Here is a 55,810-nt window from a genome sequence, read left to right on the forward strand (position 1 = left end):
CTGCCGGTCGCGATCCGCAGCGTGCCGGTCGCCTCCTCCCCGGCCGACTCGCACGCGCCGAGCGTCAGGGCCGAAGCGGCCCCGGCGAGCAGCGCGCGACGTCTCACGCCGGGACCCCCAGGAGGTCCCGGAGCGCCGCGATCGTCGCCGCGGTGTCGCGGTGGTGCAGCGTGGTCATGCCCAGCGCCCGCGCCGGCTTCAGGTTGCCCGGCAGGTCGTCGACGTAGACGCAGTCGGCCGGGGCCAGCCCCACCGACCGGGCGCCCAGCGTGTAGATCTCCGGGCTCGGCTTGCGCAGGCCCACGTCGCCGGAGATGACCACGCCGTCGAAGAGCTCGTCGAGCAGCGCCCGGTCGTACCGGTCGACGCCCCACGAGTTCGAGATGAGCCCGGTGCGCACGCCCCGGCGGCGCGCGGCCCGCACGAAGTCGAGCATCGCCACGTCCTCGGCGGCGCCGCCCATGAGCCGCTCGACGAGCCCCTCGGGAGCGACCCCGAGCAGCGCCGCGAAGTCCCGCTCGAACTCGGCGGCGGCGAGCGTGCCGTCCTCCAGCCCGGCCAGCAGCGTCCGGGCGGTCGCGTCGGTGCGGAACAGCTCGCGCACCGTCCCGGCCGGCAGCCCCTCCCGCGCGCAGAAGGCGTCGAACGACGCGAACACGTCGGTGGTGAGCACGCCGCCGTAGTCGACGAGGAGACCGCGATGCATGCAGCCGAGGGTAGTACGCCGGGTGACCCGGGCCGTGTGAGAAGGTCCACGGCCGTCAGGCGCCGCGGGTCTCCTCGGCCAGCGCGAGGGCGTTCTCCCGCAGCGTGGCGTGCTTGCGCTGCCGGGTCGCCGACGTGCCGCGGCCCCGCAGGTCGGTGAGCAGGTCCACCGCCGTCTCCCACTCGCCGCGGGCCTCCAGGGCCGGCCGGAGGTGGGTGAACAGCGCGTCGATCCGCACGCCGGCCGGCACCGCGGTGCGGGTCGACGGGTCGACCAGGTGGCCGCTGAGGCCCGAGCGGGCCGCCCGCCAGGTGGCCGCGCGCAGCAGCACCTGCGGCGCCTCCGGCAGCGGCCGCCCGGCCGCGTCCTCCGCGGCGGCCGTCGTGACGAGGGCCCGGGCCAGCGCGGCGAGCAGCACGACGTCGTCGATGTGCGGGCAGGAGTCGGCGACGCGCACCTCGACCGTCGGGTACCGCGCCGACGGCCGGGCGTCGAAGTACACCATCCCGGCATCACTGATCACGCCGCTCGCCACGAGCGTGTCGACGACCTTCTGGTACTCCGCGGCCGAGGACAGGTCCGGCGGCGGCCCGACCGTCGGCCACCGGCTGGTGACGACGGTGCGGTAGGAGGCGTAGCCGGTGTCCTGGTTCGCGAAGTACGGCGAGCTGACGCTCAGCGCGAGCAGCGCCGGCAGCCACTCGCGGACGCGCCGCGTGATGCGCACCGCCAGGTCCCGGTCGGGCACGCCGACCTGGACCTGGCACGCGGCCACCTGCTGCTCGTCGACGAGCTGGCGGTACTCCTGGGCCATCCGCTCGTAGCGCTCGTCGGGGTACACCCGGCTCGGCCGCGCCCCGGACCCGGGCACCGTGCCGGCGGCGACGATGGCCAGGCCGAGCCGGTCGCAGGCGTCGGTGAGCGAGCGCCGCTTCTCGGCCAGGTCGGCCCGCAGCGCCGACAGGCCGGTCTGCACCGCGCTGGCCGTCTCGACCATCGAGCGGTGCAGCTCCGGCTCGGCGTCGGCGCCGCGCAGCACCCGCCGCGCGGCCGGCTGCAACTCGCCGGTCTCGGCGTCGATGACGTGGAACTCCTCCTCGACGCCGAGGGTGTCGCCGACACTCACCATCGGCTGTGCACCGACGCGCGGATCAGGTCGTCGTACACGTCCCTGACCGCGTCGTGGGTGGCCGCCGGCAGCGGCGGGAGGTCGCCGACGGCCGCATTGCCGCGGGCCTGCTCGCCGTTGCGTGCGCCCGGGATGACGACCGAGACGGCCGGGTGGTCGACGATCCAGCGCAGCGCGAACTGGGTCATCGTCAGCCCCTCGGGCCGGAGCGGGGCGAGCCGGCGCACGGCCGCCAGGCCGGTGGCGAAGTCGACGCCGGAGAACGTCTCGCCCTGGTCGAACGCCTCGCCGTGGCGGTTGTACGTGCGGTGGTCGTCGGCGCCGAAGGTGGTGTTCTCGTCGTAGCGCCCGGCGAGCAGGCCGCTGGCCAGCGGCACCCGCGCGATGATGCCCACGCCCATCTTCTCGGCGGCGGGCAGCACGTCGTCGAGCGGCTTGAGCCGCAGCATGTTGAAGATGATCTGCACGGTGGCGACGTTGGGCCGGGCGATCGCGGTGAGGGCCTCCGCGACGGTCTCGACGCTCACGCCGTACGCGTGCATGCGCCCCTCCTGCACCATGAGGTCGAGCCCGTCGAAGACCTCGTCGGTGGAGTAGACCTCGCTCGGCGGGCAGTGCAGCTGGACCAGGTCGAGCGTGTCGACGCCGAGGTTCTCCCGGGACCGGTCGTTCCAGGCGCGGAAGTTGTCGAGGTTGTACCGCTGCGCCTCCTGCGGCACGCGCCGGCCCATCTTCGTCGCGACGGTGACCGTGCGCCCGACCGGCAGGCCCCGCACGAACTGCCCGACCAGCCGCTCGCTGCGACCGTCGCCGTACACGTCGGCCGTGTCGATGAAGTCGACCCCCGCCTCGTGCGCCGCGATGAGCGTCGCGAGGGCCTCGTCCTCGTTGACCTCGCCCCAGTCGGCACCCAGCTGCCACGCCCCGAGCCCGACCGCGCCGACCGGGACGCCCGTGCGCCCCAACGTCCTCTGCTGCATGCCCTTCACCCTATGCCGCCGATGATCCCCCCGCCCGCGGCGTCCCTGCGTCGATCTTGCAGTTGTGGTGCCTCCCAAAGCGGGATACTTCGGGAGTGTCCCGGCACCACAACTGCAAGATCAACGTGGTGGGGGCTAGAAGACGGGCACGCCCTCGCGGACCAGCTTCCAGTTCGGCGTGAAGAAGTCCGCCGGGTCGATCGCGCCCTTGGCCTGGGCCCAGTCGATGAGTAGCTGGCGGATCTCTTGCTGCGCGTTGTACACCTGGGTCTTCACGATGCCGGGGAAGTTGCCGCCGCCGGAGCGCCGGTAGTTGTTCACCGCCACGACGAACTGCTCGGCGTCGCCGACCGGCGTGCCGGTGCCCGGGTGGACGAGGCGCGTGATGCGCTGCCCGACCGGCCGGCTGATGTCGATGTCGTAGTCGACGCCGGAGATCGTGTCGTAGTTGTAGTCGGGCACCGACGGCTCGCTGATTGTCGCCGGGTCCACCGGGGCGCCCGGGGCGAGCGTCACGAAGTACTTTGCCGAGTACTCCAGGTAGGCCCGCACCTCGGCGCCGGTGAGCACGACGGCTTCCAGCGTGTTGTCGTAGATGTACAGCCCGGCGACGTCCTTGATGCGGACCTCGCCGGCCGGGAACACCGCGGTGCGGGAGAACGGCGCCGCGATCGACAGCACCGGCAGGGCCGTGCCGAGCGCCGCGGTCACGGTGTCGGTCTGGACCTTGTTGATGTAGTCGAGGATCGCCGTGTCCTTGTACCGCGACTCCGCGGCCGACAGCGTCTCGGTCGACGTGGCGACGACCTGGTTGACGTACGCCACCGTCTTGGCGTGCTGGGCGCGGACCGCGGCGAGCACCGCCGGGTCGGCCTCGACCGTGTTGGTGTTCAGCGTGGCCGCCTGCTTCGCCGTGATCGTCCAGCGGTTGCGCTCGCGGGACAGGGTGAAGTCCATGCGGGTGAGCCGCTGGCCCCACTTCGACGGCTCGGACAGCAGCACCTGCGCGCCGGTCGCGGTGTTGGTGACGAAGCGCTGCGGCACCTCGTTGTGCGCGTGGCCGAAGAGGATCGCGTCGATGCCGGGCACCTGCTGGGCGATGAGCGCCGACGGGTTCTCGTTCGGCAGCTCCGGCCCGTAGCTGGAGGTGCCGCTGTCGCCGCCGTGCGCGGAGATCAGCACGACGTCGGCCCCGCGGCGGCGCATCTCCGGCACGTACCGCGCGGCGGTGGCGACCAGGTCGTCGAAGCGCAGCTTGCCCTCGACGTTGGCCCGGTCCCAGATCGCGACGCCCGGGTTGGTGAGGCCCAGGATGCCGACGCGCAGCGTCGGGGCGCCCTTGCCGAGGTCGACCTTCTTGATGACGTACGGCGCGTAGGCCGGCCGGCCGGTCTTCAGGTTCACCGCGTTGGCGGCGAGGGCCGGGAAGCCGAGCTGGCGGATCCACAGGTCGAGCAGCGGCAGCCCGTAGTTGAACTCGTGGTTGCCGAGGGTGACGGCGTCGTACTCGATGACGTTCATCGCCCGCGCCATCGGGTGCTTCTCGTGCGTGCTGGTGATGGGCTCCTGCTTGGCGTAGTACGTCGCCAGCGGCGTGCCCTGGATGGTGTCGCCGGCGTCGAGCACGAGCGTGGCCTTGCCCCGCCGCTCGGCCCGGATCCGGTTGACGAGCGTGGCGACCTTGGCCAGGCCGATGTCGTTGTGGGCGCTGTCGTCGTACTCGGCGTCCTTGTAGTAGTCCCAGTTGTAGACGTTGCCGTGCGTGTCGGAGGTGCCGAGCAGGGTCAGGTCCCAGGTCTTCGGCGCGCCGGGCTGGTGCGCCTCGGCGACGGCGGGGGCGACGAACGGTGCCGCGGCCGCGGCCGCCGCGGCCGAGAGGACGGTCCGCCGGGTGGTGCCGGAGGGGTTGGTCATGCTGTGCCTTCCGTGATGATCGGGGCGCCTCGTGGGCGCCGACCAGCACCATAACGTCCCTTCGATGCGGGCGCGTGGTATGAGTCAGCCAATAGGTTGACGACTATCGATGTACATCGGGATACTCGGGCGGCCCGCAGCGGACGGTCGACCCCGCGCTGACGGGCGGTGACCCCCTCGACCCTTGGGAGCAGCCCACGTGAAGACGTCCCGCCTCCTCGCGGCCCTCGCCGCGATCGCCCCGCTCGCGCTGGTGACGCCGGCGTCCGCGGCGCCGGTGAAGATCCTGCTGGCCGCCGCGCCGAACATCTCCGTCACGAACGTCAAGGCGCACCTCGCCCAGCTGCAGAGCATCGCCACCGCCAACGGCGGCAACCGGGCCCACGGGCGGCCCGGCTACCTGGCCTCGGTGAACTACGTGCGGGGGCAGCTCGACGCCGCCGGCTGGACGACCACCGTGCAGTCGTTCACGTACAACGGCGCGACCGGCTACAACCTCATCGCGGACTGGCCCGGCGGCGACCCGAACGACGTGCTCATGGTCGGCGCGCACCTGGACAGCGTCACCGCGGGGCCCGGCATCAACGACAACGGCTCCGGCTCCTCGGCCAACCTGGAGGTCGCGCTGGAGGTCGCCCGGCAGCACCTCACCACCACCAAGCACCTGCGGTTCGGCTGGTGGGGCGCCGAGGAGCTCGGCCTGCGCGGGTCGTCGGCGTACGTGAGCAGCCTCAGCGCGACCGAGCGGTCGAAGATCAAGGGGTATCTCAACTTCGACATGGTCGGCTCGCCCAACCCCGGCTACTTCGTGTACGACGGCGACAACTCCGACGGCACGGGCGCCGGCCCCGGCCCGGCCGGCTCGGCCGCCCTGGAGAAGGTGCTCCAGGACTACTTCACCTCGATCGGCGTGCCCACCGAGGGCACCGACTTCGACGGCCGCTCCGACTACGGCCCGTTCATCAACGCCGGCATCCCGGCCGGCGGCACGTTCACCGGCGCCGAGGGCCGCAAGAGCGCGGCGCAGGCGGCGAAGTGGGGCGGCACGTCGGGCACCGCGTTCGACCGCTGTTACCACAGCTCCTGCGACACGACCGCGAACATCGACGACACGGCGCTGGACCGCAACGCCGACGCCATCGCCCACGCGGTGTGGACGCTGGCCGCCGGCACCACCACCCCGCCCGGCAGCACCGTGTGGAGCGACACGTTCGAGACGGCGACGGGCTGGACGGCGAACCCGTCGGGCACCGACACGGCGACCGCCGGCGCGTTCGAGCGCGGCGACCCGGCGGCCACGTCCTCCGGCGTGGCGCTGCAGCTCGGCACCACGGTGAGCGGCTCGTACGACCTGGTGACGGGCGCCGCGGCCGGCACGACCGCGGGCGACTTCGACGTCGACGGCGGGCTGACGAGCATCCGCTCGCCCGCGATCACGCTGCCGTCGTCGGGGACGCTCACGCTGCAGTTCTCGTGGTACCTCGCCCACCTGAACAACGCCACGAGCGCCGACTTCCTGCGGGTCCGCGTGGTCGGCACCACGACGACGACCGTCTTCACGCAGGCGGGCGCCGCGTCGAACCGGGCCGGGGCGTGGGCCACGGCGAGCGTGAACATCAGCGCGTACAGCGGGCAGACCGTCCGCATCCTCGTCGAGGCCAACGACTCCGGCACGGCCAGCCTGGTCGAGGCGGGCGTCGACGACGTGAGGATCACCCAGTCCTGACGCTGCGGGCGGCGCCGGGGCTCACGCCGGTGCCGCCCCCAGCAGGTTGCGCAGGCCGTCGAGGTACGTCGTGCGGTCGATCCGCCCGACGGTCACGTTCTGCAGGATGTACCCCTGGACGAAGCCGAAGATCGCCGCGCCGGTCGCCGCCGGGTCGGTGCCGGCCGGCAGCTGCCCGTCGCGCTGGGCCCGCTCGGCGAGGGCCCCGGTCGCGTCGCGGATCTGCCCGTAGATGCCGGACACCATGGCCGCGATCTCCGGGTCGTGCACCGCCTCGCCCCAGACCTGCACCGCGATCCGGACCGCGCCGTCGGCCCCGAGCTCCTGGTCGACGTGCCCGAGCACCTCGTCGAGCACGTCGAGCAGCGGCGGCATCGGCTCCTGCCGCAGCAGCCCCTCGACGGTGCTCACGACGTTGCCGACCTTCTCGCTGGCGATGGCCTTGATCAGCTCGGACTTGCTCGTGAAGTAGCGGTAGAAGGCCCCGACGGACAGCCCGGCCTCCTTGATGACATCCTGCATGGAGGTCTGGTGGAACCCGTTGCGCACGAAGCAGCGCGTCGCCGCCTCGACGATCTGCTCCCGCCGGGCCGCGAGGTGAGCTTCCGAAACGCGTGGCACCCTCCAATTGTAGAACGAACGATCGCTCACTTTAAGGGATCGCCGAGGTGACGGATGGCACGGCTCGGCGACCGCCGGTGCCTGGCGACCCATGGCCGGTGCACGGTCCGGTACGCGGTGTGGGGCACCGGCGGCGGCGCCGCGGCCGAGCTGCTGACCCTGCACCTGCGCGCCCGCGGCTGGCCGGTCGACACGGCCGGACCGGCCGGCGTGCCGGCCGATGCGCGGCGTCTTCGCCTGGGAACCGGCCTGCCTGACCGTCTCGCCCGGCGACGGTGACCCTCGACTGGGCCCGGGACCTAGACGCGGGTGGCGTTGAAGATCATGGTGGTCATCACGACGCCGCCGGCCTCGGCGTTGGCCAGGACCAGGCGGGGGCTCAGCGACGTGATCGGGGCATTCTTGTCCACCACCGACGCCTTGCGGCTGCCGGTGGAGAACGCGGTCAGCTCCACGCCGCCGTCCGGGGTCGGCTTGCAGGTCACCTGCAGCGGGGTCGAGGCCGTCGTCGGCGGGCCGGCGTTCTTCGGCTTCGCCGAGGCGGTGAGGCGGGCGTGCTGGTCGGCGAAGTGCTTCCAGATTTCGATCACGCCGTCGGGGGCGACCTCGAAGCTGTAGCCGTTGGTGAGGTTCGCGCCGTCGAAGCAGCCGGCGCCGACCTTGGCGCCGCCGGCCGCCTTGCCGATCGCGGCGAACTCCAGGTCCATCGCGAAGCCGCCGCCCGGCACGCTGAGGCGCTGCTCGGGCCCGGGCGCGAGGCAGCGCACGCCGGGCTGCGCGGCGGTCACCCGCAGCGCGTCGGGCACCTCGATCTTGCAGCCGCCGGCCGCGCCCCAGGGCGTCTTCTGCTGCAGGGCCGCGACCGTGCGGGTGCCCTTGAGCGTCCACGGCCCGACCGAGCCGAGCCAGCAGGCGATCACCGGCCTCGCGTGCCAGCCCTCCTCCAGGGCCGGCGGCAGCAGCGGCGCCTCCAGCGGCAGGAAGGACTGCCCGAACGGCACCCCGAGGTAGTCCCCGTACGACTGCTCGCACATCGCCTTCGCGGCCGCGTCGACGGCGCTCTTGCCGGGGTCGACCGTGAACGGCAGGTGCCCGACGAACGTGACCTCGCCGACGTGCGCCCCGTTGCACGGCGCCACGTACCGCAGCTGCGACGACCCGCCGATCCAGTCGAAGCACTCGCCGCTCTTGAGCTCGAACTGGTCGCCGACGTACAGCTCGGCGGCCGAGGTGCCCGGCTGGGCGAGGGCCTTGGCGATCCGCTCGCCGTCGTCGTTGCCGGTGACGGGCAGCCCCTTGTCGAGCAGCGCGACCAGCGACGGCGACATCCCGTCGACCCGCAGCGAGGTGTCGTGCACCGACTGGACGTGCCGCGGCGACAGGCCGGCGACGACGACCACCCTGCCGTCCTGGGTGCGCAGGTAGTACTCGTAGCCGAGCCAGTGGCTCGCCCCGGCCAGGCCGAGCGGCACCACGAGCGCGACGGCGAGCACCGAGTAGCCGGTGACGGTGCCCCAGGCCCGCCCGACGGACGCCGCGATCACCGCGGCGGCCCCGGCGAGCACCCCGCCGAGCAGGGCGATCGCCCCGCCGGAGGCGAGCAGCAGGCGCAGCGGCTCGGCGAGCAGGAAGCCGGCCAGGCCGCCGGCCCGGTTGGTGCCGCCGTCGAGCAGGTTCGGGTTGCCGCGCACCAGGTGCAGCAGGCCGAGCGTGGCCAGCACGATGCCGCTGGCCCGGGTGAGCACCCGCTCGCGCAGGAAGGCGAGGGTGGTGACGGCGAGCTCGCGCAGCTCCGCGCCCGTCCACAGCCGCCGGTCGGCGACCGGGAGCAGCGGCAGCCGCCACGACCAGCGCGGGCCGCGACGCAGGCGGGGCAGCGGCCAGGCGAGCAGCAGGGGCAGGACCGGCAGCGCGAACGCGCCGTAGCCGACGACGAACTGGGCGGCGGTCCGGGCGACGCCGCTGACCGGCACCTGCGGCACCCAGAGCAGGGCGGCGAGGGCGGCCGCGATGAGCGTGGTGACGGCGATCCGCATCCAGGAGGGCCGCGGGGGCCGCCCGCGGGCCGGCGGTTCGGGGCGTTCGCTCCGGCTGGGCGGTTCGTCGGGTTCGCCCCACAGGTCGCCGGTGGTGGGCACCCGCCGGGTCCGCCCGGTGAAGATCCCGGTCTCGGTCCGCTCCTCGTCGCCGAGCCGCCCGGCGAGCACCCGGTCGCCGGTCCAGTCGCCCGTCCGCTCGCCGCTCAGCTCACCGGCCAGGTCGATCAGGCCGCGCCGGGGCCGCCGGTGCACCCCCGACTCGGCCGCGGTCGCCCCCTGCCAGTCGGTGAGGGCGGCCCGGACCTGGTCGGCCGCGGCGATCCCGAGCAGTCCGGCCGCGACCAGCGTCAGCGCGATCCGCCAGGCCGCCGGCGCCGGCGCGAACCCGAGCAGCGTCGAGACGCCGAGCATCGCCGCGGTGGCGAGCGTCAGCAGGCCGACCGCGGGGAGCGCACCACGGACTCGGCGGCCGACCTCGGACACGGCTGCGAGCATGGCACCCGCCGTATCCCATCGCAACTGGCCTAAGTCTGGCTTAAAAGTCTGGGCTCACATCTGCGTGTGGCCGGCCGCACAGGCATCGATGACCGGCTTGAACGCGGCCACCTCGGCATCGGTGATCTTCAGCTCCGTGTACAGCGGTGCGCCGCCGTCGAGCGAGACGAAGGCGGGGAACACGTACGGCTTCTTGATCTCGGCCAGCGCGTGCGGCGTGCACCGCTCGCCGTCCACGATGATCGGGATGCGCAGCTCGTCCTCGCCGGGCTTGAGCACGCCGTACGGCTTCGGGGTCGCCTCGCGCAGCGGGACCGGCATGACCTCCAGCAGGATGCTGCCGGTGAACTCCTGCAGGGTGACCGTGCCGGGGAAGCCGACCCGCCGGACCACGACGGTGCCGCTGACCCAGCCGCTCGGCAGCGGCGTCCAGGGGCCGAAGGTGAAGGTGGCCTGGCGGTCGAGGTACGCCTGCTGGCAGTCGATGCCGAGGAGCTTGTCGAGCATGGCGTTCGGGTGGGCCAGCGGCAGCCGCAGGTCGTGGACCCGGCCGTCCTCGGTGCGCACCTTGAACGCCACGTGCGAGGCCGCGCTCTTCGGCTTCAGGTCGTCGCCGGTGCAGCTGCCGGTGCCGTACGACACCGGGACGTCGACCCGCAGGCCGCCGACCGGCAGCGGCGCGTCGACGGTGACCGGCCCGGCGCCCTTGAAGGACGGCGCCTGCAGCTCGACCTGCACGACCGTGATCTTCGAGGGGCCGTCGTTGTGCATCGCGATCTGCACGGTGTGCCGCACCTCGTCGACCCGGCCCTGCTCCAGCTCGACCCGCAGCTGCACGGCGGCCTCCGGCAAGGGCGACTCAACCGGCGCGCGGCCCGACAGCGCGGCACCGGCCAGGACGACGATCACGGCCACCGTGGCGAGCCACACGCGCTTCATGAACGCCTATGTTGGCACGATCCGGTGCAGCAGCGCACGGGCCGCGTCGAGCACCAGGTCACGGTCGTAGGTGACGGCGTAGGTGAAGCGCCGGTCCTCGTCCGCGCCGGTGTCGGCCAGGTCGCGGGCGACGAGCGCGCCCGCGAAGTGCGGGCCGGCGACGATGACGTTCCACTCGCCCCGCAGCGGGTCGTCGCCGCCGATCGCCGTGCCGCGCACCCCGGGCGCCGGCTCGCCCGGCAGCTCGGTCGCGACGGCGGCCACGAGCGCGGCGGACTCCGCGGCGGCGGCGTAGCGCCGGGCGGTCGCCGGGGTGAAATGCCGGGCCTCCTGGAGGCTCGCGAGCAGCATCGGCGGCTCGCCGGCGTCGAGCGCCCTAGCCTCCAGGGAGTGACTGATGGGCAGCAGCATCCGCTTGGTCGCCCGCGCGGTCGGGCGGCGGGCCGAGACGATCTCGTACGGCGTGCGGCCGCCCGGGTTCGCCGGCGGCGCGACGAACGGGACGCCGACGGCGGCGTGGCGCTGGCCGACGTCCGGCGGCAGCGGGCCCGGCCGGCCGAACAGCCAGCCCTGCCCGAGGTTGGCGCCCAGGCCCAGCGCGGCCGAGAGGTGCTCGGGGGTCTCGACGCCCTCCGCCAGTACCGCTGCCCCCGAACGCTCGGCATAGGCGGTGACGGCGGTGACCACGCGCGCGGCGTAGCCCCCGCCCGGGTGCTGGGTCAGGTGCCGGTCCAGCTTCACCACGTCGGGATGGACGAACGGCAGGACGGCGAGGCAGGCCGGCTCGACGCCCACGTCGTCGAGGGCCACGCCCCAGCCGGAGCCCCGGCAGGCCTCGGCCGCGGTCAGCAGGGCCGACGGGTCGCGGCCGATCGAGCGCTCGGTCATCTCGGTGACGACCCGCAGGCGCAGCTGCGCGTCGAGGATCGCCGGGGCGAGGTCGGGCGGGCAGGGCACGCCGAGCGCGGCCGGCTCGGCGTTGACGAACAGGGTCAGCCCGGGCGGCAGGCCGGCGTCGATCGCCGTGCGGTACGCGGTCGCCCGGCAGATCCAGTCGAGCTCGGCCAGCCGGCCCCGCTCGGCGGCCGCCGCGAACAGCGCGAGCGGCTGCTCCCACGGCGTGCCGGCCGGGCCGCGGGTGAGCGCCTCGTAGCCGACGGTCTCGTGGCGCTTGCGGTGCCAGGCGTCGAGCCGGACGACGGGCTGGAAGACCGTGGTGACCGCCCGCGCGTCGAGCACGTCGTCGACGGAACGGATGACGGTGGTGCTGGCCTCCATATCCCTTCTTTCGTCCGCCGGAGGCCCGGAATGAGGGTTTCGCATCGGCTGGGGTCCCTCGGGTAGGTTGTGGCGCGATGCGACGTGTATTGGCACCGACGCTCCTGGTGGCCGCGCTGGCCCTGACCGCATGCACCGCGGATCCCGATCCGTCCGAGTCGTCCGCACCGGGCGGCCGCACGGCGGCCTGCGCGTCCGCCGCGGCCTCGTCCGGGGAAGGCGGGGCCGACGCGGTCGACGTCGCCGGGCAGGTCGGGCAGAAGGGCGAGGCGGACTACGCGGCCGTCTTCGCCGGCGCCCGGGTCCGCGACGACGGCACGAGCGTCGACGTGTACCGCAAGCCGTCCGCCGACTTCGACAAGTGGGTGCTCGACACCTTCGGCTCGACCTGCGTGGTGCTCAACGACGCGAAGTTCTCCGCCGCCGAGCTCGCCAAGCGCTACCAGCAGGTCAACGACGACCACGAGTACTGGTCCGGCCAGGGCGTCTCCGTCAACAGCGTGAGCTCCGACTTCGTGCGCGGCGTGGTGATCGTCGGCACCGACGACCCGGACAAGGCGGCGCCGCTGTTCAAGACCCGCTACGCCGACGGCGTGCCGGTGGAGCTCGTCAAAGAGGCACCCGCGTAGGTGAGCGGTTGGCGGGAGATCGTCAACGGGATCGGCGAGCGCACCGAGTTCGGCTCGGCCCGGCTGCTGCGCGACCCGCGGCGCAAGGGCGGCTGGACGCTGCTGGTCGAGGAGGTCCAGCAGTCCTACGTCGACGTGAACGATCCGGCGTACCTCGGCTTCGAGTACACCCGCCGCCTCGGCTCGATCGTGGACGCGATGGCGCCGACCGGCCGGCCGCTGCGGGTGCTGCACCTGGGCGGCGGGGCGTTCACGATGCCGCGGTACGTGGCGGCGACCCGGCCCGGCTCGGAGCAGGTCGTGGTCGAGCGGGACCGGCAGCTCGCCGGGTTCGTGCAGCGCGTGCTGCCGCTGGACTTCCCGCTCGACATCGTCTTCGGCGACGCCCGCGAGACGGTGACCGGCTGGTCGCCGGCCGACGACTTCGACCTGGTGATCGGCGACGTCTACGACGCGGCGCAGATGCCCGAGAGCGTCTCCGACGTGACGTTCGCCGCCGCCGTCGCCCGCGTGGTGCGGCCCGGCGGCGTCTTCGCGGTCAACGTGGCCGACCTGGCGCCGCTGGAGTTCTCCCGCGGCCAGGCCGCCACGCTGCGCACCGCGTTCGCCGACGTGTGCCTGATCGTGCGGCCCGACCTGCTGCGCGGCCGGCGCTTCGGCAACGTCGTCTTCGCCGCCGCCCGGGAGGCGGGCCGGCTGCCGGTCGCCCGGCTGGCCGCGGTCGCCGGCCGCGACCGGCAGCCCGCGCAGGTGGTCACCGGCGCCGGCCTCGACCTGCTGACCCAGGGCGCCTCACCGGTCGTGCTCGACGACTGACGGCTCGATCACCGCCCGGGTCAGCCGCCCGGCGAACGGCATGCGCCACGGCAGGTCGGTGCGGCCGGCGGCGGCGCCCGCCGGGGTCACCGCGTCGAAGGGGGCGGTGGGGAAGTCGTACAGGCAGAGCCGCCCGCCGGGCCGCAGGACGCGCACGAGCTCCGCCGCGGCGGCGGCCGGGTCCGGCCAGTGGTGCAGGCTGAGCGACGACACGACCAGGTCGAACGAGCCGTCGGGGAACGGCAGCGCCGCGGCGGTGCCCTCCGTCACGCGCACCCGGCCGCCGTGGCGGGCCAGCCGGCGCCGGGCGGCGGCGACCATCGCGTGGGCCGGGTCGACGCCGGCGACGGTCAGGTCCGGGCGCAGCCGGGCGAGCTCGTCCGGCAGGACGCCCGGGCCGGTGCCGACGTCGAGGACGGCCGCGCCCGGCCCGGCCAGGGCGGCGGCGTCGCGGGCCAGCCGGCGGTAGGTGTATCGCAGCGGCCCGCCGGTCAGCCAGCTGTACCAGGTCGCCCACCGGCCCTCGAAGTGGTTCCCGTCACAGTGCTGCACGTCCGCCTCCGATCGACAAGAGTTGCACAATGCAACTGTTCTTCGACCGTACGCCTCACGGTTGTATCTTGCAACCATGGAGGATCACCGCCTGCACGAGGCGTTCATGGGACTGGTGCGGCTGGTGTCCGCCTGGCACTTCGACACCCCGGAGGGCGGCGGGCCCGGGCTGTCGCTCTCCCAGGCCGCCGCGCTGCACGCGCTGGACACCGAGCCGCCGCTGTCCCAGCAGGAGCTGGCGGCCCGGCTGCGGCTGGAGAAGAGCTCGGTCAGCCGGCTGGTCGGCGACCTGGAGCGGCGCGGGCTGCTGGAGCGGCGGCGCGACGAGGACAACCGCCGGCTCAACCAGCTGCGGCTCACCGACGCTGGCCGGGCCGCGCACAAGGGCCTGTCGAGCGTCTTCCATGGCCACTTCGAGCGGTGGAGCGCCGCCCTCGCGCCGGACGAGCGCGAGGCGCTGGTGCGCGGCCTGTCGGCCCTGCTGCGCGTGGCCCGGGAGGACCATTGAGACGTGCCGAGTGCCCCGGGTGGGATTCGAACCCACACTGTCGGAGGTTTGAGCTCCGTTCCTCTGCCGATTGGGATACCGGGACGAGTACGCCGCATCAGAGTACCCACTACTCTGATCGCGACGGTAACCGCCGTCGAGTCGTGTCGGAGCGGATCGGGAGTGGCTAGTGGCCGAGGCACAGAGCCGTCGGGTGCTCATCGCGGAAGACGAGGCCCTCATCCGCCTCGATCTCCGGGAGATGCTCGTCGAGGAGGGCTACGACGTCGTCGGCGAGGCCGGCGACGGAGAGACGGCCGTCCGCCTCGCCGAGGAGCTCAAGCCCGACCTCGTCATCATGGACATCAAGATGCCGATCATGGACGGCCTGGCCGCGGCGGAGAAGATCGCCGGCGGCCGGATCGCGCCGGTCGTCATCCTCACGGCGTTCAGCCAGCGCGACCTGGTCGAGCGGGCCCGCGCCGCCGGCGCCATGGCCTACCTGGTGAAGCCGTTCCAGAAGAGCGACCTCGTGCCGGCGGTGGAGATCGCCGTGTCGCGCTTCGCCGAGCTCGCCGTGCTGGAGGCGGAGGTCGCCACGCTGACCGACCGGCTGGAGACCCGCAAGATCGTCGAGCGGGCGAAGGGGCAGCTGATGGCCACCTACGGCATGAACGAGCCGCAGGCCTTCAAATGGATCCAGCGGACCGCCATGGATCACCGCATGACGATGCGCGAAGTCGCCGACCGGATCATCGCGGAAACGGCTGGAGGTAACAGCTCCGTAACCGCGGAGTCGTGACCTTTTACCTGCGCATGGTGTGTTTGGCGCAGCTTGCTCAGCAACGGATAACGGCTTGATAACGGCACGCAATTGGCTTGCAGGGCGGGCTATGATCCCGCAGTCCCGAGGGTCGGGACGCCCCCGTCATCACCGTTGATTCGAGGAGCACCATTGCGTAGAGCCGTGATCATGCTCACGGCCTTCCTGGCCTGCGTGATGCTCTCCTTCGGCATAGGCGCCACGAGCGCCTGGGCCGCTGGAGAAACACTGCAGGGAACGTTGACCAATAACGGCGCCCCCGTCGCCGGTGTGAAGATCAAAGCGTTCAGCCAGGACGGCGCGTCCGTCGGCGAAGCGACCTCAGACGCTTCGGGCAAGTGGACCATTCCGGTTCCCGGTCCGGGGACCTACAAGGTCGACCTCGATCAGTCCACGCTTCCTTCGGGCGTCACGGTGACGAACGGGCGACCCAGCCTGACGCCGGCCGTGGCCGATGGGCAGCAGCGCAACGTGCTGTTCCCGCTCGGTGGCGGCGCGGGCGGCGCGACCACCGGAAACAGCAACCAGCCGGCCCCGTCGGCCGCCCCGTCGGAGTGGAACCGGGTCGCCGACCTCTTCTACGCCGGCATCCACTTCTCGCTCATCATCGCGCTCGCGGCGCTGGGCATCTCGCTGATCTTCGGCACCACCGGCCTGACCAACTTCGCCCACGGCGAGCTGGTCACGTTCGGCGCGCTGATGGCCTTCCTGTTCAACGTGACCATCGGCCTGCCGCTGGTCCTGTCCGGCCTCATCGCGGTCGCCATCGGCGCCGCCATGGGCTGGTTCCAGGACCGGGCGTTCTGGGGCTGGCTGCGAAAACGCCGCACCAACCTGATCACGACGATGATCATCTCGATCGGCGTGTCGCTCGCGGTCCGGTACATCTTCCTGTACTTCTTCGGCGGCGACTCGCGCGCCTTCTCGGAGTACAACGCCCAGCCCGGCGTCGAGATCGGCCCGTTCACCATCGCGCCGAAGAACCTCGTCACCGACGCCATCGCGATCGTCGTGCTCGTCGCCGTGTCCATGGCGCTGGTCATGACCCGGCTGGGCAAGGCGACCCGCGCGGTCGCCGACAACCCGGCCCTGGCGGCGGCCTCCGGCATCAACGTCGACCGGATCATCCGGCTGGTCTGGACGCTGGGCGGCGGCCTGGCCGCGCTCAGCGGCGTCATCCTCGCGGTCTACCAGAACGTCAGCTTCCAGATGGGCTTCCAGATCCTCCTGCTCATCTTCGCGGCGGTCACGCTCGGCGGCTTCGGCACCGCGTGGGGCGCCCTGCTGGGCAGCCTGGTGATCGGCCTGTTCATCCAGTTCTCGACGTACTGGATCCCGTCGGAGCTGAAGAACGTGAGCGCGCTCGGCGCGCTGATCGTGATCCTGCTCTTCCGGCCGCAGGGCATCCTCGGCCGCCGGACCCGGATCGGCTGAGGGGGACACGATGAACTGGCAGAGCATCTTCAGCGTCTCGCTGGAATCCATCATCGGGTCCACCACTATTGCGTACGCGCTCGCGGCCATCGGCCTCAACGTCCACTTCGGCTACACTGGCCTGCTCAACTTCGGCCAGTCGGCGTTCCTGGGCGTCGGGGCCTACGGCATCGCGATCACCGTCTCGTCGTTCGACCTGCCGCTGGCGCTCGGCGTCGGCATCGGCCTCGCCGCGTCGATCCTGCTCGCGCTGCTGCTGGGCATCCCGACCCTGCGGCTGCGGGCCGACTACCTGGCCATCGTCACGATCGCCGCGGCCGAGATCATCCGGCTGCTGTACCGGGCGACCGACCTGCGCAAGTGGACGGGCGCCTCGGACGGCCTGCAGGGCTTCTCGCAGGACTTCTACGCGCTCAACCCCTACGGCAGCGGCGCCAGCATCAACATCGCCGACATCATCACGTTCAGCTCGCGTGACCTGTGGATCCTCACGGTCGGCTGGGCGCTGGTCCTGCTCAGCTGCCTCGTCGTCTGGCTGCTCATGAAGAGCCCGTGGGGCCGCGTGCTCAAGGCCATCCGCGAGGACGAGGACGCGGTGCGCAGCCTCGGCAAGAACGTCTTCTCGTACAAGATGCAGTCGCTGGTCCTCGGCGGCGTCATCGGCTGCCTCGGCGGCTTCGTCTTCGCCCTCGACCGGGCGGCGGTGCAGCCGGACACCTACGGCACCGAGTTCACCTTCTTCGCCTACACGATCGTCATCCTCGGCGGCGCCGCCCGGGTCTTCGGGCCGGTCGTCGGCTCGGCGATCTTCTGGGTGCTGCTGGTGTTCGTCGACTCGACGCTGAGCGAGATGTCGAACAACAAGGTCCTGCCGGACTGGTTCATGTCCACCACGCAGGCCGGGTCGGTGCGGTACATCCTGGTCGGACTCGGCCTCGTGCTGCTGCTGATCTACCGCCCGCAGGGCATCTTCGGCGACAAGAGGGAGGTCATGCTCGATGTCCGCTGAGACCACCGGGCGCGCGGCCCGGGACCGGGCGGTCGCGGCCCTCGCCGGCGTGCCCTGCGAGCCGGGCGTGCCCAAGCCCGACCCGATCCTGGTGGCCGACGGCGTCGTGCGCCGCTTCGGCGGCCTCACGGCCGTCGACGTCAAGCACGTCGAGGTGCAGCGCGGCTCGATCACCGCGCTCATCGGCCCCAACGGCGCCGGCAAGACGACGTTCTTCAACCTGCTCACCGGCTTCGACGCGCCGGACGACGGCAGCTGGACGTTCAACGGCAAGTCGCTGTCGGGCGTGCCCGCCCACAAGGTGGCCCGCGCCGGCATGGTCCGCACGTTCCAGCTCACCAAGGCGCTGTCGAAGCTCAAGGTCATCGACAACATGCGCCTCGGCGCCACGGGGCAGAAGGGCGAGAGCTTCTGGCGCGCCCTGCTGCCGGCCACCTGGCGGCAGCAGGAGGACGAGATCACGGCGCGGGCCGAGGACCTGCTCACCCGCTTCAAGCTGATGGCCAAGAAGGACGACTTCGCCGGCAGCCTCTCCGGCGGCCAGCGCAAGCTCCTGGAGATGGCCCGCGCCCTCATGGTGCAGCCGGAGATGGTCATGCTCGACGAGCCGATGGCCGGCGTGAACCCGGCGCTGACGCAGTCGCTGCTCGGCCACGTCAAGCAGCTGCGCGAGGACGGCATGACCGTGCTCTTCGTCGAGCACGACATGGACATGGTCCACGACATCAGCGACTGGATCATCGTCATGGGCCAGGGCGGCGTCATCGCCGAGGGCACGCCCGACAAGGTGATGGCCGACCCGCGCGTGATCGACGCCTACCTGGGCGCGCACCACGACGGCGCGGTCAAGAGCGTCGGCGGCGAGGAGATCGACGCCGGGGACCTCGACGAGAGCGACTCCGTGACGCTCGTCGGCGCGGTCGACGAGCTCGGCGACGAGGACGGCAGGAGGGGGCGGGAATGACGGACGCGATCGAGGACGACGCGGCCCCGACGAGCAACGAGATCGTCGACCGGACCGACCACGTGGCCCGGGCCGACGGCGCGGTCCTGCGGGCCGACGAGGTCGTCGCCGGCTACCTGCCGGGCGTGAACATCCTCAACGGCGCCGACCTGTACGTGCAGGACGGCGAGCTCGTCGGCATCATCGGCCCCAACGGCGCGGGCAAGTCCACGCTGCTGAAGGCCATGTTCGGCCTGGTGAACATCCGCACCGGCACGGTCACCCTGCGCGGCGAGAACATCACCAACCTCAAGGCGCACGCGCTGGTCGAGCGGGGCATCGGCTTCGTGCCGCAGACGAACAACGTGTTCGCCGCCCTGACCATCGAAGAGAACCTGCAGATGGGCACCTTCCTGAAGCCCAAGCGCTTCAAGGAGCGCTTCGACTTCGTCACCCAGCTGTTCCCGACCCTGGCGGAGCGCCGCAAGCAGCGCGCCGGCCTGATGTCGGGCGGCGAGCGCCAGATGGTGGCGATGGCCCGCGCCCTGATGATGGAGCCGACGGTCCTGCTCCTCGACGAGCCCTCGGCCGGCCTCTCCCCGGCCCTGCAGGACGAGGTCTTCTTCCGCACGAAGCAGATCAACTCCACGGGCGTCACGGTGGTGATGGTGGAGCAGAACGCCCGCCGCTGCCTCCAGATCTGCGACCGCGGCTACGTCCTGGACCAGGGCCGCAACGCCTACACGGCGTCGGGCGAGGACCTGATCAACGACCCCCGCGTCATCGAGCTGTACCTGGGCACCCTCGCAAGAGCCTAACGATCGTTTTGCCAGACCGATATCCCGCGCCGGCCACATGGTCCGGCGCGGGATATTCGCCGTCCGGAACGGCCCTTTTCCGGCCCCGCGTTTCACGCACCCGTAACACGCATTGTCTTGCATTTCAGCGTTTCTTGCGGCCCGCGTTTCACAATCACCATGACTCGGGCCCGCGCAACGCACGACCGTCGCTCCCGCCAGACACCGCTGTTCCCGGCGCGACATCCGTCCCGCCGGGAAGACCCTGCCATCGCCGTCGCGGCCACGAGCCCGCGGCCACCGTCCGCGCCGGCCACCGCCCGAAACGCCAGCCAGCCGTCCGTGCTGGCCTCCGCCCGAAACGCCGGCCGGCCACCCGCGCTGGCCCGCCCCGTGTCGGCCTCCGCTCGAAACGCCAGCCGGCCGTCCGTGCTGGCCTCCGCCCGAAACGCCAGCCGACCACCCGCGATGGCCGCTGCCCGAAACGCCGGCCGGCCACCCGCGCTTGCCCGCCCCGTGTCGGCCTCCGCCCGAAACGCCAGCCGGCCGTCCGTGCTGGCCACCGTCCGCGCCGGCTGGCCACCCCGAGTTGGTTGCTCAGCGTGCTGCGGATCTCGGTGCGCCGGCGGATCTCGGTGGGTCGGCTGGTCGCCCGGCTGTGCCGGGGCCCCCGCCGGTCGCGTGCCGGCCTGCCAGCGTGATCCAGGAGGTTGTGGGCCCGGCTGCCTGCTCGACGGCCCGCCAAGGGGTTACCGAGGCGACGGCGCCCATGATCGTGGGAAACATCTGGCTGCCCCGACGACCAGAAGTTTCCCTTGATCATGGGGGCGGTGGGGCGTCGCCGGGAATTCTGGTGACGTTGGTCGATGTACCCTCGGTTTTGGAGATCGACTTGAGGGTGGATCGACCGACGTCTTCGCCGACGTCGCGGCGGGGTGGCGGGAAGTGGCGGGGGTGGGTGGTGCGGGCGTCCGCGCGGGCGTAGCCCGCGGGCCCTTGGGGCGACGGCGATGGCAGCGTCCGCGGGGCCGGGGCGGATGCACCGGCGCCGCGAGCGGTGTCTGGCGGGAGCGACGGTCGCGCCTTGCGCGGACCCGAGTCAGCTGGAAACAGGGAGGCCCCCGACCGGCGGACCGGGCGGGGGCCTCTCAGGAGCCTCAGGCTCAGATCTTGCCGGTCTGGTACTTGACGTCCGAGGTCAGCTTGTTGTTGGCGTCGTAGGTGTAGACGCCGATGGTGGCCTCGGCCGGGTCGCCGGCGTCGTTGAAGGAGATCGGGCCGCTCAGGCCGTCGTAGTCGATGTTCTTGCCGGCCTTGATCAGGTCGACGCACTGCTTGTACGTCGTGCACTTCTCGCCGTCCTTGGAGACGGTGATGAGGTGCTTGGCGATCTCGGCCGGGTTGTCGCTCTTGGCCTCCTCGGCGGCCAGGGCCGCGAGGATGGTGGCGTCGTACGACTCGACCGCGTAGTTGAAGTCCTTCAGGTCCTTGTTGGCCGCGAGCAGGCGGGTCTTGAAGTCCGCCTTGGTCTCGGCGCCGGGCTGGGTGCCCTTGTAGCCGGTCAGGGTGCCGGGCGCGAAGTCCTTCGAGTAGTCGGCGATGTTACCGTCGACGAAGTACCACTTCTTGGACTTGAGGCCCTTCTCGATCAGCTTCGGGACGATCTTCTTGCTCTCGTCGAAGCCGATGATCGCGATGGCGTCCGGGTTGGCCGCCGCGATGTCGGAGACCTCGGTGGTGAAGTCCGCCGCCTTGGGGTCGTAGGTGATGCTCTTGACGACCTGGCCGCCGCCGCTCTCGATCTCCTTCTTGGCGTTTTCGGCCAGGCCGACGCCGTAGGAGTCGTTGAGGACCAGCATGCCGACCTTGGCGTTGCCGTCCTGGACGATGAGGTCACCGAGGACGCGGCCCTGCAGCGTGTCCGGCGGGGCGGTGCGGAAGTAGAGGCCCTTGTCGTTGTACGTGGTGAACGCCGTCGACGTGTTGGCCGGCGAGATCTGCACCACGCCCGCGCCGGTGATCTTGTCGATCACGGACAGCGAGACGGACGACGAGGCGGCGCCGATGATGACGTCGACCTTGTCCGTGAGCAGCTTGTTGACGGACTGGGTGGCGATGTCCGTGGAGGTGTCGCCGGAGTCCATGTGCTGGATCGACACCGGCTTGCCGAGCACGCCGCCGTTGTCGTTGATCTCCTTGATCGCGACGTCGACGCCGGCGAACTCCGGAGGGCCGAGGAAGGCGAGCGAGCCGGTCTGCGGCAGGATCGTGCCGATCTTCAGCACACCGTCGCCGGCCGCGCCGCCGGTGGTCGCGTTCGCGCTGGGCTCATCGCCGCTGTTGTCGCCACACGCGGCGAGCGCCAGGCAGGCAGCGCTCAGCACAGCGACGGAGCGCCATCCGAGATTGGGGCGGATCATCACCTGTCTCCTTTTTAACAGCGCGGTAGGCGTGGTTGCGCCTAGATGCCAAGACGCTGATGAAGGCACAACCTAATGACACTCACCCCGCCGCACTAGGCCTTCGGCCCGACACGCCTCAGGAAGTTGCGCAGTCGTAATCTTCCTGTTCGCAACCGCAACGCGAATCGCTTTGTCGGCACAATCAGGGGCGGTGTTGCGGACATCGGCGGCGGTTGCGGCAATCCGGGCAAAAGCCGTGTCGCGTCGGCCGGGCCTGAGGCCGAAAGTGTCGTACCCGCGGACTAGGGTTGCCAAGTGTGACGGGTTCGACTGACTCCAGGCTGCTGTTGCTCGACGGGCACTCGCTCGCCTACCGGGCGTTCTTCGCCCTGCCCGCGGAGAACTTCTCGACCGCGACGGGCCAGGTGACGAACGCCGTCTTCGGGTTCACCTCCATGTTGATCAACATGTTGAAGGACGAGCAGCCGACCCACGTGGCGGTCGCCTTCGACGTGTCGCGGCAGACGTTCCGCCTCGAGAAGTACGCGGAGTACAAGGCCAACCGCTCGTCGAGCCGCCCGGAGTTCGCCGGCCAGGTGGACCTCATCAAGGAGGTCCTCAACGCGCTGCGCATCCCGTTCATCGAGAAGCCCGGCTACGAGGCCGACGACGTGATCGCGACGCTGGCCCGGCAGGCGTCGGAGCTCGGCGTGCCGACCTCGATCATCACCGGCGACCGCGACGCCTTCCAGCTCGTCAGCGACATCGTGACGGTGTTGTATCTCAAGCGCGGCGTCTCCGAGATGGACCGCATGACGCCGGCCCGGGTCGAGGAGCGCTACGGCATTCCGCCGTCGCTCTACCGGGCGAAGGCGGCCCTGGTCGGTGAGGACAGCGACAACCTGCCCGGCGTCCCGGGGGTCGGCGACAAGACCGCCGCCAAGTGGATCGTGCAGTTCGGCGGGCTCGACGGGATCATCGCGCGGGTCGACGAGATCAAGGGCAAGGCCGGCGAGAACGTGCGCGCCCACCTCGCCGACGTCATGCGCAACTACGAGCTCAACGGCCTCGTCGACGACCTCGAGCTGCCGGTCGGCCCGGACGACCTGCGCTGGCGCGGGTGGGACCGGGAGGCCGTGCACCAGGTGTTCGACTCGCTGGAGTTCCGGGTGCTGCGCGAGCGGTTGTATCAGTACCTGGAGGCCGTCGAGCCCGAGGCGGAGTCCGGCTTCGAGCTGTCCGGCACCGTGCTGCACGGCGGCGTGGGCGCCTGGCTGGCCGAGCACGCGCCGGCCGGCACCCGGGTCGGCGTCGCCGTGGCCGGGAAGTTCGGCCGGGGCACCGGCGTGCTCACCGGCATGGGGCTGGCCGTCGCGGACGGGCCGGCGGCCTGGTTCGACCCGGCCGAGCTCGACGCCGAGGACGACGCCGCCGTCGGCGCCTGGCTGGCCGCCGCCGACCGGCCGAAGGTGCTGCACGACGTCAAGCCGGCGCTGCTGGCGTTCCTGGCCCGCGGGTGGAGCCTCCACGGCGTCGCGAGCGACACCGCCCTGGAGGCGTATCTGGCGCGGCCCGACCAGCGGTCGTACGACCTGAACGACCTGGCGTTGCGGTATCTCAAGCGGGAGCTGCGCGTCGACGCCCCCGACACCGGCCAGCTGACCCTCGAGGGCCTCGGCGGCAACACGGGCGAGGCCGAGGAGAACCTCATGCTCCGCGCCCGCGCCACGCTCGACCTCGCCGGCGCGCTCGCCGAGGAGCTGCGCCGCGACGGCGACTCGTCGTTCCGGCTGCTCGCCGAGGTGGAGCTGCCGCTCGTCGAGGTGCTCGCGCAGATGGAGCGCACCGGGATCGCGGCCGACGCGGAGTATCTCGGCGAGCTGGAGTCGAAGTTCGCCGCCGAGGTGAAGGCGGCCGCGCAGAGCGCCTACGCGGTCATCGGCCGCGAGTTCAACCTGGGCTCGCCGAAGCAGCTGCAGGAGATCCTGTTCAACGAGCTCGGGCTGCCGAAGACGAAGAAGATCAAGACTGGCTACACGACGGACGCGGACGCGCTGCAGGGGTTGTTCACGCAGACCGAGCACCCGCTGCTGGAGCACCTGCTGCGGCACCGGGACGTGGCGAAGCTCAAGACGACCGTCGACGGGCTGCTCAAGTCGATCAGCGACGACGGGCGCATCCACACGACGTATTTCCAGACCGTCGCCGCCACCGGCCGGCTGTCGAGCACCGACCCCAACCTGCAGAACATCCCGATCCGCACCGAGGAGGGGCGGCGGATCCGGCGGGCGTTCGTGGTCGGCGACGACTTCGAGACGCTGCTGACCGCCGACTACAGCCAGATCGAGATGCGCATCATGGCGCACCTGTCGAAGGACGAGGCGCTCATCGAGGCGTTCAACTCGGGCTTCGACTTCCACGCGGCGACGGCCTCGTCGGTGTTCTCCGTCCCCGTCGGCGAGGTGGTCCCCGACCAGCGCCGCAAGATCAAGGCGATGAACTACGGCCTCGCCTACGGCCTGTCGTCGTACGGGCTGGGCACCCAGCTCGGCATCACGCCCGCCGAGGCGACGGTGCTCATGGAGGAGTATTTCGCCACGTTCGGCGGCGTGCGCGACTACCTGCGCCAGATCGTGGCCCAGGCCCGCCGGGACGGGTATACGGAGACGGTGCTCGGGCGGCGGCGGTACCTGCCCGACCTCAACAGCGACAACCGCCAGCGCCGCGAGATGGCCGAGCGGATGGCGCTCAACGCCCCGATCCAGGGCTCGGCCGCCGACATCATCAAGGTCGCCATGCTGCGCACCGACCGCGCCCTGCGCGAGGCCGGTTTACGCTCCCGCATGCTCCTGCAGGTCCACGACGAGCTGGTGTTCGAGGTCGCCCCGGGCGAGCGTGAGCCGGTCGAGGCGCTGGTCCGCGAGCAGATGGGCGGCGCGTATCCGCTGGACGTCCCGCTCGGCGTCTCGGTTGGCTCGGGCCGCGACTGGAACGCCGCCGACCACTGACGCCGGCGCTCGCCCGGCGCCCGGCCGCGGACCGTCGTTGCCGCGCCGTGCCGGCCCGTCGCGGCGGACGAGGGATGTGTGTTACGTGGTAGGAAAACTGGGGCTATGACGCCGGTTTTCCTACCACGTATGCGGGACGGGTCGCGGCCGGAGGCCGCGGGCTCTTGGGGCGACGGCGATGGCAGCGTCCGTGGCGCCGGGGCGGATGCACCGGCGGCACGAGCGGTGTCTGGCGGGAGCGACGGTCGTGCCTTGCGCGGACCCGAGTCCTAGTTCCTGGGCTTCGTGGCTACGAAGATCGCGGTGCCGGGGAAGATGCGGCCGCGCAGGGGGCTCCACTGGCCCCAGGTCTCGGTGTGGCCGTCGGGCCACTCGGGCTCGACGAGGTCGTCGAGGACGAAGCCGGCGGCCACGAGCTCGCGGATGCGGTCGCCCAGGGTGCGGTGCTGCTCGACGTAGGTCGGCACGTGGTGGTCGTCCTCCTCGACGTAGGCACGGCGGTCGAAGTACGAGTGGACGGCGACCAGGCCGCCCTCGCCCGGGTCGTCGAGGAAGACCCAGCGCATCGGGTGGGTGATCGAGAAGGCCCAGCGACCGCCGGGGCGCAGGACGCGGTGGGCCTCGCGCATCACGCGGGCGGAGTCGGCGACGAACGGCACGGCGCCGAAGGCCGTGCAGACGATGTCGAACGTCTCGGCGGCGAACGGGAGGGCGGTCGCGTCGGCCTGGACGAGGGGGACCGCGACGCCCGATCGGGTGGCTCCCTGGGTGGCGTGGCGGAGCATGCCGGCGGAGAGGTCGCTCGCGTACGCCTCGGCGCCCTGGGTGCGCAGCCAGCGGGAGCAGGACGCGGCGCCGCAGCCGATCTCCAGGACGCGCTTGCCGGTGACGTCGCCGAGGAGGTGGGCGTCGGCCTCGCGCAGGCCCTCGGGGCACCACACGAAGTCGGCGTCGCCGAGGAACCTTCCGTGTTCGGCCTGGTAGGCGTCGGCGTCGGCGTCCCACCAGCCACGACTGGCGCGGCGGCTCTCGGACGGACTCACGGCGCGTCGTGTGACGCCTGCGTCAGGTGACGATTCCATGGACTGCAACGGTAGGCCCAGGACGGGGCTGGAAAAGTCGGCAGATCGGGTCTGGGGGAGGGTTGGACCATGTGGTATTGCGCAGGGTAGGCTGATCGGTGCACTCGTGGGTTTGTGCGCCTCGGCATGGAGCAGGCTCACGGTCGCCGAACACATCCTGAGCGCTTCCAATGCACTGATCCTGCACTGCGACAGGCGGGTTGTGCCCGACGACGGGTCCGCGGGAGCGCGCAGGTCCACCAGGTAATCCACCGACCGGAGCAACAGCCCACATGACGAGCAGCATCGAGGCCACCTCGAGCGCCAGCAGCAACAAGGTCACCATCGACGACCTCGGTTCCGAGGAGGCGTTCCTCGCCGCGATCGATGAGACCATCAAGTACTTCAATGACGGCGACATCGTCGAAGGCACCGTCGTCAAGGTCGATCGGGACGAGGTCCTGCTCGACATCGGCTACAAGACCGAGGGTGTCATCCCCTCGCGCGAGCTGTCGATCAAGCATGATGTCGACCCTGCTGAGGTCGTGTCGGTCGGTGACCACATCGAGGCCCTGGTCCTGCAGAAGGAGGACAAAGAGGGCCGCCTGATCCTCTCGAAGAAGCGCGCGCAGTACGAGCGGGCGTGGGGCACGATCGAGAAGATCAAGGAGGACGACGGCGTCGTTCGCGGCTCCGTCATCGAGGTCGTCAAGGGCGGCCTCATCCTCGACATCGGCCTGCGTGGCTTCCTTCCGGCGTCGCTCGTCGAGATGCGCCGGGTCCGCGACCTGCAGCCGTACGTCGGGCGTGAGCTCGAGGCCAAGATCATCGAGCTGGACAAGAACCGCAACAACGTGGTGCTGTCCCGCCGGGCCTACCTTGAGCAGACGCAGTCCGAGGTGCGCACCGAGTTCCTGCACAAGCTGCAGAAGGGGCAGGTCCGCAAGGGCGTCGTCTCGTCGATCGTCAACTTCGGTGCGTTCGTCGACCTCGGTGGTGTCGACGGCCTGGTCCACGTCTCCGAGCTGTCCTGGAAGCACATCGACCACCCGTCCGAGGTGGTCGAGGTCGGCCAGGAGGTGGAGGTCGAGGTCCTCGACGTCGATCTGGACCGTGAGCGCGTCTCCCTGTCGCTGAAGGCGACGCAGGAGGACCCGTGGCGTCAGTTCGCCCGGACCCACGCCATCCAGCAGATCGTTCCGGGTAAGGTCACCAAGCTCGTCCCGTTCGGTGCGTTCGTCCGCGTCGACGACGGCATCGAGGGCCTGGTGCACATCTCCGAGCTGGCCGAGCGCCACGTGGAGATCCCGGAGCAGGTCGTGCAGGTCGGCTCGGACGTCATGGTCAAGGTCATCGACATCGACCTGGAGCGCCGCCGAATCTCGCTGTCGCTCAAGCAGGCGAACGAGGGCTTCGTCGAGGGCGAGGAGCACTTCGACCCGACGCTCTACGGCATGTCGGCGACCTACGACGAGCAGGGCAACTACATCTACCCGGAGGGCTTCGACCCGGAGACCGCCGAGTGGATGCCCGGCTTCGAGAAGCAGCGCGAGGCGTGGGAGCAGCAGTACGCCGAGGCCCGGCAGCGCTGGGAGGCCCACACCAAGCAGGTCCAGTCGGCCCGCCAGGCCGACGCCACGGCGGAGCCGGCCGCGGCCGCTCCGGCGGGCGGCGGTTCGGTGAGCTCGTCCACCCCGACGGCGGCGCGCGCCCCGGAGGAGCCGGCGGGCACCCTGGCCACCGACGAGGCCCTCGCCGCGCTCCGCGAGAAGCTGGCGGGCGGCAAGAGCTGACGCTCTGTCCTGGGCTTTAGGGGAGCCCCGCGACCGGTTTTCGGTCGCGGGGCTCCTTCGTGTTTTGCGTGGGTTCGGCGTGCTGCCGCGGCCGCCGGGGCCGGGCCATCGCGAGGGGGTTCATGATCGCGGACGTTTCTGTGTCGAAAACGGACCACAAACGTCCGTGATCCTGGCGGGGGTCGGCTGGCTGGGGTGTCGTCCCGTATGTACGGGCCCAAATGGCGGCTCGGCCCGGCCGGCCCGGCGGTGGCCCGGCGGTGGCCCGGCGGGACGGTGCTGGTGGCGTTGGGACGGCCTGGACCACCGGTCGACGACCCGAACGGTGCGGAAGGGTGCGGCCGGCGCGGAGCGCAGCCACCCACCTGCGGTGACCACGCCCGTCGATGCCGGCGCCATGCCGGAGGCTGGCGCCACTATCGGCCGAGCGTCGTTTGCCGGCCACGCCGCTGGTGGGGCCCGGCGGTCGTGCCACACCCACGAACCGCCGGCGCCACGCGAGGCCGTTGGCCCGACCCGGCGCTACTTCACCCCCGCAACGTCCATAGCCCGCAGCTCCTTCTTCAGCTCGGCAACCTCGTCCCGCAGCCGGGCGGCCAGCTCGAACTGCAGCTCGCGCGCCGCCGCCAGCATCTGCTCGTTGAGGTCCTGGATCAGCGACGCCAGCTCGGCCCGCGCCATGCCCGCCCGCGCCGGCACCGCCGGGGCGCCCGCGGCGCCCTTGGTGCCGCCGCCGCGCTGCCGCGCGCGGGTGTTCTCCGGCGACTTGCCGCGGCTCATCTGCCGGCCGCCGCCGACGGTGACGGCGCCGCCCGGGCCGTGGCCGTTGACGGCGCCGGCGGTGTCCTCGGCCTCGCGGTAGATGTCGTCGAGGATGTCGCCCAGCTTCTTGCGCAGCGGCTGCGGGTCGATGCCGTTGGCCTTGTTGTAGGCCTTCTGCTTCTCCCGGCGCCGGTTCGTCTCGTCGATCGCCTGGGCCATCGAGGGCGTCATCTTGTCCGCATACATGTGCACCTGGCCGGACACGTTGCGCGCCGCGCGGCCGATGGTCTGGATGAGGCTCGTGCCCGAGCGCAGGAACCCCTCCTTGTCCGCGTCGAGGATCGCCACCAGGCTCACCTCCGGCAGGTCGAGACCCTCGCGGAGCAGGTTGATGCCGACCAGCACGTCGAACTCGCCCCGCCGCAGCTCCCGCAGCAGCTCCACGCGTCGCAGGGTGTCGACCTCCGAGTGCAGATACCGCACCCGGATGCCGTGCTCCAGCAGGTAGTCGGTGAGGTCCTCGGCCATCTTCTTGGTCAGCGTCGTGACCAGCACCCGCTCGTCGCGCTCGGTGCGCAGCTTGATCTCGTGCATGAGGTCGTCGATCTGCCCCTTGGTCGGCTTGAGCACGACCTCCGGGTCGATCAGGCCGGTCGGCCGGATCACCTGCTCCACGAACTCGCCCTGCGTCTGGGTCAGCTCCCACGGCCCGGGCGTCGCCGACAGGTACACCGTCTGGCCCACCCGCTCCTCGAACTCGTCGAACCGCAGCGGCCGGTTGTCCTGGGCGCTCGGCAGCCGGAACCCGTGCTCGACGAGCGTGCGCTTGCGGGAGGCGTCCCCTTCGTACATGCCGCCGATCTGCGGCACCGTCGCGTGCGACTCGTCGATGACGGTGAGGAAGTCGTCGGGGAAGTAGTCGAGCAGGCAGTGCGGCGGGCTGCCGGCCTCCCGGCCGTCGATGTGGCGGGAGTAGTTCTCGATGCCGTTGCAGAACCCGACCTGGCGCATCATCTCGATGTCGTAGGTGGTGCGCATCCGCAGCCGCTGCGCCTCCAGCAGCTTGCCCTCCCGGTCGAGCTCGGCGAGCCGCTCCTCCAGCTCCACCTCGATGTCCCGGATCGCCCGCTCCATCCGCTCCGGGCCGGCCGCGTAGTGGGTCGCCGGGAAGATCATCAGCGAGTCGGCCTGGCGGATCTCGTCGCCGGTCAGCGGGTGGAGGTACGCCAGCCGCTCGATCTCGTCGCCGAAGAACTCGATGCGGATCGCCAGCTCCTCGTAGGCCGGGATGATCTCCAGCGTGTCGCCGCGCACCCGGAACGTGCCGCGGTTGAACGCGAGGTCATTGCGCGTGTACTGAATGTCGACCAGCCGGCGCAGCAGCTTGTCCCGGTCGATCTCCTCGCCGACGGAGACCTTGGCGGCCCGGTCGAGATACTCCTCCGGCGTGCCCAGGCCGTAGATCGCCGACACGGTCGCCACCACGATGACGTCCCGCCTGGTCAGCAGGCTCATCGTCGCGGAGTGCCGCAGCCGTTCGACCTCCTCGTTGACCGACGAGTCCTTCTCGATGTAGGTGTCGGTCTGCGGGATGTAGGCCTCGGGCTGGTAGTAGTCGTAGTAGCTGACGAAGTATTCGACCGCGTTGTGCGGCATGAGGTCGCGGAACTCCTTGGCCAGCTGGGCGGCCAGGGTCTTGTTGTGGGCGAGCACGAGCGTCGGGCGCTGCAGTCGCTCCACCAGCCACGCGGTGGTCGCGCTCTTGCCGGTGCCGGTGGCGCCGAGCAGGACGGTGTGCCGGTTGCCGCCCCTCACGCGCCGCGCGAGCTCCTCGATCGCGGCGGGCTGGTCGCCGGATGGCCGGTACTCACTGACCACCTCGAAGCGGCGGTCCAAGCGTGGGATGTCGAGCGCCATGACCCAACCGTACGCGCGGGGTACGACAACTTTTGGGGGTCCTCGCCCTGGGTGCTCGATCGTATTCAGCCTGGCGATTGTGTGGGGAAGGTCACCGGACTACCGTAGACGCGTAGGCCGCTCGCGGCGGCCGACCGGAGAGCAGGCCGGCCACCACACGGTCGGCCCTCCCGGCGCCCGGTTGCAGCCCCGGTCCGTCACGACCGGCGAGCGCATCGGTGATGGATCGCGCGAAGCGCGCGACCGGCCGCCGCGAGCGCCCTAATGCCTGTTGCATCACTGGGGTCGGAGCGAGGCGGAGTCCAGATTTCGTCTGGCGTCGCCCCGCGGAAGTGTTGTAACCAGGCTTTCGCGGGGTGGCGCCAGACGAAATCTGGGCCCGCCGCAGCCCGGCCACAGTGATGCAACAGGCATTAGCTTAGGCCGTGACGATCCGCTGCCAGGCCGCCGTCACCGCAAGATCGAGTTCTTCCTCGGTGCCGTCATTGTGAATGGCGATGTCGGCCACCGCCCGCCGCTGCTCATCCGTGGCCTGCGCGGCGATGCGGGCACGGGCGTCCGCCTCCGACATCCCGCGCAGCCGCACGAGCCGGTCCAGGCGGGTCTCCAGCGACGCGAAGACGATCACGACGACCTGGTAGAGCCCCGCCATCCCCTTCTCGACCAGCAGTGGCACGTCGTTGACCACGACCGCGTCCGGCGGCGCCGCCGCGACGATCTCGGCGGAGCGGGCCCGCACGAGCGGGTGCGTGATCGCCTCCAGCCGCAGGCGCGCGGCGTCGTCGGCGAACACGATCCGGGCCAGCGCCGCCCGGTCCAGCGACCCGTCCGCCGCCAGCACCCCGTCGCCGAACTCGGCCGCCACCTGCGCCAGCCCCGGTGTGCCGGGCGCCACCACCTCGCGGGCGAGCCGGTCGGCGTCGACGATCACGGCGCCCAGGGCGGCGAGCCGGGCCGCCACGGCGCTCTTGCCGGCGCCGATGCCGCCGGTCAGCCCCACCATCTTCATGCAGCCATCACACCGGAAGGTGAATCCAGGTGTACCGCGGGGTCGCCCCGGCGTGGTCTGCACGTTTTCGGCGAATTGTCAATATATGTTCCTCCTGCGAGCAAGGGGGCGATCATGACAGTCGGGCGACACAGCCTGGGCCGGCCGGGCCTGGAGCGCCGCGGGCCGGCGCCGGCGCAGGTGGATCCGGACGGCCGGCGGCCGGCCCATCACCCGCGGCATCGACGCGAACGCAGCCTGTGGCAGTGGACGGGTGAGGCCATGAGCCTCCTCGCCGCCGTCGCGGTGCTGGCCCTGCTCGCGGTCAGCGGGTGGTACACGGCCACCGGTGCCTCCGCCATGGCCCAGATGCTGGCCAGATAGCTGACAAAAGACGGACGTGTGACAGCGCGTACTGGCGTTCTGCCGTGGTGCGGTCCCCGTGTAGTCAGCGATACTCTGCCCGGGCAGCCGCACCAACGCCAGGACCAGAAGGACGCGCCGCATGGAGCCGGGACACCCCCCACGGCAGGATCCACCGACGGAACACAGCCACGACCAGGTCAACGGGTCGCCACCGAAGCCCCGCAGCCGGCGCGGCTGGATGTCCGACTCGCCGCTCGACGGCGGGTCGGGCTGGCCGACGTCGGCCTACGCGATCGTGCCCCGGCAGCCCGCGCCGCCCCGGGAGGAGAGCCTCCCGGCGGCTGCGGAACCTGAGGAGGCGGCGCCCGTCGAGCCGGAGGGGCGACCCAACCGCGGGCGGCTCGTCACGCTGGTCGTCCTCGGCGTCGTCGTGCTGGCCATCGCGGTCGCCGGTGGGGTGCTGGCGACCCGCGACGCGTCCTCGCCCCGCTCCGGCACGCCGGCGGCGGTCACCACGCCGACGCCCGACGACCCGACGGTCGCGGCGACCGGTCCCTCCGCCGGCGCCTCACCGAGCGGCAGCGCCGGCCGGAGCCTCGACGTCAACGGCTCCCCGCTGCCGACCCCGAGCGGATCGTTCGCCGAGCCCGGCCCGGTCGTCGTCGAGAGCCCGGTCCCGCCGGACGCGACCGACGTGCTGCGCGTCGGCACCGTGCGGCTCAGCGCGCTGCTCGGCCTGCCCGGCGAGACGTTCGACTTCGACTCCGGCACCGCGACGGTCACCGGCGCCGACGTCACCGCCGCCGCGGTCGGTCTCAACGCCGGCACCGGCGCGATGCTGGCGGTCTGGACCGCGCCCGAGCCGCCGACGCTCGCCGGCTGCTCGGGCACCACCGTCCAGTGGTCCAACCAGGTGCTGCTCGCCGCGATGGTGCCCGGTGCACGGGTCTGCGTGCAGACCACCGACGGACGCTACGGCTGGTTCACCCCGCGCGGCGGCGGCGTCATCGTGAACGGCGCGCTCTACACCACGAACCTCGACTTCACCGTCTACAAGAAGACGGGGGACTGAGCGCCGCTCAGGGCGTCACGTCGGTGAAGTGCTCGACGCGCGGTGCGCCGTCGAAGAACGGGCCGATGAGCGCCCGCCACTGCGTGAAGCGGTCGGTGGCGCGGAAGTTGTCAAGATGTGCGTCGACCGAGTCCCACTCGACCAGCAGCACGAACCGGCTGGCCGACTCGACGCCCCGCGTCATCCGCACGGAGCGGCAGCCGGGGGTGGTCGAGAGGATCTCGTGACCCTTACGGTATGCGGCGGCGAACTCGTCCTCGCGGCCTTCGAGCACGTCGATGAGCGCAACTTCCAACACCATCCGGCAAGGGTAAAGGACACCGTGCTCGACTGGCTCACCTCTCCCGCGTTCCACGCCTTCGGCGCCCCGACGACGTGGGCCGAGCTGCTCGGCTTCCTCACCGGCCTGGTCACGGTCTTCCTCGTGGTGCGCCAGCACATCGCGAACTGGCCCCTCGGCATCGCCAACGTCCTGCTCCTCATGGTCGCGTTCTGGCACGTCGGCCTCTACGGCGACGCGTGGCTCCAGCTCGTGTACGTCGTGCTGGGCCTCTACGGCTGGTGGCAGTGGACGCTCGGCCGGACGCGCACGGTGCGCACGACGACCCGCACCGAGTGGTGGGCCCTCGCCGCCGCCGGTGTCCTGCTGAGCGTGGTCCTCTGGTGGTACCTCGACCGCTTCACCTCCTCCACGGTGCCCTGGCCGGACGCCGTCACGACCGCCGTGTCCCTGCTGGCGACCTACGGCCAGACGCTGCGCCTCGTCGAGAGCTGGTACCTCTGGATCGCCGTCGACCTCGTCTACGTCCCCCTCTACGGCTACAAGGACCTCTCGCTGACCGCCGTCCTCTACGTCGTCTTCCTGTGCCTGTGCGTGCTCGGCCTGCGCGAGTGGCGCGCCGCCTGGAGGACGGCATGGCGCACGGCCTGATCGTCGGCAAGTTCTACCCGCCGCACGCCGGCCACCATCACCTCATCGAGACCGCCGCCCGCGCCTGCACCGAGGTGACCGTCGTCGTCGCACCGTCCACAGTGGAGTCGATCCCGCTCGCCGACCGCCTCGGCTGGCTGCGCGAGGTCCACGCCGGCGACCCGGACGTGCGCTTCGTCGGCGTCTACGACGACCTGCCCATCGACTACGACGACCCGGCCGCGTGGGAGGCCCACTGCGCCCTCTTCCGCACGGCCGTCGGCGCCCGCGCGGTCGACCTCGTCTTCTCCTCCGAACCGTACGGCGAGGAACTCGCCCGCCGCTTCGCCGCCCGGCACGTCCCCGTCGACCCCGGCCGCGCCGCGGTGCCGGTGTCGGGCACCGCCGTGCGCGCCGACCCGGTCGCCCACTGGGACCGGCTCGCCCCGCCCGTGCGCGCCTGGTTCACCAGGCGCGTCATCGTCGTCGGCGCCGAGTCGACCGGCACCACCACCCTCGCCAAGGCACTCGCCGCGCAGCTGCGCCTGCGCCGGGGCGCCTTCGCCACCACCACCTGGGTCCCCGAATACGGCCGCACACTGACCTCCATCAAGATGGCCGGACTGGCACCCGGTCAGGGCGTGGCGGACCTCGTGTGGACGCGCGGCGACTTCGTCACCGTCGTGCGCGAGCAGAACGCCGCCGAGGACGCCGCCGCCCGGACCGGTGGACCCATTCTGGTCGGGGACACCGACAGTTTTGCCACGGCGATCTGGGAGGAGCGGTACCTGGGCAGCACCTCGTCAGTGGTCCGTGACGCGGCGCGACGACCCGCCCTGTACCTCCTGACGAGCGACGGGGGCGTGCCCTTCGAGGACGACGGCATGCGCGACGGAGAACATCTGCGCGGCTGGATGACCGAGCGGTTCCGCGCCGAGCTCGCCGCGGGTGACGTGCCCTGGATCGAGCTCACCGGCCCGTACCGCGCACGCCTCGAAACCGCCCTCCAGGCCTGCGACGCGCTGCTCGCCAAGGGCTGGAACCTGGCCACGCCGCTGCTCCCGCGGCGCTGAGCCGGAATTGTCGGTGGGCCCTGCTAGGGTCCGGCCCATGACGATCAGCCAGCACATCACGTCGTTCGCGGGCCTGCCGGTGACCGAGTTCCAGCCCGGCGTCGTCGACCGGCTCGACGCGGCCGGCACGTCCCGCGCTGGCGTCGCCTGGCGGATCGAAACCGACTACGAGGACAGCGTCGAGGTCTTCACCTCCACGCTCGACCGGCTCCTCGACGTCGTCGGCGGCGAGCACGTGCACGCCCTCGTGATCGGCCAGTGGGGCAGCGCCTACGACACCGCCCCGCCGCTCGACCGGCTGATCGCCGTGCGGGACCGGCTGCCCAACCTCAGGGCCCTCTTCGTCGGCGAGATGACCTACGAGGAGTGCGAGATCTCCTGGATCAACCACGGTGAGATCGCCCCGCTGCTCGGCGCCTTCCCCGGTCTTGAGGTGCTGTGGATCCGCGGCGCCGACGGGCTGCGGCTGTCCCCGGTCCGGCACCGGCGGCTCAGGGAGCTCGGCATCGAGAGCGGCGGCCTGCCCGCCGAGGTGGTGCGCGGCATCGCCGACTCGTCGTTCCCCGCCCTCACCAACCTGGAGCTGTGGCTGGGCGTGCGTGAGTATGGCGGCGACGTCGGCATCGACGACCTCACGCCGATCCTCGGCGGCGCCGAGCTGCCGGCGCTGCGCCGCCTCGCCCTGCGCAACGCCGAGATCGCCGACCTGGTCGCCGAGGCGCTCTCCGCCGCGCCGGTCGTGGCCCGCCTGCAGGAGCTCGACCTGTCGCTGGGCATCATCTCCGACCGCGGCGCCGAGGCGCTCCTGCTCGGCCAGCCGCTGACCCACCTGAGACGGCTCAACCTCAGCCACCACTTCATCTCCGCCGACCTCGGCGAGCGGCTCGCCGCCGAGCTGCCCGGCGTCGACGTCGACCTGTCCGACGAGCAGGAGGCCGACGACCCCACCGACCGCTACGTCTCGGTGGCCGAGTGATGTTCACCGTCGTCGGGATCCGTGGACACCGCCGGGTGCGGCTGTTCCGCGACGCCGCGCTCGCCGCGGGCCTGCCCGAGCCGGCGGTCGTCGACTGGCGCGAGGTGATCGCGGGCGAGTTCGCGATCGACCGGTCCACCCTCGTGCGGCTCGAGTCGCCCGGCGAGGACGCCGAGACCGACCGCCTGCTGCGCGGCGCACCCACCCTTGCGGAGCACGGCGAGATCGTGGGCCTGCGGGCCTGGCACCGCGGCCTGGTCGCCGCCGCCCGCCGCGTCGAGGCGTGCGGCGCCCCGCTGCTCACCCCCGTCGACGACCTTGCCGTCCTCTTCGACAAACGCCGCTGCCACGCGCGGCTCACCGCACACGGCGTCGCGGTGCCGGAGGCGTTCACGCCGCAGCGGACGACGGAGTCGTATGAGCAGGTGCGCGCCCACGGCTGGCCGAGGGTGTTCGTCAAGCCGGCCCACGGCAGCTCCGCCTCCGGCGTCGTGGCGCTCGCGTTCAACGGCCACCGAGTCAGCGCCTACACGTCGGCCGTCCTCGACCACGACCGGCTCTACAACGTGCTGCGCGTCCAGCACTACACCGACGAGCGCCTCGTCGCCGCCATCGTCGACCGGCTCGGCGCCGACGGCCTGCACGTCGAGCGCTGGTTCCCCAAGGCGGCCCACGACGGGCGGGTGTTCGACCTGCGCGTCGTCGTCATCGCGGGCCGGGCCGCGCACGTGGTGGTCCGGACCGGCCGCTCGCCGATGACCAACCTGCACCTGGGCAACGCCCGCGGCGACCTGGCGGCGGTCCGGGCCGCGGCGGGGGAGCAGCACTGGGCCGCGGCCATGCGCACCTGCGAGCGGGCCGCGGCCTGCTTCCCGGGCAGCCTCCACGTGGGCGTCGACCTGATGTTCGCGCCCGGCTACGCCAGGCACGCCGTCGCCGAGGTCAACGCCTTCGGCGACCTGCTGCCCGGCGTCCTCGTCGACGGCCGCGACACCTACGCGGCCGAGATCGCCGCCCTGACCCGGCACGGGCCGGGCACCGCCCCGCTCGACCGGCTGATCGGGGCGGCGGCATGAGGTCGCTCCTCGGCAGCCACGACCTGCTGTTCGTCACCCTCGACACGCTGCGGTTCGACGTCGCCGCCGACCTGCTCGCCGCCGGCCGCACGCCCAACCTCCGGGCGGTCCTCCCCGACGGCGGCTGGGAGCGCCGGCACACCCCGGCCTCGTTCACCTACGCCGCACACCACGCGTTCTTCGGCGGCTTCCTGCCCACCCCGGTCACGCCCGGCCCGCACGCCCGGCCGTTCGCGGCGCGGTTCCCCGGCAGCACCACGGTCGGCGACGACACCTGGGAGTTCGACGCGCCCGACCTGGTCACCGGCCTGCGCGCCGCCGGCTACCACACGATCTGCGTCGGCGGCGTCGGCTTCTTCGCGATGACCTCCCCGCAGGGCGGCGTGCTGCCCGGGCTGTTCGACGAGGCGCACTGGACCCGCGAGTTCGGCGTCACCAACCCTGGCTGCTTCGAGGCCCAGCTCGACCGGCTGAAGACGGTGCTGCCGGCCGCCGGGCCGCTGTTCACGTTCGTCAACGTCGCCGCGCTGCACCAGCCCAACCGGCACTATCTGCCCGGCGCCGAGGCCGACGGCATCGAGTCGCACGCGGCCGCCCTGGAATACGTCGACCGCCATCTGCCGACCCTGTTCACGCTCGCCACGTCCCGCGGGCGGCCCTGCCGGGTCATCATGTGCAGCGACCACGGCACCGCCTACGGCGAGGACGGGCACACCGGCCACCGCGTCGGGCACGAGGTCGTCTGGACCGTGCCGTATGCGGAGTTCACGCTGGCGGCCGGCGCATGGTAGCCCTCGGCCCGCCCTACCAGGGCTATCTCTACGCCTACCCGCACAAGACCGCCTACCGCCCGCTGCGCCCCCGCCCGCGGCTCGCCGACGTCTGGGCCGCCGAGCCCACCGGTGCCCTGTTCCTCTACGTCCACATTCCGTACTGCGAGATGCGCTGCGGTTTCTGCAACCTCTTCACCCGCACCGGCGCGCCCGAGGACCACGTCGCCGCCTACCTCGACCAGCTGGAGCGCCAGGCCGCCCGGGTCGCGGCCGCGCTGCCCGGCGACCCCCGCTACGTGCGGGCGGCGATCGGCGGCGGCACCCCGACGTACCTCGGCGCACACGAGCTCACGAGGCTCATCGACCTGGTCGAGCGCACCACCGGCGCCGACCTGCGCGCCGTGCCGCTGTCCGTCGAGACGTCACCGGCGACCGCCACCGCCGACCGGCTCGCCGTCCTGCTGGAGCGCGGCGCCACCCGGATCAGCATCGGCGTGCAGAGCTTCCGCGACGCCGAGGCGCACGCCGCCGGCCGCCCCCAGCGCCGCGACGAGGTCGACCGCGCGCTCGCCACCATCCGCGCCGCCGGCCCGGCCGACCTCAACATCGACCTCATCTACGGCATCCCCGGCCAGACCGTCGCGACGTGGACCGAGTCGCTGCGCACCGCACTCACGTGGCAGCCCGAGGAGCTGTATCTCTACCCGCTGTACGTCCGCCCCCTCACCGGCCTCGGGCGCCGCGCCACCGGCGGCGATCCCGACTGGGACGCACAACGGATGCGGTTGTACCGTCACGCCGCCGACCTGCTCGCCGAGGCCGGCTACCACCAGCTGTCCATGCGCGCGTTCCGCCGCGGCGACGCGCCGCCCGTGGCCGCCCCCGACTACTGCTGCCAGGACGACGGCATGGTCGGCGTGGGCTGCGGCGCCCGCTCGTACACGACCGGCCTGCACTACTCCTTCGACTACGCCGTCGGCGTGCAACAGGTCCGCGGCATCCTCGACGACTACCTGCGCCGCCCGGCGGGCGACTTCGACGTCGCCGAGGTCGGCTTCGCCCTGGACGCCACCGAGCAACGCCGCCGCTGGCTGCTGAAGACCCTGCTGCGCACCGAGGGCGTCGCGCCGGCCGACTACCGGGCGCGGTTCGCCACCGACGTCGACGACGACTTCCCGTCCCTCGCGGACCTGCGCGAGGCCGGTTACCTGGACGGCCACCGCCTCACCGCGGCGGGCCTGGCCCACTCCGACGCGATCGGCCCCTGGCTGGTCTCCGCCGACGTCCGCGCGGCCATGGCCGGACACGTGGCCCGATGACCACCACCCGCACCCCGCCCGCGCCCGACCCGCTGCGGATCCTCTATCGCGGCCCGCTGGCGAGCTGCAACTACGACTGCCCGTACTGTCCGTTCGCCAAGCGCCACGACCCGCCCGACCTGCTGCGGGCCGACCGCGCGGCGCTCCGCCGGTTCGTGGGCTGGGTTCGCGACCACCCGGCCGAGCCGGTCGAGGTCCTGTTCACGCCGTGGGGCGAGGGCCTGACCCGGTCGTGGTACCGCGACGCGCTCGTCGAGCTCTCCCACCTGCCCAACGTCGGCCGGGCCGTCATCCAGACCAATCTCTCCGCCCGGCTCGGCTGGGTCGCCGACGCCGACCCGGCGGCCCTCGCGCTGTGGTGCACGTACCACCCCGGCCAGGTCCCGCTGCCCCGCTTCCTCGCCGCCTGCGCCACCCTGCGCGCCCACGGCATCCGCCACTCGGTCGGCATCGTCGGCCTCCCCGACCACCACGCCGCCGCGGTGACCCTCCGCCGTGAGCTTCCCGCCGACGTGTACCTCTGGGTGAACGCCGCCGACGGCCACGAGTACACGGCGGCGGAGGAGGCGGCATGGACCGCGATCGACCCGCTGTTCGCCTACAGCGTCCGCCCCCACGCCTCGCACGGCCGCCCGTGCCGCGCCGGCACCGAGGCGATCTCGGTCCTCGGCGACGGCACCGTCCGCCGCTGCCACTTCGTCCAGCAGCCCCTGGGCAACCTCTACGACGGCACCTGGGAGGCCAGCCGCCGCAGGGTCCCGGTGACGATCACCGGACCAACGCCACCGGCCCCGCGACTACAGGGGCCGGGAGTGCGGGGGCCGGCAGCCGGAGAGCCCGCAGCGAGCCAACCGAGCACCAGTCAGAGCCGGCCGTGCCCGAACGAGGCATGCGACTGCCACATCGGCTACGTCCACCTGGAGACGCTGCCCCTGTACGACGTCTTCGCCGACGGAATCCTCGAACGAATCCCGCGCCGCTGAGAGCCGGGGAACGGCAAGGGCGACGGCAGGGAAGGGCCAGGAGGAGCGGACAGCCGACCAGAGGACAGCCGCCGCGAGCACACCGGCCCTGGACACCAGCCCGCGGACCGCGGCCAGGAACAGAGGCCGCGGCCAGGAGAGGACCGCGGCCGAAAGCGGTAGCTCAGGTCTCCACCAGCGGCCGGTACTCGGCCTCCGCCAGCCCGAACGTCCACGCCACCCCGCCCCGGGCCGTCCGCGTGTCCGGCGGCACCCGCAGCCAGTACACCCGGCTGGTCCCGTCAGGCTCCGGCGTGCTGTTCACCACCTCGACCATCGTCAGCGGCTCGTCGTCGGCGAACCGGAGCTGCCACAGCACCCCGCACTCGTCCTCGCCGACGCGGTGGGCGCCGGCCTCGCGGAGATACCGCTCGTAGCCGAAGTGCTCCAGCATCACCCGCCGCAGCTCGGCGTTGCGCTCCGAGGCGATCTCCTGGTGCGTCAGCCTCGACAGCCGGCGCACCAGGTCCGGCGGGATCGGCATCCCGCGCCAGGCGTGCAGGCCGAACCCGTCCCGGAACCGCACCGCGGGCGCGTCGGCCGCGTGCAGCCGCCCGATGTTGTCCCGGTGCAGCTCGACCGGCCGCTCGGTGAGGATGGCGACGTCCGCGTAGGGCCACCACCACCCGGCCGCCCGGGCGACCCCGGCGAGCCCGGCCAGCCGCTGCACGGCAAGCAGGGCGGCCCCACCACCAGAACCGGAGCCGGAGCCGGAGCCGGAGGAACCGCCGGAGCCGGTGACAGCCGCCCCGTAGTCCGGGAACTCGGCAGCAGGAGCCGGAGCGTCGGCGACCGCGTCGAACGCCGCCAGCCAGCCCGCGTCGTGCTGCCCCCCGACGGCGTCCAGCAGCACGGCGCGGGCGTGGGCCGGCAGCTCCGACCGCAGGTGCGTGCGCAGCGGCACGGCGACCCGGTCGTTCACCATCCGCCAGGCGTCGGCGCCGCAGGCCGACCACAGCGCGGCCCACCCGTCCGGCCCGAGCAGCGCGTGCACCTCGGCGCGCGCGGCGGCCCACGGCTTCGTGCGCACCGCCGCCCGCACGGACGGGCCGGCCGTCCCGGCCACCGGCGGGCAGCCCTGCGAGCTGAGCTGGAACGCGACGCCCCCGTCCGGGGCGACCGTCGACAGCCCGGTCAGCAGGGCGGCCGCCCGGGCCGCGGCCAGCGGCGACGCGAACCAGACGATGTGCTTCGGCGGCCGCAGCCCGGCCGACCGGTACGCCAGCCGCACCCCGTCCTCGGCGGCGGCCCGGTCGGCGGGCACCGTCGACAGCCCGGCGGCCAGCCACTTGGCGGAGACGGCACCCAACGCCTCGGCGGTCATCAGTCAGCCACCGGACGCCACGAACCCGGCACATACTCGCGCTGGCGCACCACCTTGTAGGAGCCGGCCGGGATGCCGATCGCGCCGTGCTCCTCGTGGACCACGCGGGCCCGGGTGACGATCCGCACGAAGAGCCGGTCGATGTCGTCGCGGTCGGCGAGCAGCATCACATCCGGCCCGACGATCACGTGGGCGTGGCCGGTGGCCTCCCCGCGGGCGAGGATCATGCGACCCGACCGGTCGCGCGGAGCCGGCACGGCCGTCGCCGGGACCTCCGCCACGCTCACGGGCACCAGCAGTACATCTCCTTGGCGATACACGGGGGACCTCCGAGCCGCGAGGGGGGCACCTGATACGCCGCACACTAGCCAGGGGGTACGACAATTTTCCGGCCCCGCCCGCGCCCCGGCGGCGACTTGATGGACAATGATTGAAGAGCAACAGGAGGGGAGTATTCCCTCGCGGCGATCGTCGTCAGCACGGTGCACCCACGGTCACGTGGGACGCACCCGGCGTCGTCGGTCACCCGGCGTTGGCGGGTGACGGAAGAGACCTCCGGTGTCAACTGCACAGTCCGCGCGTCCCCCTGGGGTCGGCGCGGTCTGTGGTGTGTCTACCGGAGGAATACACGTGGACGTTGCCGGCTGGATCTGGACCGCGACGCTTGTCGGTCTGGGCGCCATTCTTCTGTTCGACCTGGCGATCGTCGCCCGTCGGCCGCATGAGCCGTCGATCAAGGAATCGACGATCTGGGTCACCGTCTACGTCGGGCTCGCCGTGCTGTTCGGCCTGTTCGTGCTGTGGAAATGGGGCGGCGGCTACGCCGGGGAGTTCTACGCGGGCTGGCTGACGGAGTACAGCCTGTCGGTTGACAACCTGTTCGTCTTCGTGATCATCCTGTCCCGGTTCAAGGTGCCCCGGCAGTACCAGCAGAAGGTCCTGCTCATCGGCATCGTGCTCGCCCTGGTCATGCGCGGCGGGTTCATCGCGATCGGCGCGGCGGCGATCAGCCGCTTCTCCTGGGTCTTCTACATCTTCAGCGTCTTCCTGATCTACACCGCCGTGAAGCTGGCGACGCAGGGCGAGACGGACCAGGACGACTTCAAGGAGAACGCGCTCATCCGCTGGTCCCGGCGGGTGCTGCCGATGACGAAGCAGTACGAGGAGTCCCGGCTCACCGCCCGCGACGAGCGCGGCCGGCTGCACATGACCCCGATGATCGTGGTGCTCATCGCGATCGGCACCACCGACCTGATCTTCGCCCTCGACTCGATCCCGGCGATCTTCGGCCTCACCGCCGAGCCCTACCTGGTCTTCACCGCGAACGTCTTCGCGCTCATGGGGCTGCGCCAGCTGTACTTCCTGATCGGCGGCCTGCTCGACCGGCTGGTCTACCTCTCGATCGGCCTCGCCGTCGTCCTCGGCTTCATCGGCGTCAAGCTCTTCCTCGAGGCGCTCGCCGACAACAGCCTGCCGTTCATCAACGGCGGCGAGCACGTCGAATGGGCCCCGCACATCGGCATCGAGCTGTCGCTGAGCGTCATCATCGGCACCCTCGCCATCACCACCGTGGCCTCGCTCATCAAGTCGCGGCGCGACGCACGTGCACAGTCTGTGGAACCAGACAAGACGTCCAACGCTTCTTAAAAGCCCCGAACAGGGTCGCGCTCCGCACATTGAGGCGCGATTATGGGGTACCACGGCCGGGCGGGTGATGCATGATGCACGAGATCGCACAGCAGGGCCATCTGACGGCCCCTGCGGTGTTATGCCCGTTTACGCCGCGGATCTCGCCGCACGCCGACGAGGTGCAGCGCTGGTCGCTGCACTGGGCGACCCGCCACGGCCTGCTCGAGCAGCCCGGCGCGCGCCAGGCGTTCGCGCGGGCCCGGTTCGCCAACCTCATGGCCCGCGCCCACCCGGACGCGGGCCCGGCCGAGCTGCAGCTCGCCACCGCCTGGCTGATCAGCATCTTCGTGCTCGACGACCTGCTGGAGAAGGCCCTCGTCCGCGCCCCGGGGCCGACCCGGGCCGCGGTCGACGGGTTCGTGCGCCGGCTGCGCCACCAGCGCACCGACGGCCGCGAGCTGGCCGAGGCGCTCGGCCGGCCGCTCACCGGCGCCCTCGACGAGGTGTGGCGGCGCACCGAGGAGCGGGTCGGCCCGGCCTGGCGGGAGCGGTTCGTCGGGCATGTCGCCGACTACCTCGACGGCACGCTGTGGGAGGCGGGCAACCGCGCACACGACCGCCCGCCGCTGCTGGACGAGTACCGCACGATGCGCTACCACAGCGCCGCGACCGAGATGTTCTTCGACCTCATCGAGCCCATGCACGGCGTCGAGGCGCCCGCGGCCCTGCTCGCCGACCCCGACTTCGCCACCATGCGGCAGTCCGCCGGCATGATCATCGGGATCTTCAACGACCTGATCTCATGGCCGAAGGAGGTGGCCGTCGGCGACCACCACAACATCGTCTTCGCGTTCCAGCGCGAGCACCGCCTGTCGCTGCAGGACGCCGTCTACGCCGCGGTGGCCGAGCACGACGAGCACGTCACGACCTTCGAGGCGGCCCGGCAGCGGCTCGGCGCCGCCGATCCCGGGCCGTGCGTCGACGACCTGGTCCACTGGATCCGCGGGAACCTCGACTGGTCGCTGGAGTCGGGCCGGTACACCCCGGCCCAGATCCCCCAGCAGCGCACCACCGACTAAGGACTCAGGCGTGCGCCCGCTTGCGGGCCACCCGCTCGCGGTCCTTCTGGTCGAGCATCACCTTGCGGATGCGGACCGCCTCCGGCGTGATCTCCACGCACTCGTCCTCGCGGCAGAACTCGAGGGCCTGCTCCAGCGACAGCTTCCGCGGCGGGATCAGCTTCTCCGTCTCGTCGGCGGCCGACGAGCGCATGTTGGTGAGCTTCTTCTCCTTGGTGATGTTGACGTCCATGTCGTCGGCGCGGGAGTTCTCGCCCACGATCATGCCCTCATACACCTCGGTGGTCGGCTCGACGAACATCGACCCGCGCTCCTGCAGGTTCATCATCGCGAACGGCGTCGCCACGCCCGAGCGGTCGGCGACGAGCGAGCCGGTGGCGCGGGTGCGCAGCTCGCCGTACCACGGCTCGTAGGACTCGAAGACGTGGTGCAGGATGCCGGTGCCCCGGGTGTCGGTGAGGAACTCGGTGCGGAACCCGATCAGCCCGCGCGCCGGCACCAGCCACTCCATGCGGATCCAGCCGGTGCCGTGGTTGACCATCTGCTCCATGCGGCCCTTGCGGGTGGCCAGCAGCTGGGTGATCGCGCCGAGGTACTCCTCGGGGGCGTCGATCGTCAGCCGCTCGGTCGGCTCGTGGACCTTGCCGTCGATCTCCCGGGTGACGACCTGCGGCTTGCCGACCGTCAGCTCGTACCCCTCCCGGCGCATCTGCTCGACGAGGATCGCGAGGGCCAGCTCGCCACGCCCCTGGACCTCCCAGGCGTCGGGCCGCTCGGTGGGCAGCACGCGCAGCGACACGTTGCCGACGAGCTCGCGCTCCAGGCGGTCCTTGACCAGGCGGGCGGTCACCTTCGCGCCCTTCACCTTGCCGGCGAGGGGCGACGTGTTGGTGCCGATGGTCATCGAGATGGCCGGCTCGTCGACCGTGATGCGCGGCAGCGGCACCGGGTTCTCGGCGTCGGCGAGCGTGTCACCGATCATGATCTCGGCGATGCCGGCCACGGCGATGATGTCGCCCGGCCCGGCCTGCTCGGCCGGCTTGCGCTCCAGGGCCTCGGTCATGAGCAGCTCGGAGATGCGCACGCTCTGCTGGGTGCCGTCCTCGCGGCACCAGGCGACCGTCTGCCCCTTGCGGATCGTGCCCTGCCGCACCCGGCACAGCGCCAGGCGGCCCAGGAACGGCGAGGCGTCGAGATTGGTGACGTGGGCCTGCAGCGGGGCTTCCTCGTCGTACGCCGGCGCCGGGATCGTGTCGAGCAGCGTGCGGAACAGCGGCTGGAGGCTGTCGCTGTCCTCCGGCACCGTCCCGTCCGCCGGCTGGGTCAGCGAGGCGATGCCGTCGCGCGCGCAGGCGTAGATGATCGGGAAGTCGATCTGCTCCTCGTCGGCGTCGAGGTCGAGGAACAGCTCATACGTCTCGTCGACGACCTCGCGGATCCGCGCGTCGGGCCGGTCGACCTTGTTGATCACCAGGATGATCGGCATGCGGGCCTTGAGCGCCTTGCGCAGCACGAACCGCGTCTGCGGCAGCGGCCCCTCGCTCGCGTCGACGAGCAGCACGACCCCGTCGACCATGGTCAGCCCGCGCTCCACCTCGCCACCGAAGTCGGCGTGCCCCGGCGTGTCGATGATGTTGATCGTCACGGGGTCGCCGCCGTCGCCCGGCACGTACCGCACCGCGGTGTTCTTGGCGAGAATGGTGATGCCCTTCTCGCGCTCGAGGTCCATCGAGTCCATGACCCGGTCGGTGAGCTCGGCCCGGGCGTGGAACGCGCCGGCCTGCCGCAACATCGCGTCGACGAGCGTGGTCTTTCCGTGGTCGACGTGGGCGATGATGGCCACGTTGCGGAGATCTGAGCGGGTCTGCATAGACGCCATTGTTCCAGGCGCCCGTTGCATGCCCGCACGGACTGTGCACGCTGTGACGAACGACCCGTGCGGGGCGGCGGGAACGCCATCGAGCGGTTAGCCTGCGGGCACGGGGAGGTAGACAATGGAATACGACGAGGACACCGACGAGTTCCCGAGGCCGAGGCGGGCCGCGAGACGCGTCGGCGCCGTCCTGCTCACGGTCGCCCTGGCCGTGGTCCTGATCGGCTGCGCCGTGATCGTCAACCTGGCCAAGGGCGTGGACCGCCCGTCCGGGGCGGCCGCGACCAGCCCCGCCGCTCGCCCGACCCCGTCGGACTCTCCCTCGGAGTCGCCGTCGCCGTCGCCTCCGCCACCGCCGCCGACGGAGGAGACCCAGACGACGGAGGCCCCACCGCCACCCCCGAAGACGACGAAACCCGGCTGCCAGCCGACCTACAAGGGCAAGCAACTCGCGAAGTCCCAGGTCCGCAAGTATCTGGACACGGCGTCGAAGACAAAATACTGGGGAACGAGGGCCCCGGCGGCGGAACAGGCGATCCGCGTCCCGGTCCGCCTCCTGTATGCGATCGCCGACCAGGAAAGCGGCTGGCAGTCCAACATCTACGCCTGCGACAAGGGCGTGGGCATCATGCAGGTGATGCCCGACACCCACACCTGGATGAACCAGCGCTTCGGCACGACGTACAACATCGACGTCCCGGCCGACAACGTCCATCTGGGCGCCCAGTACCTAGCCTGGCTCTTCTCGTACTACGGCGCCCAGCTGAAGACCTTCAAGGCGGACGGCACCTACAACCTGTCCGACCCGACCCTGCTCAACGGCGTCATCTCCGCCTACAACTGGGGCACCGCGGGCGTAGACCCCGCCAAGGGCAAGGCCGGCATTCCCAACGGCCAATACGTCGACAACGTCAAGGCCCTGATGGAGTTCTGCTGCGAGGACTATTAAGACCAGGATGACTCGGGTCCGCGCAAGGCGCGACCGTCGCTCCCGCCAGACACCGCGGGTGGGGCCCACCAGGGTGGGCCCGACCCGCTGCCACCGCCGTCGCCCCAAGCCCCCACCCGGCTGCTCGCCGCCCAGGGACGCCCCCGTCAGCCGCCGCATCTCCAAAGACGTTGGTCGATCTACCCGCACCCCTCAAGGACCGACAGCCACCCGATCCGACCAACCTCCGCTGGCGCCCCCCGCAAGCACCCCCGGCACCCCCGCCCTCATGATCAATGGAGACTTCCGGTCGCCATGACAGCCAATTCCGTCCAACGATCACGGCCCCGCCCGGCGACAAGCACCGTGAGGCTGGGCGCCGGACCGGCCCGGTGGGCGCTGAAGGAGTAAACGAGGCGGCGGGTTGGCCCTGCACCGTGCGACGGCGAGCCGCTGGGGGCTGAGCGGAGCGAGGAGCGGCGAGCGGGGCTGAGCGGTTTGCGGGACGGCGAGCGGGCTGAGCGCGGTGGTATGCGGGGCGGCGAGTAGGGCTGAGCGGTTTGCGGGGCGGCGAATAGCGTCTGAGCGGTATGCGGGGCGGCGAGTGGGGCTGGGGGCCGGCCGGGGCGGGCGGTGTGGCGGAGCTGCGGGTGGGTGGGGTGACGCGGCGTGCGGGGCGTCAGCGCGCTTCCTAGACTCAAGTCGCATGAGGCTTGATCCGGTCGGTCGCTTGCTGAAACTCCCGCCACCGCTGGCCAACCGGGTCCACGTGACGCGCGCCATCCCCGTCCGGGCTCGCGACGGCGCCATCCTGCGGGCCGACCACTACGCGCCCGCGCTCGGCGCCAGCCTGCCCACCGTGCTCGTCCGCACACCGTACGGCCGCGGCGCGCCGGTCAGCCTGCTCTGCCGGGCCGTCGCGCAGCGCGGGTTCCATGTGCTCATCCAGTCGTGCCGCGGGACCGCCGACTCGGGCGGGACGTTCGAGCCGCTGCTGCAGGAGCGTGAGGACGGGCTCGACACGCTCGACTGGCTGCGGCGCCAGCCGTGGTACGACGGGCGGCTGCTCACCTACGGCCCCAGCTACGTCGGGTTCGTGCAGTGGGCGCTCGCCGCCGAGGCCGGGGACGAGCTCAAGGCGATGGCCACCATCGTCACCGCCTCCGACTTCGGGCCGCCCACCTACGCCGGCGGCGCCTTCTCGCTCGACACCGTGCTCACCTGGTCGGCGCTGCTGGAGGCGCAGCGCGGCCCGCGGCTGGAGAACGCCGTCGAGCTGCTGCGCGGGCAGCCGAAGCTGCAGCGCGGGCTGGCCCGCGTGCCGATGGCCGAGGCCGACCGGATCACCACCGGGGCGGAGATCGAGTTCTTCCAGCGGTGGCTGGCCGAGGGCGACCCCGCGGCGCCCTACTGGACCGAGCGCGGCCACGCCCACCGCCTGCCCCATGTCACCGCGCCGGTCCTCATGATAGGCGGCTGGTACGACATCTTCCTGCCCTGGCAACTGTCCGACTACGCGGCGCTGCGCAAGGCCGGCAGCCAGCCGTACCTCACCGTCGGGCCCTGGCACCACGGCAGCGCCGGGCTGTTCCAGCACTCCGCGGCCGAGTCCGTCGCCTGGTTCCGGGCGCACACCGGCGGGCCGGAGCGGGTGCGCGAGCGGCCGGTCCGGGTGCACGTCGGCGGGGCCGACGGGTGGCTCGAGATGGCGGACTGGCCGCCGCCCGACAGCCTGAGCCAGCGGTGGTACCTCAGGAGCGGCGGACGCCTGGACCGCGCACCCGGCCCCGACGGCGAGCCCGTCGACGCCTTCACCTACGACCCGAAGGACCCGACCCCGGCGCTGGGCGGTCCGCGCCTGGTCGGCAAGATCTCCGGCCGGCGCGACAACCGTCCCCTGGAGTCGCGCCCCGACGTCCTGACGTTCACGTCCCCGCCGCTGACCGAGCCGCTCGACGTGATCGGCCCGGTCGCCGCCGACGTCGTCGTGCGGGCCACCGCCCCGTACTTCGACGTCTTCGTCCGGCTGTGCGAGGTCGACGAGCAGGGCCGCTCCTGGAACATCTGCGACGGCCTGGCCCGGGTGCGCGAGCCGGACGGCGAACTGGTGCGCGTCGAGCTGTGGCCCACCGCCCACCGCTTCGCCGCCGGCAACCGCATCCGGGTGCAGGTCAGCGGCGGCGCCCACCCGAGGTTCTCGCGCAACCCGGGCACCGGCGCCCCGCTCGGCCACGAGCTGGAGCTGCGCGCCGTGCGTCAGGAGCTGCTCGCCCCGTCGTCGATCACGCTCCCGGTGCCGCCCACCGCCGAGGAGAACGGCCGCTGACCGGCGGCGTCAGTCCTCGAACGTCGAGGGGCCCACGTCGGTGTACGTGCCCTCGGCCGGGTCCCACTCGAACTGGCGGCCCTCCGAGCCGGCGCTGACGATCTTGCCGAACGCCGGGTAGCGCTCGACGAGCCACTCCAGGTCGGGCATCAGCAGCTCGCCGGCGTCGGCCAGCTGCTCGTCGGTCTCGTCCCCCACGAGGAGGTTCCAGCCGCTCGCCCGGCGGCCGTCCGGCGCCGGCGGGAGGGTGGCGTCCTCCGGATCGTGGTACACGTATCCGGGGGCCAGCGACTCGTCCTCCACCAGCCGCCGCGACGCGAACGCGATCAAGTTACCCATGCCGTCCAGTATGGCGCCCGTCCCGAGAGGGGTCCGGATGACCACCGCCGCCGAGGAACACCGCACGATCGCCGGCCGATTCACCGAGCTCACCCAGCATGCGCGACCCGGGACCTGGGACGCCCCGTCCCCCTGCCCGGGCTGGGCGGCCCGCGACGTGGTGCGCCACCTCGTCGAGTGGCTGCCCGGCTTCCTGGCCGCCGGGGCGGGCATCGAGCTGCCGAAGGGCCCGTCGCCCGACGACGACCCGGCCGGCGCCTGGCAGGCGCACGCCGCCGCCGTCCAGGCCCTGCTCGACGACCCGGCGAGCGAGTCGGTCGTGCTGCGCGACCGCAACGTCGGCGAGCTGCCGCTGCCGGCGGCGATCACGATGTTCTACACGTCGGACGTGTTCATGCACACCTGGGACCTGGCCCGCGCGACCGGCCAGGACGACACCCTCGACCCGGAGCGCTGCGCGCGGATGCTGGAGGGCATGGGGCCCGCGGAGGCGGCCATGCGGGGCAGCGGCCACTTCGGCCCCCGCGTCGAGGTCCCCGGCGACGCCGACCCGCAGACGAGGCTCCTCGCCTTCATCGGGCGCCGTCCCTAGCGCAGCACCGCCTCGGGCAGGCCGCGCACGACGGCGATCGTCTGCGCCTCGGCCTCCACGGCCGAGCGGGTCGCGGTGGACAGCCGGCCCCACGGCGTCAGCGCGACCTCCAGCCGGCCCTTGCGCACCGTGCCGCGCCAGGTGCCGGCGAGGTCGCCGTCGTGCAGCAGGACCCCGGGGTTGCCGAGCATCCGCCACACCTCCTTCTCCCGGGCCTTCTCCGGCGTGAGCACCGACCGGTCGCGGGCCTGCAGGAACGGGTCGGAGGGCGGCAGCAGCCGCACGCCCGCGACCGGCTCGGCGGCGCGGAGGGCGTCGAGGTCCTCGGCCGGCAGCCAGGCCTTGCGCCCACCTTCGCCGACGGACACCTCGGCGAGGTCTTCCGGCCACGCCGGGCGGATCGCCGAGACGGTGGTCCCGAGGTACTTCGCCGCGTCGCCGGGCGTCGCCGGCCCGAGTATCCGCAGGTAGGCGCGCAGCAGCCCGGCGGTCCCGGCCGCCGCCCGCGGCACCCCCGGCCAGCCGTCGATCGGCCGGAGCACGGTCTTCGCCGCCGGCTCGTCCAGCTGGACCCCGCCGGCCAGGCCGGCCTGCTGGAACAGCGCGCCCGAGATGTGCGTCGCCCCGCAGGCGCGGCAGTCGTAGGTCACCTCGGCGGGCACCCGGTCGCTGACCGCCCGGCTGGCGTCGCCTTTCGCGGTCTCCCGCAGTACACCCGTGGAGAAGGCATCCGCAGCGGCGGTGAAGGCCGCCAGGCCCAGTGGCCCGCCCGCCGGAATCTGCGTGCTGCCGAACCGGGCGGTCGCGTCGGCGTCGCTCAGCGGCCATAGGGCGGCCGCGACCGCGGGCAGGTCGGCCCGCCGGTGCAGGTGCGGGGCGCCGCGGGTCGCCCAGACCAGCGCCAGGTCGCCGTCCAGCGGCCGGGTGGTGCGGGCGGCGAGGGCCTGGCGGGCGGTGCCGGCCGGCACGTTCGGCACGCCGAGATCGAGCACGGCGAGCGCCTCCGGCTCGGCGTCGAGGCGCTCGTGGAGCTGGTTGGCGCGGGTGCGGTAGGCGAGCACGGTACGGCGGTCGACGGCAGGCATCAACCCATTCTTGCCGGGCGCGCGGCCGCGGCGGAGGATCGACGCATGGACGAGTTCACGGACGACGAGCTGGCGTTCCTGCGCCACGTGCGCTTCGGTGAGCTGCCGGCGCGGATCAGGCCGGAGGAGCGCGTCGAGCTGACGGAGACCGAGAGCAGGCGCGACCGGCCCGACGACCCGCCGGCGCCGGACGACAGCGTCTACCCCTACTGGGCGGCGGGCTGACCGTCTCCTAGAGCGGGTGGTGTGAACCGTCCGGGTCGGGCACCTCGGTCATGTCCGGCGGGCGCGTGGCCGACTCCGGCGGCGTGCCGCCGGGTGGCGTCCAGCCCGCCGCCAGTTCCTCGTCGACCTGTTCGGCCGAGCCCTCGGGCAGCTCCTCGCCCTGCGTGGCCCGCCCCGCGGCCCCCGAGCGGATCGTCGAGTGGTGCTCGACGTACTCGTCGAACTCATCCATACCAGGCGGCGTACCCCGGGCCAACCCCGACAAACACGCACAGTCTGTCCGCTGCGGCGGCCCGCCCGGCTGGCTGAATCGACCTTCGTGATCGAGCACTTCGCGTACGGCTGGCTCACGCCGGCGCTGGCCCTCGCCCTGGCGTTCCTCGGTTGCCTGCTCGGCACCTACCTGGCCGGGCGCTCCCGCGGGTACAGCGGCCACCACCGCGCCCGCTGGCTCACCCTCGCCGCGCTCGCGTTCGGCGCCTGCGGCACCTGGCTGCCGCACTTCATGGCCCTGCTCGGCGCCGACGTGCCCGGGACGGTCGTGCGGTACGACGTGACGGTCACCGCCCTCGGGCCGGGGCTCGCGGTCGTCGTGCACTGCCTCGGCCTGTACCTCGTCGGCTTCGGGCGGCCCAGCGCGTGGAAGATCCTGCCGGCCGGTGTCCTCACCGGCCTCGGGCTGACCGCCGTGCACGGCAGCGGGCCGCTGGCGATGCGGATCGCCGGGACGGTGGGGTACGACCTGCGGCAGCTCCTCGCCGCGGCCGTCGCCGCGATCGTGGCCGCGACGGTCACGCTGTGGTGCGTGACGGTGGTCCGGGGGACGGCGGCGATGCTGTGCGCGGCCGGCATCATGGCGATCGGCGTCTGCAGCACGCATTACACGGTGATGGCGTCGGTACGGGCGGTGGTCGCCCCCGTCCCCGGGGAGATCCCCGGGCAGAGCCTGTTCACCCTGCTCGTCCCGGTCTGCGTGGTGGCCGGCGTGCTGCTCAGCGGGCTCGCGTACAGCACCGTCGGCCTCGCCGTGCGCCAGGACACGGCGCGGGAGGAGGCGCTGCTGCGCCGGGCCCGGGACATGTACTCGGTCGCGACGCTCACCCGGGCGGCGGCCGCGCGGCAGCTGGAGCAACGGCAACGGGACCGCGGCGACGCCGCGGTCCCGTCCCATCGGTGAGGCTGGGTTACTTCAACTGCGCCGCCGGGTCGGCCGCCACCTGGGCCAGCCGCTCCGGGGTCACCGCGCCGACGAGCACCCGGCCGTCGTCGGTGATCAGGACGCTGAACAGCTTGCTGTTGAACGTCCGGCCGCCGTTGCCGACCGGCAGCTGGTTGATCACGTCCTGCGCCTTCTGCTCCTCGGCCGGGTCGGCCCCGGCCGGCGACGAGGAGCGCATGACGAACACCGAGGTCCAGCCGGTCCCGACGACCGTGGTCTTGGGCTCGGCGCCCTTGGTCAGGTCGGGCTGCTTCTGCTGGTGCTCTTCCTCGATCTTCGCCGGGTCGGCCTCCTCGACCTTGGTGCCGGCCGGCGGGTTGAAGACGAACTGGGCGTCGTCCGGCCGGGTGAAGCTCACCTGCGTGAACGCCACCTCGAAGGCCGGGCTGGCCTGGCCCTTGGCGAGGACCTGCACGCGCAGCGGCAGCTTCTCCTGGGCGTCGATCGCGAGCCGGATCTCGCTGACCAGCGACGCGGTGTCGCGCGGCCGGAGGATCAGCTCGTAGGCGTTGCGACCGGCGATGCGCGCCGAGTTGCCGGTCGAGACCTGGGTCGACGGGTCGATGGCCTTGAGGGCCAGGTCGGCGGCCTCCTGCGGCGACTTCGGCAGGTCGCTCGGGATGCCGGCCGGACCCTTGTCGTCGGCCTTGGCCGGGTCGGACTTGAAGTGCTGGGCCTTGGCGTCCTTGCTGCTCCAGATCCACGTGTCGGCGCCGTTGTGGATCACATCGCTCTGCCCCTGGGTGCCCAGGAGCGAGACGCGGGCCTTGTCCGGCCCGGAGTACCAGACGCGCAGCGTGTGCTTGCCGGAGACCAGCGACGTCAGTTCGGCGCTCTGTTCCCCGGTCAGGGTCGGGATCGCCGGCAGGCCGAGGTCGGCCCGCTCGACGACCGTGCCGGACAGCCCGTCGAGACGGGCGGTCTGCAGGTCGACGAGCAACTGCGCGGCAGTGCGCGGCGGCAGGTCGGGCTCGGCGGCGACGGCGAGGGTCTTCGCGGCCACGCCCGCACCGACCACAGCGACCGCAGCAGCCGCGGGCACCGCCCACCGAAGGACGGGTCGTGACGTGAAGTTGGACATTGGGTACACCTCCTGCCGACCATGTTGCTCGGAGCCGCCTGTGACATCGCTGAGACCGCCTGTGCCGCTCCACAGCACAGCGTGACACGCTGGGTCCCGTGCGGTTGCTGGTGGTGGAGGACGAGATGCGGATGGCGCACGCGCTGCAGCGCGGGCTCCAGGCCGAGGGCTTTGCCGTGGACGTGGCCGGCGACGGTCCGAACGGGCTGGAGATGGCCCGGCACGGCGGCTACGACGCGGTGATCCTGGACATCATGCTGCCCGGCCTGTCCGGGTACCGTGTGGTGCAGACCCTGCGCGCCGAGAAGAACTGGGTGCCGGTGCTCATGCTCTCGGCGAAGGACGGCGAGTACGACCAGGCCGACGGGCTCGACTGCGGGGCCGACGACTACCTGACCAAGCCGTTCTCCTACGTGGTGCTCGTCGCCCGCCTGCGGGCGCTGCTGCGCCGGGGCGCGCCGGAGCGGCCCAGCGTGCTCACCGTCGGGGAGCTGACCCTCGACCCGGCGCGGCGGCGGGTGACCAGCGGCGGGGCCGAGATCGTGCTCACCGCCCGGGAGTATGCGCTGCTGGAGTACCTCATGCGCCGCCCCGGTCAGGTTGTGTCGAAGACCGAGCTGCTCGACCACGTGTGGGACGCGAGCATCGACACGGCACCGAACGCGGTCGAGGTCTACGTCGGCTACCTGCGCCGCAAGCTGGGCCGGGACGCCCTCGAGACGGTCCGCGGCGCCGGATACCGGCTCAAGGCGTGAGCGGTCCGCAGCGGAGCGGAGGGGCCGCTCACCGGGAGGTTCAGGGTGCGGCGTGAGCGGTCCGCAGCGGAGCGGAGGGGCCGCTCACCGGGAGGTTCAGGGTGCGGCTTCGCGCCGCCGGAGCGAAGCGGAGGCGGCGTGAAGTGGTGGTCGCGGCTGTCCCTGCGGGGCCGGCTGGTGCTGCTGGGGACGAGCGGGCTCGTCGTCGGGCTGGCCATCGCGGGCGTGGCGATGGCCACCGCGATGACGTACAGCTTCCGCGGGACACTCGACCGCTCGGCCGACGCCACCGTGACCGAGATCGCCAACCTGCTCAACGAGGGCGGCCAGCTGCCGTCGCCGCTGCCCGCCCCGGCCGGCCAGGTGGTGCAGGTGCTCGACGGCGGCCACCGGGTCGTCGCCGGCGACCGCAACGCCGATCTGCTCGTGCCGGTGCTGCGGCCCGACGAGCTCGCCCACGCGCTGTCCGGCCAGCGGGTCACCGTGCCGGGCGACCGCGCGCTGCAGCCGGACCGGCTGCGGGTCACCGCGCGGCAGGTGCAGCCCGACCGGGTCGTCGTCGTCGGCGTGCCGCTCGGCGACTACAGCCGCAGCCAGGAGCTGCTGAAGAACGCGCTCTGGGTGACGTACCCGGCGCTCGTCGCCGTCCTCGTCGCCATCGCCTGGCGGGTGGTCGGCCAGGCGCTGTCGCCGGTCGACCGGCTGCGCGCCGGCGCCGAGCGGATCACCGGCGTGGCGACCGACGAGCGGCTGCCCGTGCCGCCGTCCCGGGACGAGATCCAGCGCCTGGCCGTGACCCTCAACCACATGATCGACCGGCTGGCCCAGTCGCGGGCCCGCCAGCGCTCGTTCATCGCCGACGCCGCCCACGAGCTGCGCAGCCCGCTCGCGAGCATGCGGATCCAGGTCGAGGTCGCCCAGAAGCTCGGCGACTGGGCCAGCGCCTCCGACGACCTGCTCGCCGACATCGACCGGCTGACCCGCCTGGTCGACGACCTGCTGCTGCTCGCGCGGGCCGACGCCTCCGACGGGCGGCCCGGCGCCCGGGAGCCGGTCGAGCTGCCGACGCTGCTGGCTGACCTCGCCCGGCGGTACGACACGGTCCGCGTGCGGCCGGGGGAGTCCCTGTGGGTCGAGGCCGACCCGGACGCGATGCGCCGGATCGTGCTGAACCTGATCGACAACGGCGTGCGTCACGCCCGCACCGCGGTGGTCCTGGCCGCCGAGGCCGAGGGCGGCCACATCCTGGTCACCGTGACCGACGACGGCGAGGGCATCCCGGCGGCGCTGCGCGAGCGGGTGTTCGACCGCTTCGCCCGGCTCGACGACGGCCGGGCCCGCGACGCCGGCGGCACCGGCCTCGGCCTGGCCATCGTCCGCGAGCTGGTCCGCCAGCACGGCGGCAGCGTCCGGCTGACGGACGCCCGGCCCGGCATCCGCGCCGAGGTGCGGCTGCCCCGGCTCCTTGACAGTGTTATGTGACAGTGTCATAGTTGTCGGCATGACCGCGACAGGATGGA

General features: G+C 72.2%; 52 protein-coding genes, 1 tRNA gene and 1 pseudogene (1 of these 54 only partly in view). 31 read left to right on the forward strand and 23 right to left on the reverse strand.

All coding sequences use genetic code 11. The features are described 5' to 3' along the window. The 5 genes from IEZ31_RS59515 to IEZ31_RS35530 all read right to left on the reverse strand — a co-directional run. Window positions 1–107 (reverse strand): hypothetical protein (locus IEZ31_RS59515; protein ID WP_373294742.1); only part of this gene is annotated, 107 nt, incomplete at its 3' end. Beyond that, window positions 104–706, reverse strand: a complete 603-nt coding sequence (locus tag IEZ31_RS35515; protein ID WP_190254454.1) for an HAD family hydrolase — start codon at window positions 704–706, stop codon at window positions 104–106. The genes IEZ31_RS35515 and IEZ31_RS59515, both read right to left, overlap by 4 nt. 55 nt (window positions 707–761) lie before the next feature. After that, window positions 762–1,835 (reverse strand): carboxylate-amine ligase, encoded by a 1,074-nt coding sequence (locus IEZ31_RS35520; protein ID WP_190254455.1) that lies wholly within the window; start codon window positions 1,833–1,835, stop codon window positions 762–764. After that, window positions 1,829–2,815, reverse strand: a complete 987-nt coding sequence (locus IEZ31_RS35525) for an aldo/keto reductase (protein WP_190254456.1) — start codon at window positions 2,813–2,815, stop codon at window positions 1,829–1,831. Before IEZ31_RS35525 ends, IEZ31_RS35520 begins: the two co-directional genes overlap by 7 nt. Before the next feature lie 135 nt (window positions 2,816–2,950). Beyond that, entirely contained in the window at window positions 2,951–4,729 is a 1,779-nt protein-coding gene (locus IEZ31_RS35530) for a bifunctional metallophosphatase/5'-nucleotidase (protein WP_190254457.1), read from the reverse strand. A gap of 199 nt (window positions 4,730–4,928) precedes the next feature. Here IEZ31_RS35530 and IEZ31_RS35535 point away from each other — a divergent pair, with 199 nt between their 5' ends. Then, window positions 4,929–6,455 carry a M28 family metallopeptidase gene (locus IEZ31_RS35535; protein ID WP_190254458.1) on the forward strand — a complete coding sequence of 509 codons (1,527 nt, stop codon included), beginning with the start codon at window positions 4,929–4,931 and terminating at the stop codon, window positions 6,453–6,455. A gap of 21 nt (window positions 6,456–6,476) precedes the next feature. On the opposite strand, the gene IEZ31_RS35540 is transcribed toward IEZ31_RS35535, so the two are convergent. Further along, window positions 6,477–7,076 (reverse strand): TetR/AcrR family transcriptional regulator, encoded by a 600-nt coding sequence (locus tag IEZ31_RS35540; RefSeq protein WP_190254459.1) that lies wholly within the window; start codon window positions 7,074–7,076, stop codon window positions 6,477–6,479. Window positions 7,077–7,130: 54 nt separating this feature from the next. On the opposite strand from IEZ31_RS35540, the gene IEZ31_RS35545 reads away from it, so the two are divergent. Next, complete coding sequence (locus tag IEZ31_RS35545) at window positions 7,131–7,355, forward strand: hypothetical protein (RefSeq protein WP_190254460.1); 225 nt, start codon at window positions 7,131–7,133, stop codon at window positions 7,353–7,355. A gap of 20 nt (window positions 7,356–7,375) precedes the next feature. On the opposite strand, the gene IEZ31_RS35550 is transcribed toward IEZ31_RS35545, so the two are convergent. Genes IEZ31_RS35550 through IEZ31_RS35560 form a run of 3 tightly spaced genes read right to left on the reverse strand, consistent with a single transcriptional unit; the run spans window position 7,376 to window position 11,827 of the window. Continuing rightward, entirely contained in the window at window positions 7,376–9,610 is a 2,235-nt protein-coding gene (locus tag IEZ31_RS35550) for a hypothetical protein (RefSeq protein WP_190254461.1), read from the reverse strand. Between the two features lie 54 nt (window positions 9,611–9,664). Continuing rightward, window positions 9,665–10,549, reverse strand: coding sequence for a hypothetical protein (locus IEZ31_RS35555; protein WP_190254462.1), 885 nt, complete (start codon window positions 10,547–10,549; stop codon window positions 9,665–9,667). A gap of 6 nt (window positions 10,550–10,555) precedes the next feature. Further along, window positions 10,556–11,827 (reverse strand): EAL domain-containing protein, encoded by a 1,272-nt coding sequence (locus IEZ31_RS35560; RefSeq protein ID WP_229836144.1) that lies wholly within the window; start codon window positions 11,825–11,827, stop codon window positions 10,556–10,558. 77 nt (window positions 11,828–11,904) lie between these two features. Here IEZ31_RS35560 and IEZ31_RS35565 point away from each other — a divergent pair, with 77 nt between their 5' ends. Then, complete coding sequence (locus IEZ31_RS35565; protein WP_190254463.1) at window positions 11,905–12,456, forward strand: hypothetical protein; 552 nt, start codon at window positions 11,905–11,907, stop codon at window positions 12,454–12,456. Beyond that, window positions 12,457–13,272 carry a spermidine synthase gene (locus tag IEZ31_RS35570; protein ID WP_229836145.1) on the forward strand — a complete coding sequence of 272 codons (816 nt, stop codon included), beginning with the start codon at window positions 12,457–12,459 and terminating at the stop codon, window positions 13,270–13,272. Here the strand turns inward: IEZ31_RS35570 and IEZ31_RS35575 are convergent. After that, on the reverse strand, window positions 13,249–13,824 hold the full coding sequence (locus tag IEZ31_RS35575) for a class I SAM-dependent methyltransferase (RefSeq protein WP_229836146.1): 576 nt from the start codon (window positions 13,822–13,824) through the stop codon (window positions 13,249–13,251). The genes IEZ31_RS35570 and IEZ31_RS35575 overlap by 24 nt on opposite strands. A 76-nt stretch (window positions 13,825–13,900) precedes the next feature. On the opposite strand from IEZ31_RS35575, the gene IEZ31_RS35580 reads away from it, so the two are divergent. Further along, a complete protein-coding gene (locus IEZ31_RS35580) occupies window positions 13,901–14,332 on the forward strand; it encodes a MarR family winged helix-turn-helix transcriptional regulator (protein ID WP_190254465.1) in 432 nt (143 codons plus the stop codon). A gap of 11 nt (window positions 14,333–14,343) precedes the next feature. Here the strand turns inward: IEZ31_RS35580 and IEZ31_RS35585 are convergent. Continuing rightward, window positions 14,344–14,417: transfer RNA gene (locus IEZ31_RS35585), tRNA-Leu, on the reverse strand. Window positions 14,418–14,501: 84 nt separating this feature from the next. Here IEZ31_RS35585 and IEZ31_RS35590 point away from each other — a divergent pair. The 5 genes from IEZ31_RS35590 to IEZ31_RS35610 all read left to right on the forward strand — a co-directional run bounded on the left by IEZ31_RS35590 (window position 14,502) and on the right by IEZ31_RS35610 (window position 19,338). Then, window positions 14,502–15,113: an ANTAR domain-containing response regulator gene (locus IEZ31_RS35590; RefSeq protein ID WP_190254466.1), complete on the forward strand. Its 612-nt coding sequence runs from the start codon at window positions 14,502–14,504 to the stop codon at window positions 15,111–15,113. A 153-nt stretch (window positions 15,114–15,266) separates the two neighbouring features. Next, window positions 15,267–16,568 (forward strand): branched-chain amino acid ABC transporter permease, encoded by a 1,302-nt coding sequence (locus IEZ31_RS35595; RefSeq protein WP_229836147.1) that lies wholly within the window; start codon window positions 15,267–15,269, stop codon window positions 16,566–16,568. Window positions 16,569–16,578: 10 nt separating this feature from the next. Continuing rightward, on the forward strand, window positions 16,579–17,577 hold the full coding sequence (locus tag IEZ31_RS35600; protein ID WP_190254467.1) for a branched-chain amino acid ABC transporter permease: 999 nt from the start codon (window positions 16,579–16,581) through the stop codon (window positions 17,575–17,577). Beyond that, window positions 17,567–18,541, forward strand: coding sequence for an ABC transporter ATP-binding protein (locus IEZ31_RS35605; RefSeq protein ID WP_190254468.1), 975 nt, complete (start codon window positions 17,567–17,569; stop codon window positions 18,539–18,541). The genes IEZ31_RS35600 and IEZ31_RS35605 overlap by 11 nt, the downstream gene beginning before the upstream one ends. Continuing rightward, the gene (locus tag IEZ31_RS35610; RefSeq protein WP_190254469.1) at window positions 18,538–19,338 is read left to right on the forward strand and encodes an ABC transporter ATP-binding protein; all 801 of its coding nucleotides are present in this window, start codon (window positions 18,538–18,540) and stop codon (window positions 19,336–19,338) included. The genes IEZ31_RS35605 and IEZ31_RS35610 overlap by 4 nt, the downstream gene beginning before the upstream one ends. A gap of 1,142 nt (window positions 19,339–20,480) precedes the next feature. Here IEZ31_RS35610 and IEZ31_RS35615 read toward each other — a convergent pair. Then, window positions 20,481–21,737, reverse strand: coding sequence for an ABC transporter substrate-binding protein (locus tag IEZ31_RS35615; RefSeq protein ID WP_190254470.1), 1,257 nt, complete (start codon window positions 21,735–21,737; stop codon window positions 20,481–20,483). A 299-nt stretch (window positions 21,738–22,036) separates the two neighbouring features. Here IEZ31_RS35615 and polA point away from each other — a divergent pair, with 299 nt between their 5' ends. Then, entirely contained in the window at window positions 22,037–24,727 is a 2,691-nt protein-coding gene (gene polA / locus IEZ31_RS35620) for a DNA polymerase I (protein WP_190254471.1), read from the forward strand. 269 nt (window positions 24,728–24,996) lie between these two features. Here polA and IEZ31_RS35625 read toward each other — a convergent pair whose 3' ends face one another. After that, window positions 24,997–25,809, reverse strand: a complete 813-nt coding sequence (locus tag IEZ31_RS35625; RefSeq protein WP_190254472.1) for a class I SAM-dependent methyltransferase — start codon at window positions 25,807–25,809, stop codon at window positions 24,997–24,999. 272 nt (window positions 25,810–26,081) lie between these two features. On the opposite strand from IEZ31_RS35625, the gene rpsA reads away from it, so the two are divergent. Further along, window positions 26,082–27,581, forward strand: a complete 1,500-nt coding sequence (gene rpsA, locus IEZ31_RS35630; RefSeq protein ID WP_190254473.1) for a 30S ribosomal protein S1 — start codon at window positions 26,082–26,084, stop codon at window positions 27,579–27,581. A gap of 522 nt (window positions 27,582–28,103) precedes the next feature. On the opposite strand, the gene uvrB is transcribed toward rpsA, so the two are convergent. Beyond that, window positions 28,104–30,260 (reverse strand): excinuclease ABC subunit UvrB, encoded by a 2,157-nt coding sequence (gene uvrB, locus IEZ31_RS35635; protein WP_190254474.1) that lies wholly within the window; start codon window positions 30,258–30,260, stop codon window positions 28,104–28,106. A 439-nt stretch (window positions 30,261–30,699) separates the two neighbouring features. Next, window positions 30,700–31,269, reverse strand: a pseudogene (coaE, locus tag IEZ31_RS35640) (dephospho-CoA kinase); the annotation flags it as partial. A gap of 114 nt (window positions 31,270–31,383) precedes the next feature. Here coaE and IEZ31_RS35645 point away from each other — a divergent pair. Together IEZ31_RS35645 and IEZ31_RS35650 are read left to right on the forward strand one after the other, a co-directional pair. Continuing rightward, complete coding sequence (locus IEZ31_RS35645) at window positions 31,384–31,632, forward strand: hypothetical protein (protein WP_190254476.1); 249 nt, start codon at window positions 31,384–31,386, stop codon at window positions 31,630–31,632. 121 nt (window positions 31,633–31,753) lie between these two features. Next, a complete protein-coding gene (locus IEZ31_RS35650) occupies window positions 31,754–32,686 on the forward strand; it encodes a hypothetical protein (RefSeq protein ID WP_190254477.1) in 933 nt (310 codons plus the stop codon). 7 nt (window positions 32,687–32,693) lie between these two features. Here IEZ31_RS35650 and IEZ31_RS35655 read toward each other — a convergent pair whose 3' ends face one another. Beyond that, window positions 32,694–32,987, reverse strand: coding sequence for an antibiotic biosynthesis monooxygenase family protein (locus IEZ31_RS35655; protein ID WP_190254478.1), 294 nt, complete (start codon window positions 32,985–32,987; stop codon window positions 32,694–32,696). Between the two features lie 21 nt (window positions 32,988–33,008). On the opposite strand from IEZ31_RS35655, the gene pnuC reads away from it, so the two are divergent. From pnuC to IEZ31_RS35690, 7 genes are read left to right on the forward strand one after another with little or no spacing between them, the layout of a single operon-like run. Then, on the forward strand, window positions 33,009–33,617 hold the full coding sequence (gene pnuC, locus IEZ31_RS35660) for a nicotinamide riboside transporter PnuC (protein WP_190254479.1): 609 nt from the start codon (window positions 33,009–33,011) through the stop codon (window positions 33,615–33,617). Next, window positions 33,602–34,669: an AAA family ATPase gene (locus IEZ31_RS35665; RefSeq protein WP_190254480.1), complete on the forward strand. Its 1,068-nt coding sequence runs from the start codon at window positions 33,602–33,604 to the stop codon at window positions 34,667–34,669. Before pnuC ends, IEZ31_RS35665 begins: the two co-directional genes overlap by 16 nt. A 37-nt stretch (window positions 34,670–34,706) precedes the next feature. Continuing rightward, a complete protein-coding gene (locus IEZ31_RS35670) occupies window positions 34,707–35,645 on the forward strand; it encodes an STM4015 family protein (protein WP_190254481.1) in 939 nt (312 codons plus the stop codon). Then, window positions 35,645–36,721, forward strand: coding sequence for an STM4014 family protein (locus tag IEZ31_RS35675; RefSeq protein WP_190254482.1), 1,077 nt, complete (start codon window positions 35,645–35,647; stop codon window positions 36,719–36,721). The genes IEZ31_RS35670 and IEZ31_RS35675 overlap by 1 nt, the downstream gene beginning before the upstream one ends. Continuing rightward, on the forward strand, window positions 36,718–37,512 hold the full coding sequence (locus IEZ31_RS35680; protein ID WP_190254483.1) for an STM4013/SEN3800 family hydrolase: 795 nt from the start codon (window positions 36,718–36,720) through the stop codon (window positions 37,510–37,512). The genes IEZ31_RS35675 and IEZ31_RS35680 overlap by 4 nt, the downstream gene beginning before the upstream one ends. Further along, a complete protein-coding gene (locus IEZ31_RS35685; protein WP_190254484.1) occupies window positions 37,506–38,813 on the forward strand; it encodes an STM4012 family radical SAM protein in 1,308 nt (435 codons plus the stop codon). Before IEZ31_RS35680 ends, IEZ31_RS35685 begins: the two co-directional genes overlap by 7 nt. After that, window positions 38,810–39,796, forward strand: coding sequence for an STM4011 family radical SAM protein (locus IEZ31_RS35690; RefSeq protein ID WP_190254485.1), 987 nt, complete (start codon window positions 38,810–38,812; stop codon window positions 39,794–39,796). The genes IEZ31_RS35685 and IEZ31_RS35690 overlap by 4 nt, the downstream gene beginning before the upstream one ends. Window positions 39,797–39,959: 163 nt before the next feature. Here IEZ31_RS35690 and IEZ31_RS35695 read toward each other — a convergent pair whose 3' ends face one another. Both IEZ31_RS35695 and IEZ31_RS35700 read right to left on the reverse strand, forming a co-directional pair. Beyond that, on the reverse strand, window positions 39,960–41,159 hold the full coding sequence (locus IEZ31_RS35695) for a DUF6745 domain-containing protein (RefSeq protein WP_190254486.1): 1,200 nt from the start codon (window positions 41,157–41,159) through the stop codon (window positions 39,960–39,962). Then, window positions 41,159–41,524 carry a DUF8820 family protein gene (locus IEZ31_RS35700; RefSeq protein ID WP_505661138.1) on the reverse strand — a complete coding sequence of 122 codons (366 nt, stop codon included), beginning with the start codon at window positions 41,522–41,524 and terminating at the stop codon, window positions 41,159–41,161. Before IEZ31_RS35700 ends, IEZ31_RS35695 begins: the two co-directional genes overlap by 1 nt. Window positions 41,525–41,789: 265 nt before the next feature. Between IEZ31_RS35700 and IEZ31_RS35705 the strand changes: the two genes are divergently transcribed. Together IEZ31_RS35705 and IEZ31_RS35710 are read left to right on the forward strand one after the other, a co-directional pair. Next, entirely contained in the window at window positions 41,790–42,806 is a 1,017-nt protein-coding gene (locus IEZ31_RS35705; RefSeq protein ID WP_190254488.1) for a TerC family protein, read from the forward strand. A 116-nt stretch (window positions 42,807–42,922) separates the two neighbouring features. Then, the gene (locus IEZ31_RS35710) at window positions 42,923–43,867 is read left to right on the forward strand and encodes a terpene synthase family protein (protein ID WP_190254489.1); all 945 of its coding nucleotides are present in this window, start codon (window positions 42,923–42,925) and stop codon (window positions 43,865–43,867) included. 4 nt (window positions 43,868–43,871) lie between these two features. On the opposite strand, the gene typA is transcribed toward IEZ31_RS35710, so the two are convergent. After that, window positions 43,872–45,737, reverse strand: a complete 1,866-nt coding sequence (typA, locus tag IEZ31_RS35715) for a translational GTPase TypA (RefSeq protein WP_190254490.1) — start codon at window positions 45,735–45,737, stop codon at window positions 43,872–43,874. Between the two features lie 124 nt (window positions 45,738–45,861). Here typA and IEZ31_RS35720 point away from each other — a divergent pair, with 124 nt between their 5' ends. Both IEZ31_RS35720 and IEZ31_RS35725 read left to right on the forward strand, forming a co-directional pair. Then, window positions 45,862–46,689 carry a transglycosylase SLT domain-containing protein gene (locus IEZ31_RS35720; RefSeq protein WP_190254491.1) on the forward strand — a complete coding sequence of 276 codons (828 nt, stop codon included), beginning with the start codon at window positions 45,862–45,864 and terminating at the stop codon, window positions 46,687–46,689. 685 nt (window positions 46,690–47,374) lie between these two features. Beyond that, the gene (locus IEZ31_RS35725; RefSeq protein WP_190254492.1) at window positions 47,375–48,994 is read left to right on the forward strand and encodes a CocE/NonD family hydrolase; all 1,620 of its coding nucleotides are present in this window, start codon (window positions 47,375–47,377) and stop codon (window positions 48,992–48,994) included. A 9-nt stretch (window positions 48,995–49,003) separates the two neighbouring features. Here IEZ31_RS35725 and IEZ31_RS35730 read toward each other — a convergent pair whose 3' ends face one another. After that, window positions 49,004–49,333 carry a hypothetical protein gene (locus IEZ31_RS35730; RefSeq protein ID WP_190254493.1) on the reverse strand — a complete coding sequence of 110 codons (330 nt, stop codon included), beginning with the start codon at window positions 49,331–49,333 and terminating at the stop codon, window positions 49,004–49,006. Between the two features lie 37 nt (window positions 49,334–49,370). Here IEZ31_RS35730 and IEZ31_RS35735 point away from each other — a divergent pair, with 37 nt between their 5' ends. Beyond that, entirely contained in the window at window positions 49,371–49,925 is a 555-nt protein-coding gene (locus IEZ31_RS35735; RefSeq protein WP_190254494.1) for a TIGR03086 family metal-binding protein, read from the forward strand. Here IEZ31_RS35735 and IEZ31_RS35740 read toward each other — a convergent pair. Then, complete coding sequence (locus IEZ31_RS35740) at window positions 49,922–51,010, reverse strand: DNA glycosylase AlkZ-like family protein (protein ID WP_190254495.1); 1,089 nt, start codon at window positions 51,008–51,010, stop codon at window positions 49,922–49,924. The genes IEZ31_RS35735 and IEZ31_RS35740 overlap by 4 nt on opposite strands. Window positions 51,011–51,055: 45 nt before the next feature. On the opposite strand from IEZ31_RS35740, the gene IEZ31_RS35745 reads away from it, so the two are divergent. Then, window positions 51,056–51,235, forward strand: a complete 180-nt coding sequence (locus IEZ31_RS35745) for a hypothetical protein (protein WP_190254496.1) — start codon at window positions 51,056–51,058, stop codon at window positions 51,233–51,235. A 7-nt stretch (window positions 51,236–51,242) separates the two neighbouring features. Here IEZ31_RS35745 and IEZ31_RS35750 read toward each other — a convergent pair whose 3' ends face one another. Further along, window positions 51,243–51,467: a hypothetical protein gene (locus tag IEZ31_RS35750; RefSeq protein ID WP_190254497.1), complete on the reverse strand. Its 225-nt coding sequence runs from the start codon at window positions 51,465–51,467 to the stop codon at window positions 51,243–51,245. Between the two features lie 87 nt (window positions 51,468–51,554). Between IEZ31_RS35750 and IEZ31_RS35755 the strand changes: the two genes are divergently transcribed. Beyond that, a complete protein-coding gene (locus tag IEZ31_RS35755) occupies window positions 51,555–52,412 on the forward strand; it encodes an MHYT domain-containing protein (RefSeq protein ID WP_190254498.1) in 858 nt (285 codons plus the stop codon). A gap of 7 nt (window positions 52,413–52,419) precedes the next feature. On the opposite strand, the gene IEZ31_RS35760 is transcribed toward IEZ31_RS35755, so the two are convergent. Further along, entirely contained in the window at window positions 52,420–53,535 is a 1,116-nt protein-coding gene (locus IEZ31_RS35760) for a LolA family protein (protein ID WP_190254499.1), read from the reverse strand. A gap of 98 nt (window positions 53,536–53,633) precedes the next feature. Here IEZ31_RS35760 and IEZ31_RS35765 point away from each other — a divergent pair, with 98 nt between their 5' ends. The 3 genes from IEZ31_RS35765 to IEZ31_RS35775 form a co-directional block, all read left to right on the forward strand. Beyond that, window positions 53,634–54,290: a response regulator transcription factor gene (locus IEZ31_RS35765; RefSeq protein ID WP_190254500.1), complete on the forward strand. Its 657-nt coding sequence runs from the start codon at window positions 53,634–53,636 to the stop codon at window positions 54,288–54,290. 138 nt (window positions 54,291–54,428) lie between these two features. Next, window positions 54,429–55,772, forward strand: coding sequence for a sensor histidine kinase (locus IEZ31_RS35770; RefSeq protein ID WP_229836149.1), 1,344 nt, complete (start codon window positions 54,429–54,431; stop codon window positions 55,770–55,772). A 19-nt stretch (window positions 55,773–55,791) separates the two neighbouring features. Beyond that, window positions 55,792–55,810 carry the beginning of a MerR family transcriptional regulator gene (locus tag IEZ31_RS35775; protein ID WP_190254501.1) on the forward strand. The gene runs 761 nt beyond the window's last position, so 19 of the gene's 780 nt are visible here — the first part of the coding sequence; its start codon is at window positions 55,792–55,794; the stop codon falls past the right edge of the window.

The sequence above is a fragment of the Dactylosporangium sucinum genome (genome assembly GCF_014647515.1).
Taxonomy (GTDB): domain Bacteria; phylum Actinomycetota; class Actinomycetes; order Mycobacteriales; family Micromonosporaceae; genus Dactylosporangium; species Dactylosporangium sucinum.

Excerpts from the sequence above, each read along its gene's own strand:
- IEZ31_RS35515 (WP_190254454.1), bottom strand. The coding sequence starts at position 706 with ATGCATCGCGGTCTCCTCGTCGACTACGGCGGCGTGCTCACCACCGAC.
- IEZ31_RS35520 (WP_190254455.1), bottom strand. The coding sequence starts at position 1,835 with ATGGTGAGTGTCGGCGACACCCTCGGCGTCGAGGAGGAGTTCCACGTC.
- IEZ31_RS35525 (WP_190254456.1), bottom strand. The coding sequence starts at position 2,815 with ATGCAGCAGAGGACGTTGGGGCGCACGGGCGTCCCGGTCGGCGCGGTC.
- IEZ31_RS35530 (WP_190254457.1), bottom strand. The coding sequence starts at position 4,729 with ATGACCAACCCCTCCGGCACCACCCGGCGGACCGTCCTCTCGGCCGCG.
- IEZ31_RS35545 (WP_190254460.1), top strand. The coding sequence starts at position 7,131 with ATGGCACGGCTCGGCGACCGCCGGTGCCTGGCGACCCATGGCCGGTGC.
- IEZ31_RS35550 (WP_190254461.1), bottom strand. The coding sequence starts at position 9,610 with ATGCTCGCAGCCGTGTCCGAGGTCGGCCGCCGAGTCCGTGGTGCGCTC.
- IEZ31_RS35555 (WP_190254462.1), bottom strand. The coding sequence starts at position 10,549 with ATGAAGCGCGTGTGGCTCGCCACGGTGGCCGTGATCGTCGTCCTGGCC.
- IEZ31_RS35560 (WP_229836144.1), bottom strand. The coding sequence starts at position 11,827 with ATGGAGGCCAGCACCACCGTCATCCGTTCCGTCGACGACGTGCTCGAC.
- IEZ31_RS35565 (WP_190254463.1), top strand. The coding sequence starts at position 11,905 with ATGCGACGTGTATTGGCACCGACGCTCCTGGTGGCCGCGCTGGCCCTG.
- IEZ31_RS35580 (WP_190254465.1), top strand. The coding sequence starts at position 13,901 with ATGGAGGATCACCGCCTGCACGAGGCGTTCATGGGACTGGTGCGGCTG.
- IEZ31_RS35600 (WP_190254467.1), top strand. The coding sequence starts at position 16,579 with ATGAACTGGCAGAGCATCTTCAGCGTCTCGCTGGAATCCATCATCGGG.
- IEZ31_RS35605 (WP_190254468.1), top strand. The coding sequence starts at position 17,567 with ATGTCCGCTGAGACCACCGGGCGCGCGGCCCGGGACCGGGCGGTCGCG.
- IEZ31_RS35610 (WP_190254469.1), top strand. The coding sequence starts at position 18,538 with ATGACGGACGCGATCGAGGACGACGCGGCCCCGACGAGCAACGAGATC.
- IEZ31_RS35615 (WP_190254470.1), bottom strand. The coding sequence starts at position 21,737 with ATGATCCGCCCCAATCTCGGATGGCGCTCCGTCGCTGTGCTGAGCGCT.
- IEZ31_RS35625 (WP_190254472.1), bottom strand. The coding sequence starts at position 25,809 with ATGGAATCGTCACCTGACGCAGGCGTCACACGACGCGCCGTGAGTCCG.
- rpsA (WP_190254473.1), top strand. The coding sequence starts at position 26,082 with ATGACGAGCAGCATCGAGGCCACCTCGAGCGCCAGCAGCAACAAGGTC.
- uvrB (WP_190254474.1), bottom strand. The coding sequence starts at position 30,260 with ATGGCGCTCGACATCCCACGCTTGGACCGCCGCTTCGAGGTGGTCAGT.
- IEZ31_RS35645 (WP_190254476.1), top strand. The coding sequence starts at position 31,384 with ATGACAGTCGGGCGACACAGCCTGGGCCGGCCGGGCCTGGAGCGCCGC.
- IEZ31_RS35650 (WP_190254477.1), top strand. The coding sequence starts at position 31,754 with ATGGAGCCGGGACACCCCCCACGGCAGGATCCACCGACGGAACACAGC.
- IEZ31_RS35655 (WP_190254478.1), bottom strand. The coding sequence starts at position 32,987 with ATGGTGTTGGAAGTTGCGCTCATCGACGTGCTCGAAGGCCGCGAGGAC.
- IEZ31_RS35665 (WP_190254480.1), top strand. The coding sequence starts at position 33,602 with ATGGCGCACGGCCTGATCGTCGGCAAGTTCTACCCGCCGCACGCCGGC.
- IEZ31_RS35670 (WP_190254481.1), top strand. The coding sequence starts at position 34,707 with ATGACGATCAGCCAGCACATCACGTCGTTCGCGGGCCTGCCGGTGACC.
- IEZ31_RS35675 (WP_190254482.1), top strand. The coding sequence starts at position 35,645 with ATGTTCACCGTCGTCGGGATCCGTGGACACCGCCGGGTGCGGCTGTTC.
- IEZ31_RS35680 (WP_190254483.1), top strand. The coding sequence starts at position 36,718 with ATGAGGTCGCTCCTCGGCAGCCACGACCTGCTGTTCGTCACCCTCGAC.
- IEZ31_RS35685 (WP_190254484.1), top strand. The coding sequence starts at position 37,506 with ATGGTAGCCCTCGGCCCGCCCTACCAGGGCTATCTCTACGCCTACCCG.
- IEZ31_RS35690 (WP_190254485.1), top strand. The coding sequence starts at position 38,810 with ATGACCACCACCCGCACCCCGCCCGCGCCCGACCCGCTGCGGATCCTC.
- IEZ31_RS35695 (WP_190254486.1), bottom strand. The coding sequence starts at position 41,159 with ATGACCGCCGAGGCGTTGGGTGCCGTCTCCGCCAAGTGGCTGGCCGCC.
- typA (WP_190254490.1), bottom strand. The coding sequence starts at position 45,737 with ATGCAGACCCGCTCAGATCTCCGCAACGTGGCCATCATCGCCCACGTC.
- IEZ31_RS35720 (WP_190254491.1), top strand. The coding sequence starts at position 45,862 with ATGGAATACGACGAGGACACCGACGAGTTCCCGAGGCCGAGGCGGGCC.
- IEZ31_RS35725 (WP_190254492.1), top strand. The coding sequence starts at position 47,375 with ATGAGGCTTGATCCGGTCGGTCGCTTGCTGAAACTCCCGCCACCGCTG.
- IEZ31_RS35730 (WP_190254493.1), bottom strand. The coding sequence starts at position 49,333 with ATGGGTAACTTGATCGCGTTCGCGTCGCGGCGGCTGGTGGAGGACGAG.
- IEZ31_RS35735 (WP_190254494.1), top strand. The coding sequence starts at position 49,371 with ATGACCACCGCCGCCGAGGAACACCGCACGATCGCCGGCCGATTCACC.
- IEZ31_RS35740 (WP_190254495.1), bottom strand. The coding sequence starts at position 51,010 with ATGCCTGCCGTCGACCGCCGTACCGTGCTCGCCTACCGCACCCGCGCC.
- IEZ31_RS35745 (WP_190254496.1), top strand. The coding sequence starts at position 51,056 with ATGGACGAGTTCACGGACGACGAGCTGGCGTTCCTGCGCCACGTGCGC.
- IEZ31_RS35750 (WP_190254497.1), bottom strand. The coding sequence starts at position 51,467 with ATGGATGAGTTCGACGAGTACGTCGAGCACCACTCGACGATCCGCTCG.
- IEZ31_RS35760 (WP_190254499.1), bottom strand. The coding sequence starts at position 53,535 with ATGTCCAACTTCACGTCACGACCCGTCCTTCGGTGGGCGGTGCCCGCG.